Genomic DNA, 57,671 nt, shown 5'->3' with positions numbered 1-57,671 from the left:
AAATTTGACAAAGCCTATCTGAGAATGGCGAGAGAGTGGGGTAAGTTATCGCACTGCCAGCGCAAGCAAGTTGGAGCTATTATCGTGAAAGATAGAATGATTATTTCGGATGGGTTTAATGGGACTCCCAGCGGCTTTAATAATGCTTGTGAAGATAAAGAAGGCTTAACGAAGTGGTATGTACTCCATGCTGAGGCTAATGCGATCTTAAAAGTTGCGGCTTCCACACAATCTTCAAAAAATGCTACGCTTTACATCAATTTATCCCCTTGTAAGGAATGCAGTAAGTTAATTCATCAAGCAGGAATTATACGTGTGGTTTACCAACATCGCTATAAAGATGATGCTGGGTTGGATTTTTTAGAAAAAGCTGGAGTAGATCTCCAACATATTGAAAATTTAGAAGAATGAAGAGATGGATGAAAATTTTACTGCCTTTACTCTTTGCGGTTGTCTTCGCAACAGGGATTTTATTGGGTAATCTTTTAGATTTTCAAGATAGCTCTTTAGCCAATTCCTCTTCCAAACGTCAAAAACTCAATAGGCTCATCAACTATATAGACAAGGAATATGTAGATGACGTGAATACGGATAGCATTGTAGATGTCACTGTAAATTCAATTTTGGATAATCTAGACCCACATTCTGTGTATATATCCAATAAAGAATATGACTTTGTACAAGATAATATGCGTGGTGATTTTGTAGGCATTGGTATAAGCTTTTACAACATTAAAGACACTATTGCTGTGATTCGTACCCTCTCTAAGGGTCCTGGAGAACAAGCCGGGTTGGAGGCTGGAGACCGTATTCTATATGCAGATGCTATACCTCTTTTTGGGAACAGTATGACCAATGATTCTCTGACTAAAATCTTGAAAGGGCCAGCTAATTCTAAAGTAAACTTGAAAGTGAAACGCTTTGGAGAAAACAACTTATTGGATTTTGAAATTAATAGGAATGTGGTTCCCTTAATAAGTGTCGACACCGGATATATGGTTAATGATACCTTGGGCTATATCAAGATAAACCGATTCGCTGAATCCACTTATGAAGAGTTTAAACTAAAGATGAGAGAGTTTGCCACACCACAACTCAATAGTGTTGTGCTTGATTTGAGAAATAACGGAGGAGGATTTTTAAAACAGGCCACTACAATTTTAGATGAATTTATTGCAGACGGGAAACTCTTGTTATTTACCAAAAACAAAAATGGAGACATTAACGAGACGTATTCCACCAATCTTGGAGACTATGAAGATAAGAAGCTTTACGTGCTCATCGACGAGAAATCTGCTTCTGCAAGTGAAATAGTCGCTGGAGCAATACAAGATAATGATAGAGGAACAATTATTGGGCGTCGATCTTTCGGGAAAGGTCTTGTTCAAAGAGAAATGAATCTAGGGGATGGAAGTGCTGTAAGGTTAACGGTGGCTAGATATTATACGCCAACAGGTCGGTCTATCCAACGGCCTTATGAAAATGGAAATAGCGATGCGTATTATTCAGATTATATGGAGCGCTACACCAATGGTGAGCTTTTAAGCAAAGATAGCATCAATGTAGATGATGCCCTAAAATATAAAACTCCAGAAGGTAAAATCGTTTATGGAGGAGGTGGTATTATACCCGACGTATTTGTACCAAGAGATGCTTCTCAAGCCGTACAAGACATTCAATTTATGTATGAAGGCGGAGTTATGGATAGATTTATATTCGACTTACTGGATGAAAAAAGGAAATTTTATAATTCCTTGTCCAAAGATGATTTTTTAGAAAGAACATTAATTACGGAAGAGGTTGTGGATAAATTCACGAGATACCTAGGTGATTTTAATATGAATTACAACTTTGGAAGTACAAGTCTTATTTTAGAAAAATACCTAAAAGCAACAATAGCAAAACAGCTATTTGACATCGATCTTGCTGAAAAAATCGCCCATGAGAACGATCCCTATATTACCAAAGTTCTTAATCTTTCTTCTAAAGAAAAGCTAAAAGAATAGGTCGTCATGAAGGATTTTGCTCACTTGGTAAAAACCATCGATAGCACCAACAAAACCAACCAAAAGGTTGAGGCTTTATCCAACTATTTCATAAAAGCTTCCAACCCAGACAAAGTTTGGACCATTGCTATCCTTTCACATCGAAGACCTCCAAGACCAGTTAATAGCACACTAATAAGAGGTTATGCTTCACAATTAGCAGAAATTCCCTTATGGCTTTTTGAAGAATCCTATCATATAGTCGGAGATTTGGCAGAAACCATAGCTCTTGTTGTTCCTAATAAAACTAAAACTACTGAAAAGAGCCTCACTCAATTTTTACAAGAAATTCTTCAACTGAAACCAAAATCAGAAGAAGAAAAAAAAGAATACCTCATCAAAAACTGGAGCCAACTCGATTATTATGAACGGTTTGTGTTTACAAAATTAATGACAGGAGGATTCAGAATTGGCGTTAGTCAGAAATTAATGACCAGAGCACTATCTAAAGCAACAGGTATAGATGAAGATATTTTGGCCTTTAAACTTATGGGGAACTGGGATCCAAATAAAATATCCTATTCTGAATTAATTCTCGAAAAAAATGAAGCCGATTACCTCTCCAAACCTTATCCTTTTTATTTAGCCTATGCGATCGCAGAGGAGGCCTCTGAACTTGGGCAGCCTAAAGATTGGCTAGCGGAACATAAATGGGATGGTATACGAGCTCAACTTATCGTAAGGAAAGGACAGCTCTTTGTCTGGAGCCGTGGTGAAGAATTAGTCACCGATAAATATCCAGAATTTGAGATATTCACTGAAGTTCTTCCAGATGGAACGGTGTTGGACGGGGAAATTTTGCCCTATCCTAACGATAGTATTGGTGACTTTAAAGATTTACAAACTAGAATAGGGCGTAAAAATGTAAGCAAGGCACTACTGAAAAAACTCCCCGTCATTTTAAAAGCCTATGATATTTTGGAATACAAAGGGGAGGATATTCGTTCCACACCTTTTGAAAAAAGACGGGAGGTCTTGGAGGATCTCTTTAGGAAACATCGCAAAGACATTCTGCCCTTTCACCTGTCGGAGACTATGCGTTTTACATCTTGGGAAGATATGGCTAAAGAGCGTGAAAAAGCTAGAGATATTAAATCTGAAGGACTGATGATAAAACGTGCAAATTCTACCTATGGGGTTGGGAGAAAGAAAGGAGATTGGTGGAAATGGAAGTCAGATCCATTTAGTATTGACGCGGTATTAACGTATGCCATGAGAGGCCATGGACGGCGAAGCAATTTATTTACAGATTATACTTTTGCATTATGGAATGACGATAAATCTGAATTGATCACTTTTGCAAAAGCCTATTCGGGACTGACAGATAAAGAGTTTAAAAAAGTAGATGCATGGATTAAGAAAAACACCATTGAGCGTTTTGGTCCCGTAAGAAGTGTAGAATATGAGCATGTTTTTGAAATTGCCTTTGAAGGCATAGCGGAATCCAAACGCCACAAAAGTGGGTTGGCAACAAGATTCCCTAGAATACTACGCTGGAGACAGGATAAAAAGATTGAGGATGCCAACACCTTAAGTGACTTAAAAGCTATGATTCCAGATTAGATGTTATCCTTCTTTTAGTTTTTTACGGTAAATAAAATCATTTAAAAACCAAGAAAACGCTCCGTAAATTCCCCCACCAACAGCAATAGAGATAAAGAGTTGGATAAAAAAGTCTGTATTTGACATTTGTTCCCAGTTTCCCCAATAAGTTAATACCGTATTTAAAGCAAATACAATAACTCCAAAACCAACTCCATGCTTGGTAATATATTTTCCTTTTCCTTGCGTTTTTATTCGCTCCCAGTTTTCAACAAATTTCTTGTCAGACTCTTTCATATATCATCAATTGGATAAGAAGATCTTATCGATTTCTAATTTAAATTCTTCTACAACTTTATTCCCTATTAAAAAGGTGACTTCTTCTATGGACATAGCTTCAAAGTTGGGTAAATCTAAGCTTCTTCCTCTATAAGTTGGATAAAATTCTGAAATTTCTAACTTCATTGTTTTCCAAGTGGGAGTCACTTCAAAAGTGTTCACATAGGAGTAGTAATCCCCCCTTTTTTTCTTTAATCTGAATTGGTAAGTTGAAGGATTTCCCCTCACCTTTAAATTGATGTACTTATAATCTCCTACATCACTAATGTTGGTGAAATGCCTTACTGAGGAAAAGCCTCCATTGTTTTTTAAAGAGATATTACCTAAAAAAACGGCATGGCCTTCTGCGTTTAAATTTATTGAACTTGTAGATAATCCTCCCATGACTCCATCATTCACAATGGTCCAGTCCTCTGGATTTTCACTGGATTTAAAATCGTAAATCAGTTGTTCTTGTGCCATACAGGTTGAAATTATCAAACATAAAATTAAAGTTTTCATAGAAAAATTAAGTTTGACCCTAAATTTAACTATTTTGAGATAAAATACAGCATAATGAATCAACCTCTTTCAAAAAATTATTTTGAAAATCCTGATGTAGTAGCTCTTGCTAAAGACTTAATTGGAAAAGAGCTAACCACCACTATTGACGGAGTATTAACTTCTGGTATTATTACAGAGACCGAAGCTTATGCTGGGCAAGGTGATAAAGCATGCCACGCGCATTTGGGTAGATTTACAAAGCGAACTCAAGTGATGTACGAGTCTGGAGGTATCGCTTATGTTTATTTATGCTATGGTATTCATCATCTTTTTAATATTGTAACCAACACGAGCGGCAATGCCGATGCTATTTTGATTAGAGCGATTGAACCTATACAAGGCCTCCAAAAAATGCTAGAGCGCAGGAATAAAAAAAAACTTGAAAAAAGCTTAACCTCTGGCCCTGGTAATGTGACAAAAGCTTTAGGGATTACAAAATCTCATAATGCTAAAAGTGTCCTTGGCCAAGACATCTGGATAGACAACCCCGGAGTTAAAGTAGAATCTATTGTCGAGACCACAAGAATTGGCATTGATTATGCAGAAGAGGATGCAAGCCTCCCTTGGAGATTTTATAAACAAGATTCAAAATATATTTCAGTTAAATAAGACTCATGAAGCTTTTTAAAATATACGTTGTAATTCTATTTCTGTTGGCTGTTGATTCTTTATATAGTCAAGATAAATTCTTTTTTAATAGACTACATCAGTTTGAACATCTAGAATGTCAACATGCTATTGGGACTATTATTAAAGATAAAGTTTTTTATAGCCATAATACTGACAACACCACATTTATGAATTTTTACAATTCTGAAAGTGATATTTTATATGTGGACTTTACAAAATATGGTAGTTATATCGCTTTTAATGAGTTTAAAAAATCTGCTTTTCTAGAAGCAAATGTTGTTTTAATGGGATTCATGAACGGAGTTCCTCTTGATGCTGTATCAGTTTTAGAAGCTAGAATGAAATTTCGTGTAGACAAAGTAAAAGATACTATGGTTGAGGGTAAAAAGCTAAAGCATATTAAAATCCAACCAAGAAACACGAAAAAGCACAACTTCAAATCTTACAATATATTCATCAATACAAAAGCTGAAACTGAAATTCCATTATATACTTCCCCAAGCCTTTATTTTCTTTTGGAGGGAAGTTTAAAAGACCTTAGAGGAACTGTTGTGGAGACTTACTTTATTGATCTGGAAGGATATCGGTATTGTCATGATATATTAACTGGGTTTCAAATTATCAACAAACGAGTGATCCTTAGATAAAAGTTAACCTTGTAAATACTTCTTAGGTGTAGTTCCAAACTTCTTTTTGAAAGCCGCTATAAAGTGACTTGCTGTGCTGTAACCAATATGTAAACCGACTTCATTAACGTTATGCTGTCCTTTTTCAAGTAACTTTCTGGCGTAGTCCATTTTATAATCGAATAAGAAAGAGAAAACAGTGTCGCCGTATATTTCTTTAAATCCCTCTTTGAGTTTTTTTAAACTTAGGCCAACCTCATCAGCAAGTTCTCTAAGTGTTGGAGGTTCCACCATTCTTTGAAGGATAATCTCTTTGGCTAGCTTTATTTTTTTTACATTGTCTTCATCATCTAGAAACGGACATTGTTCTATGTCGGCTTCCGCAGGGCGATTAAAATAAAGTCCTATAAGCTCATAAGCTTTTCCCTTTAGGTAAATCTTTCTTACTGAGGGATGTAAATTAAAATTCAAAATCTGAGTTAGAATTACAGCCATAGCAGGAGAAACACTCACTTCCTTATAATACTTCTTGTCGCGATTATCTTCGGTTAGAAAGTCGATATAATTAGCTTCGGCACAGAATAACGTATGGAGTTTCTGGATGGAAATTAAAATAGATACCGACCAAGATTCTGGAAAAGCCACTAAGTTGATGGGAAGATCTCGCTCTGGATTATATAATAGCAAAGAACAGTCTTCTTTAATATTCAAAACATAATTACCCTCGTTGAAATTGAATTTTATTTCCCCTTTTACACAAAAGTGAAACTGAATAAAATCCGCTCCAATATAATGGGTGATACACTCTTCAACTTCAGATTCATTTTTGATAGATAAGATAGATATTCCCTCTTCAATCTCTATAAACTGTTCTGAACCTCTAGCGTTATTTTTTTCAAACGTCAATGCCATAATTTCCTGTTTTCTATTTAGAATCGTTCTAATTAAAACCTCTCCAATTCATCATATTCATTACAAAAATACTGAATAAAGCTGATAATTATCAGTTTTCAAATAAAAATACATTAAACGACAAAAAAGGAACTTTGAGCGTTACTTTTTACTAGACTTATGCCATATTTTTGTATTCCATAATTTTGGAACAAAGAATGCAAAAATACAACGTTTCTAAACATATAAGTTTTTATGTCATAGGTATTAGCTATAAGAAAGCGGATGCTAAGACGAGAGGAAAATTTAATCTCAATATAGATCAAAGAAAGGCTTTATTATATAAAGCTAAATCCCTTGGTCTTGATTCTGTTGTCACCTCATCGACCTGTAATAGAACTGAAATCTACGCCTTTGCAGATCAAGAAAAAATCTTGATCGATTTGCTTTGTGAATTTAGTCTTGGGGATCAAGAAACATTTTCTGAAAATGGGTATGTGCTCAAAGATGAATTGGCGATAGAACACATGTTTAAAGTTGGAAGCGGTTTAGACAGTCAAATTCTTGGTGATTTTGAAATTATAAGTCAGATAAAATCTTCCTTTGCTTTATCCAAAAAGCAAGGAATGGTCAACCCTTTTATGGAGCGCCTTGTAAATTCGGTCATACAAGCAAGTCGAAGAATCAAAAATGAAACAAAAATATCCTCTGGAGCAACTTCTGTATCCTTTGCCTCAGTACAGTATATTTTAGACAATATCGGTCGTGTTTCAGACAAAAAAATATTGCTGTTCGGGACTGGTAAAATCGGTAGAAATACCTGCGAAAACCTAGTTAAACATACGAGCAATAAGAATATTACCTTAATTAATAGGACAAAAGATAAGGCTGAAGAAATCGCTGGTAAATTCAACCTTATCGTTAAAGATTTTTCAGAATTACAGTCAGAAATAAGATCTACAGATATCCTTATTGTTGCCACAGGTGCTCAAACTCCAACAATTACAAAGGAATTGATTTACCCCAAAAAAGAACTTCTTGTTTTAGATCTTTCTATTCCTAAAAATGTTGCTGAAGACGTTCAAGGTATGGACAATGTAAAATTACTCCACTTGGATTATCTGTCTCAAATTACGGATGAAACGCTTTCTAAAAGGAGACAATATATTCCAGAAGCTGAAGCGATTATAAAAGAAGTGAGATTTGAATTTGATGAATGGCTCAACACTCGAAAGTTTGCCCCTACCATCAAAGCACTGAAAGAAAAATTTAAGAATTTTAAGGAAGAAGAACTCGATTACCAAAGTAAAAAGAATTTAAAATTCGATAAAGAGCAGGCTGAAATTATCAGTGATCGTGTCATACACAAGATTACTCGGAGTTTTGCAAGTCATCTCAGAAATGCTAACGGTTCCACGGAAGACAGTATCGCTTTACTAAAAAAAGTATTTGAATTGGATTCCGACTAATTCTTTATTGGTTTTGTATTCAAAATAACTTAACTCTACCATGTCAAAAACTATATCTATAGGTACTCGCGACAGTGAGTTAGCCATGTGGCAAGCCCATGAGGTTAAAACACTGTTAGAAAGTCAAGGATATTCCACTATTCTTAAGCCCGTAAAATCTACCGGAGATCTTAATCTTGATCAACCGCTTTACGAAATGGGCATTACTGGAATCTTTACAAAAACACTTGATGTAGCCCTTGTAAAAGGAGAAATCGACATTGCAGTCCACTCGATGAAAGATGTGCCAACAGCCCTTCCGAAAGGTGTTGTAGAGGGTGCTGTTTTACCAAGAGCCAACACAAGTGATATTCTTCTTCACAAAGGCTTATCGTTTTTGGAAAATAAAGGAACTATTGCTACCGGAAGTTTACGAAGAAAAGCACAATGGCTGAGGAAATACCCTCAACACAAAGTAGAAAATTTACGAGGTAACGTAAATACTCGCCTTCAAAAGCTTCAAAATAACGATTGGAATGGAGCCATATTTGCAGCTGCAGGTTTGGAGCGTATTAATCTAAAGCCAGACAATCACATAGAATTAGATTGGATGATTCCTGCCCCTGCTCAAGGGGCTATGCTTGTCGTTACTATGGAACATAATACGGTATGTAGAAAAGCTTTAGAAAAACTCAATCATACCGATACGGCCCTAGCTGTAAAAGTAGAACGCGAATTTTTAAAAACACTCGAGGGAGGCTGCACAGCGCCTATTGGCGCTCTAGCCACCATAAAAGATAGAGAAATTAATTTTCGAGCCGGACTGTTTAGCTTAGATGGCAAACAGACGTTTACTATTCATGAAGTGATCTCTATAGATGAAGTTGAGGGTTTTGGTAAACGTTGTGCAGAACATGTTTTAAAGCAAGGCGGGGGAAAACTTATGAAAAGCCTTCGTGAAATCTTATAATATGCCTTCTGTACTCTCTACTAAAATATTAACTCCACCCCAAAAGAATTTATTAATTAATGCTGGCCTAAGTCTTATTGAGTATAACGCTATCCAAATAGAAGTTTTGGAACTTGCTCAGGAGAGCTATAAAGATCACTATCCTCATGCTATTGTTACTAGCCAAAAAGCGGCAGAATTAATAAAACATTTTTCCATCGGAAAATGTTATTGTGTAGGAGACAAAACAGCCTTAAACCTCAAAAATAATGGTTTTTTAGTTGAAGCCAAAGCCAACAACACCAAAGAACTTGCCGAGAAAATCCTAACTAATTATCACAACAACTCTTTCACTTTTTTTGGAAGTCAACAGCGCAGACCAGAACTCTCAGACATGTTTCGAGAATCGGGTATCAGTCTCAAGGAGTTTTTCGTGTATAAGACACACTTAATTCCTATGCAGTTCAATAGATCCTTTGATGCTGTCTTATGTTTTAGTCCTTCTGGTGTAGACAGCCTATTTAAGTTAAACGCCTCATTAGACTCTAATTTAATCTGTATTGGTAATACGACAGCCACTTTGGCTAGAGAACATTCCAAACGTGTTTATGTTTCGAGTAAAACCACTGTAGAAAGCCTTATCGTAAAAGCTGTTCAGCTTTTACGATCTTAACTAAAAAATCCCGCTGTTTGGCGGGATTTTAATTTTAAAAGATAATAGGTTATTCGAAATCAGAAGCTGTAACTCCATCATTAAATGTCACCTCTTCTATTTTAATGTCAATAGTTTGTGGTCCTAAATCTTGACTTAACATCATAGGAACCATAACTCCATTTTTATTTGTATAATCGCTATACATAAGTTTAGACGTCATTTTTTGACCCATCTGTTCTGCTGTAGTTTCTGTAGCTAGTTTTAGCCCAGAATCTACGCTATAAAACTCTCTTATGTTTTCAGTTAATCTGATCACATAAGCATCTTCACCATTTATAGACTCTATGCCAGTAAGCTCTGCAGACTCTGAAACTTTTTGTTCAGAAAATAAGCCAGACATGATTTTAGCATCTTCTACTTGTTGCTCTGTATAGTCTGTTTTTTGACCTTGAGCTGCAGTGAAGCCTTTTTCACCGTCAAAAACTTGTTTTGATAATGTATTTCCATTCATTTGAACAAGCTCAAGCATTTTTCCATCCTTGGTCAGCTTTCGGGTAAAAGAGATACTCATCCCTTGCACAGAGGCATTCCCTTTCATCATCATGTTATTAAATGTAGAAACAACATCATTTCCTCCTATAGCTTTTATATAGCTGTCGTAAACGGAACTTACAGTGACGCCTTCAGGCAATTCTTTTTTGAATTCAGGTTTTTCGATAGGATTAGCATACTTATCGAAATATTGGATTGGATATCCTAATCTATCTAAGTTTTCAACCACTTCACTGCCTTTACCAACAATAACTACTCTGGCATTGTCTACTTTAAAATATTTTTTAGACACATCTAGAACATCTTCCGCAGACACCTTGTTGATGTTTTCCAGATAGTTTGCATAAAAGTCTTCAGGTAAGTTATTCCGCTTAATGTTAAGCGCGTAATTAGCAATGGTTTGTGGACGTTCTAAAGCCATTACAAAATTCCCGACATACTTGGCTTTTGCATTTTTAAGAATTTCAGGATCTACTGGTTCAGTACGAATAAGATCAATTTCTTTTATAAACTCTACAACAGCGCTATCAGCGACAGCATTACGAACCTTAGCACTAGCATCAAATCTAGATACACCATAACGGCTTGCTCCTAAACTAGAGTAAGCTCCATAGGTGTAGCCTTTGTCTTCTCGAAGGTTTTTAAACAAATAGCCTTCTCCTCCTCCACCAAGAATATTATTGGCCATCAATGCTGCAAAATAATCTTCATCGCTTTGCTTTAAACTCACATTATTTGTGATTGAAATTTCAGACTGTGATGCATTTGGTAAATCGATGAAATTGATTTCTGTAGTGGAAACATTTTCAGTTAATTCTGGATCTGAAACTTCTGATAAATCTTGTTTTTTCCAATCTCCAAAGTACTTTTTGATTTGCTTTTTGGCTTCTTTTGGTTCAATATCTCCAACTACCACAATATAGGCATTATTAGGTGCAAAAGTTTTTTTATAGAGGTCTTTGACATCTTGAAAAGTCACATTGTTTATTGTTTCTTCTGTAATAAATTCACCATATGCATGATCCTTACCATAAGCCAACGCACTAACAACCCGACTAGAAACTGCACTTAAATCTTTCTCCTGAGTCTTCAAATTTTCAACAAGCTTATCTTTCTCTTTTTGAAATTCTTCTTCTGTTAACAATGGATTTATAGTGGCATCTGCCATCAGTTCAACTATACGATCAGCATACTTTTTTAATCCACTACCAAAACCTCCACTAGATCCAAAGTTGATACTAGCGCCTAAGAAGTCTACTTCTTCGTTAAAATCGTCTTTAGAAATAGAAGTCGTTCCATTTCCTAGCATAGAAGATAATAAACTAGCTACACCAGCTTTATCTCCTTCTACTAAAGGCTTATTATCTATGCTTAATTGGTAAGATACACGAGGCAACTTATTGTTTTCAACCACCATTACAGTGATGCCGTTCTTTAATTTAGATTCCTTAGGTTTTTCTAAATTAATCGTTGGTTCTGGACCTGCTTCTGGCATTTGAGACCTGTCGATCTGAGCGCTGGCTCCAAGTGTTATCAAAACAACACCTATAAAAGTGACTAATTTTATTTTTAATGTTTTCATCTTAGTTATCTTCTTTTTTTGGTAAATACTCAATTTCTACACGCTGATTTGGGCTCAAATATTTTTTTGCCACATCTCTAATTTCCTCTCTGGTAATAGATTGGTATAAATCCAATTGGTTATTTATCAAATTCACATCATCATATAGCATATAATATGTAGCTAATGAGCTTGCAATACCAGCAACACTTGAGTTTGAGCTTACAAATTGGTTCTCAAACTGATTTAAAAGCTTTTGATAGTCACGTTCAGAAATTAATTCATTTTGCATTTTTGCAATTTCTTCATCCATTTCATCTAAAAGGGTGTCCAAAGCAACATCACCTTGCGGGAGTGCGAATAGTGCAAAGATGTTATAATCAACCTGACCCAAATTAACAGCCTGTACTTGTAATGCTAGCTTCTTCTCATCTACTAATTTTTTATAAAGCACAGAACTTTTACCACCGCTTAAGTAAGCAGAAATCATGTCCAATACAAAAGCATCTCTAGTTGATTGACCAGGTAATCTATAAGCTGCTAGCACTGCTGGAATTTGAATGTTTGCATCATAAGTAGTCACTTTTTTAGTTTCTGTTATTGGCTCTTCTTTAGGGAAATCTCTTTTTACTTCAGGTCTTGGTTTAACTTCACCGAAGTAATCTCTCACCATTTTAATAGTTTTTTCTTTGTCAATATCTCCAGCAACAATCAATACCGCATTGTTTGGTCCATAATATTTATCAAAATAAGCATTAAACTCTTCTAATGTAGCCGCGTCTAGATGCTCCATTTTTCCTATATTAGTATCCATATAAGGATGGGCCTCGAAAAGATTTTCTCCTATGACTTCCAATAGCTTTCCGTAAGGTCTGTCGTAGCTTTGACGTTTTTCTTCTTTAACGACTTCATTTTGAGTTTCAACCCCTTGTTCATCGATCACGGGATGAAGCATGCGTTCTGACTCTAGCCATAAGCCAAGTTCTAACTTGTTAGAAGGGAAGATTTCGTAATAATACGTTCTATCCTGAGAAGTGTTCGCATTAAAGGTCCCGCCATTGGCAGGTATGATTTTCATGAATTCACCACGTCCAATATTTTCTGAACCTTCAAATAACAAATGTTCAAAAAAGTGGGCAAAACCAGTACGGTCTCGTGGTCCATCCTTTCCTCCTACATCATACATAACAGATGTAATTACAACAGGCGCTGTGTTGTCTTGATGCAAGATCACGTGCAAGCCATTGTCTAAATTATATTCTGTAAATTCTACCTTTTGCGCATGGGCTAAAGTCATGAAAAATACAAAAAAAGATAACATAATAGTTTTAGTCATTTTTTTATTGTTTTAGTTGTAAATAATTGGTCTAAAAATAGGCAAATTGTTACAACAATTAGGATTTATAAATAAATTAATAAATCCTTAAGACTTTATTAATTTAACAGTAAATTCCTATCTACAAGTAATTTTAATATATTAGCAAACAAAACATATTCATGAATCGATTTGTATTATCCGTAAGATTTGGCATAGCGTTGACTTCGTCATTAATTGCTTATTTTTTGGTGCTGTCATTGTTTAACCTCCATATCAATCCTTTATTTAGTATATTTAATGGAGTTATTACTGGTTTTGCTATTTTTGAGTCCATTCGTTATAAAAGAATAGAAAAGAAATCCGAATACAATTACACCACTGGATTTCAAGCTGGGATTGTCACTGGTTTTTTGGCGACTATTATCTTTACGTTTTTTATGGCTGTTTATGCTACTGAAATTGACCCTGACTTTATAAGTAAAATTGCAGAGAATTTTTTTAATTCTTATAATACCGGTGTTGGTGTTTTTGCTTTTACAGTACTTTTATCAGGCTTAGCGACAACTATAGTCTTAACTCTTTCCTTTATGCAACTCTTTAAAAACAAGATTAAAGAGTAATTAAGGCTTCGGGTATTTTTATTGCTCGTTTATTTTTAAAGTACTATATTTGCAAACTATTTTTAGTAAAACAAAATAAATAAACACTATGTATGCAATTGTAGAGATAGCAGGGCAGCAATTTAAAGTTGCGAAAGATCAGAAAGTGTTTGTCCACCGTTTAAAAGAAGATGAAGGTACTAACGTATCCTTCGATAAAGTTCTTTTACATTCAGACGGAGACAACATTACTCTTGGCGCCCCAGCTATAGATGGTGCTTCTGTAGACGTTAAAGTCGTTAAGCACTTGAAAGGAGACAAAGTTATTGTCTTTAAAAAGAAAAGAAGAAAAGGATACCGTAAGAAAAATGGTCATCGCCAGTATCTTACAGAAATTCACATCGAAGGTATTTCTGTTTCTGGAGGAAAAAAGAATGTCACTGCTTCACCTAAAAAAGAGGAGAAGAATGCTGAGGCCAATGAAGCTAACCCAGACTTAAGTGAGCACACTGTTGCTGAGCTAAAAGAAATGGCTAAAGAAAAAGGCTTAGAAGGATACTCTGCTTTGAAAAAAGCAGAACTCATTGAGTTATTAAGTAAAAAGTAAATTAAACTTAAAAATTAAACATCATGGCACATAAGAAAGGTGTTGGAAGTTCAAAAAACGGAAGAGAATCACAATCAAAACGTTTAGGCGTTAAGATTTTCGGTGGACAGCTTGCTATCTCAGGTAATATTATCTTGAGACAAAGAGGTACTGCTCATAATCCTGGTGACAATGTATATGCTGGAAAAGACCATACATTACATGCTAGAGTTGATGGAATCGTACATTTCAAGAAAACTAAAAATGATAAATCTTTTGTTCATATTCAACCGTTTGAAGCATAACTAAGTATTCATTACATTTAAAAAAGCCCTTTAAATCATATTTAAGGGGATTTTTTTGTTTAGGTGTAACAAAATTATAGAAGTATTAAGTGAAACTTTAAAAACTAGTTTAAGTACAATGCAAATAAGGAACTTGCCCATTCCCTCCTATATTAAACATAAAAAGCAGTGGAAATAAAGCTATAATGCTAATTCAAAGGTTTTTTATCAGTTTTTGTGGCTTAACTTTACTAATGAATATAATTGGAGTCTAAAACTCTCATCATAAAAAAACAAAATTCCTATTATGTAATCCAAAGATGTTCCTAAAATAATAATACTGATAGTAAGGGTTTTGCTATTTTGAACGTATTCATTTCTTCTTTAATATTTGGTTAAATACAATAAGTTAGGTTGACTATTGTGTTCTAAATATTTGTATTCGTGCCATTGACTTCCCAAACAAAACTATCTTCATTAATTGACTTGTAGCCTACGTAGATGTATGTTGTTTTATAAACATGATTGTAATTTATTATGGGTTTGATTCCTGATGCTGTAAGATACGAGCCTAAATGGTTCATCATTCCAAATCTTGCTTCATCCTGAAAAATAAATTTACGGAGTCAAACTTATCTATATTTCGACTTAATTTAATCTGATATAACTCATTAGGGAGTCTCTAAAAAAGATTTTTTCAGCCTCCACATCTTTTTTATAATGGGATTTTTGAGTGCTTTTAAGTTTTGTCTTATAATACTGTATCAAATAATAGCGCAATAAATGATATTTAACATCCACTCCATATTGCTCATATAGCCATGAATTAGCTTCCCAATAGCCTAAAAAAGGTGTCGTGCTAGAATTAACACTATCTTTTAAATCTTGATGAATTTCTGAAGTTATTATTCTTGACTTAATAATCTTAAGTTGATCAGTCAATAAACCTTTTATTCCTAAGGCTACATATTTTTTAGTCCAACGCTGTTGGGTTCTTGGACTAATTTTTAAATATTTGCAAGTTCATCTCTGGTTTTAAGACGCTTGGTAAGAATAGATTCTAGCCAGATTATTCGTTTCTCAAGCCTATAACTCGATTGCCTCTTTCGAAGTGATTTTAGTCCAAACTCACTTTCTGTTATCTGGAATTAATAAGGTTTTGCGGTAGTTAAATTTAAATAATAACGACATTAATTATTTAAATTGTCAAAAAACAGCCATGAGTAGTACACTTACATATCAACTAATAGTAAAGGCTTTTCTAGTGGAACATATTTTTGAGCAATGATCAAATTTAAGTCCTTTTAATTTAAAGCTTTAAAAAAAATAACTTTGATATTAAAATAGAAGAAGCAAATCGCAAGTGATAGTCAATGAAACTCGTTTTGTTTTTAAGGTTTAAATCCAACGTTTGAAATTATAACAGTAATACAAGCCAATAGATTTGTTTCTCGCTATAAGGTTCATAACCAGTAAAGTTTAGAACCAAGCATTCCAAGGTATCCTAGATAGTATCAGCAATAGCGCTAAGGAATAAAAAATTGCAATCGTCCTAAATTTCTTATTGGAAACTAATTTATTTTTGTGCTTGCTATAGCCTACTGTTATAAGAACAATAGCGATAATCATAGTTAATGGGTGCTCAATGAGATACAATCTCAACACACTATCATTCATGACTCCTTTCATACCTACTTCAGAAAAAGCGGAGAAGTAAGGACTTACAAAATAAATTATAAAACCTATAAGCAATTGCATGTGGGAGACAATCAATGTAAAAAGTGAAATTCTAAAATCTTGAGGCCCAAAATATTTCTTCCCTAACGTCTTAATAATAGCGTTAAAGGTAGCGAGGGTAAGTACTAAAACAACTAGATAAGCCCAGTATGAATGAACAGTTTGTAAAGCTTGGTACATATTATTTATTTATCGTTTTCAAATAAGGCTTTTAATTCGGTAGCGTCTTTTGGTTTCATTTTACCAGCTAGGACTAAGCTAAGCTGTTTTCGCCTAAGAGCGGCATCATATCTCTCATTTTCGAGTTCTGTTTGCGGCTCTAGCCTTGGGACCGGAACTGGGTTGCCAGTATCATCCACGGCAACAAAGGTATAAATGGCTTCGTTAGCTTTAGATCGTCTACCGCTTTCTCTATCTTCTATCCATACATCTAGAAAAATCTCCATAGACGTTTTGAAACTTCTAGTGACTTTGGCTTCAACAGTTACAACACTACCTAGAGGAATGGCTTTGTTAAATGCAACGTGATTGACAGAAGCTGTTACCACTATACGCCTAGAATGCCTTCTTGCCGCAATACTTGCTGCTCGATCCATCCTAGCTAACAACTCTCCACCAAACAAGTTGTTGAGTGGATTGGTTTCACTAGGTAAAACCAAATCGGTTAGTATAGTCTTTGAATCTTCAGGATATTTAACTTCCATTACTGCTTTTTTGCAAAGATAAGGTTTGTAGTGTAAAAGGAATCTTAAAGTTGCTTAACAAATAGCCAAGCATTTGGATTCTCTATGGATTTTATCTTTCCAAGAGAATTTAAAGCCGATTCCTGATCGGAATAACTTGCAAAGGCCACTTGATGTAATCCATAAGCGTTTTTACCAATCAATGTAGCAGGATAGCCATCTTGTTGTAAAAGCTTAACTTTTCGTTCAGCATTAGCTTTAACTCTAAACGCTCCGGCTATGATATGGTATTTGGGTAAGATGGTTTCTACCTTTTTGGTTTCTAAGTCCAAATTGGAAAGCGTAAAATTAAATTTAGCAGCTTGTATTCTTTCCTGTAAGAGAGTTTCAGCCTTTAAAGATTCGGTATAGTTATGCGAAACCACATGGTCGTTGTATTGATGTAAACCAACAAAACCCGCCAAGCCTATAGCTAGAATTCCTATTGCTGCATATTTAAAATATGTTTTTGTTTTTGAAACGTCTTTTTCTTCTGAAGTTGACTCTGTTAGCGTGCGTTCAGGAGTGCCCTCTTTTTCAGCTTTATCTAAACTTAATTCAGATTTTGCTAAGCCTATTAAACCGAAAGCCTCCAGCCCAAAAGAGTCTACAAAATAATTTTCAGTTTCCTCAGGTTCGAAGGAAATCTTAAATTCTGTATCTAAGTAAAACATCCCTAATTTAGATAACTTAAGGATTTTGTCTTGGGATAAAGCAGTTAAAAAATCATCTACAAAAAGCTTAATTTTAAACTTTGCACTTTCAAAGTCCATAGATTCAGCTTTAGCAATTGTTTCTGCTAAAAGCCCATCTTGGTTCTGTATGGCTTTATTAAAGGTAACATGATTGGAAGGAGGCGTAAATCTATGCCCTTCGTCATCGTAAACCGATGATCTCTTTTGAGTTACAAATGCCCCGAAACCAGGAACAATAACGCATTCGTACCTGTAAAGTAATTGCTTTATATAGTTTTCAACCTTCATATAAACAAAGTTAATTTTTTTACTTACATAATTAACATTGCTCTAAAAAATTTTCTTAGTAAGATCGCTTTATTAACTTAAAACTTCAGTTTTATGCCTGAATATACCCCGAAAAAATAAGGCTGAAAATCTGTTGTATTACTTTGGAAGGTGTTGATCTGATACATCAGTTTTGGTTCTAAATTGAGAGATATTTTTTTTGAAATAGAATAGTCAAACCCAATCCCAAAATTAGCACTAAAACTAAAGTTGTTAAGGTTATCTGCTTCACCAATATTGGAGGATGTTTCACCTTCTTCAAAAAAGATTTCATTGTTATTAAGCATAAATGTGCTACCCCCTCCTAAAATATGAATCCCAAGTTTTGAATCTAATAAGGCGTATTCTACTTCTAAGGGAACTTCTAAAAACCCTAACTCGTGGCTTAGCCTTCCAGTCGAACTGAATCCGGAAGAAGATATTATGGAGTTAGAAGAAGCTTGGTTTCGGGAAGTAGCTTTTGAATTTGCATTGATTAATGAAACATTCCCTATTGAAGTTTTAGAGGCAAGATTATCCGACTGAAAACCTTGATCTCTGAAGGAAGAAGAAGAAGAAGATAAAATAACATCCTGAGTATTATACCCCATGGCAACTTGGTTAATTCCTGTCCTTATCTTAACCCTTCTGTTAATAGCATAAGCCACGTTTATACCATAAGACACATTTGCATTGCTGCTGGTTTTGCCTTGTAACTCTTCATTTATCGCATTTCCTCCATTAAATGAATTCATGAATACGGGAGCAATATTAGGTTGAATCTCCCATTGATGAGGGAGTTTTGTTTCCTCTATAACAATGTTTTTATTTTGCTCTTCTATCACATCAAATATGGACTTTTTCTTTCTATTTTCAGACTTTAACGTCTCACTTGCTATGGTCTTAGAGACTACAAAAGTTGATATTGAATTAGATACTAACGATGTAAAAGGCATACTATCAGGATTAACTGAAGTTTGAGCCAATCTTGAAGAACTCAATCTGTTTTGCTTAACCTTTCTTACCGTTTCTTCAATTTCTATGATAGGTTGGAAAGTGAAAAGTGATTCTAGATTATTCTCATATTTTGTTAATCGATTGTTGACCGAGCTAAAACCATATTCTTGTTTTGTGAGAGTTTCCAACAAACCTGTTCCTCGTATCTTTAGATTTTCGAACGATCTAGTCGTCAAAATAGGGTTTTGCTTATTAATTTTATTCTGATAGAAAAACCCTATCGAGAAAAACAAAGTAAGCATTGCTGCAATGGAAGCCGCTCTCCACCAAAATGGAATAATTTTATTTCTGCGTTTTTTTTCAGACAGTTTTTTCTCAATACCCTTCCAAACTTTTGGAGAAGGAGATTCTTGAAAGTCTTTAAAACTTTCTTGAAACAGTCGGTCGATATGTTTTGAAGGTCTCATAACTTAATTATCAATTTTATAAGAATACATTCCTTCTTCGTTGATGGCATTTATTTTTTTACGTAAAATATCTTTGGCTCTAGAAAGGTTAGATTTTGAAGTACCCTCCGATATCTTGAGTTTTAATGCAATTTCATTATGCGAAAATCCATCAAGGACATAAAGGTTAAATACAAGTCTATATCGGTTTGGTAAATTTTGGATACAGTTCAACAGAAAAGATAGAGAGTAGTCTTCATCAACTACATAAGCGTCATCTGCTTGTAAAGCATCCTCATTTACAAGTTCAAAAACCTTCTGACTTCTATAACGTTGCAAGCAAATATTAACCGTAATCCGTTTTAACCACCCTTCAAAGGACCCCTTATGTTCAAACTGATGTATCTTTTCGAAAATTTGAATAAAAGCATCTTGAAGATTATCTTCTGCCTCTGCATAATTTCTTGAATATTTTAATGAAATACTAAATAGCACACTTGAAAACATCTCATACAAAAGTTTTTGTGATGAGATATCCTGGTCTTTACAGCGCTTTATTAGTTTTTTTAATTCCATTTATTCTATAACAATAACTTCTTTATCTATATAAACAGGATCACCTTCATCATCAAAATCCTTTAAAAATTTAAAAATGAAATTAGTTTCAAATATATTGACAAATTCCAAATCTTTTAATTCAGCTAATGCATCTTGGCTACAATTTGAGGCTTGTGTGAATAACGTAACCGCTCTAACGAAAACCAAACTATCCCCTTGTGGTAAAACTTCAAAGTTTGAAAAGATGTGACAGTCAGAGTCCTTTTGGTAAGTAACCTCTAGAGAATAAGGTTCTCCAATAACCATCGTGTCGGGTACATTAGCACTCAAAACAGGAGAGACTTGAGTGCTTTGAAAAAAACCATCATCGTCTACATCGCATCCTATCAAAACAAACGCACTAAAAAATAATACACTAAAAGTTTTACTCTGTAATTTCATTAGTAATTGTTTATTAATAGACGAGCTGTTCTTAAAAAGGTTGCGTTGATAAATGTAATAAACTTATATCACAAAAAAAACCGAGGTTTAAAACTCGGTTCTTTCGTAAATCTTTTAAATCGAAAATTTATTTTAATTACCTTCCTTGGCCACCTTAATGGCTTTTATAATCTTCACTTCTAATTCTTCCATAAGCTCAGGATTGTCGAGAAGAAGTGTCTTTACTGCGTCTCTACCTTGCCCTAGCTTTGTCTCTTCATAGCTAAACCAAGACCCTGCTTTCTTGATAATTTCATAATCAACACCAATGTCTATAATTTCACCTATTTTTGAAACACCAGTTCCATACATGATATCAAATTCTGCCATTTTGAAAGGTGGAGCCACTTTGTTTTTAACCACCTTAACACGGGTTTTGTTTCCGAGTACATCACTATTGGAATTTTTAATTTGAGTAGATCGTCTTATATCCAATCTTACAGAAGCATAAAATTTAAGTGCATTACCCCCTGTAGTTGTTTCTGGATTCCCAAACATTACCCCAATTTTCTCCCTCAATTGGTTAATGAAAATCACCGTACAATTGGTTTTGCTAATTGTAGAGGTCATTTTCCTTAATGCCTGAGACATCAATCTTGCATGAAGGCCCATTTTGGAATCTCCCATTTCTCCTTCTATTTCACTTTTTGGAGTCAAGGCTGCAACAGAGTCAATAACAATAATATCTATGGCTCCAGAACGAATTAAGTTTTCAGTAATCTCTAAAGCTTGTTCACCGTGGTCTGGTTGAGAGATAATTAGATTATCAACATCGATGTTTAAATTCTTTGCATAGGTTCTGTCAAAGGCATGTTCTGCATCAATAAAGGCAGCAATACCTCCAGCTTTTTGAGCTTCTGCAATAGCGTGCAGTGCCAAAGTTGTTTTTCCTGATGATTCTGGTCCATATATTTCAACAACTCTTCCCCTAGGGTAACCTCCAACACCCAGAGCCAAATTCAGGCCTAAAGAGCCGGAAGAAATCGCTTCTATGTCTTGAACAGCTTGGTCACTCATCTTCATCACCGTTCCCTTACCGTAAGTCTTGTCTAGCTTGTCTAAAGTCAATTGAAGGGCTTTCAACTTTGCATCTTTCTCGCTATTCTCTTTTGCCATGTTTTTTATTTGAATTCGTTTTTTGTAAAAATAGTATTTCTTTTTAATATTGTTGTTATTCACGCAACCATTCGTTTATTGTGTATCTTAATATTAAAGATAGAATTTGAAATTTCTAATTAAAACATCTATAACTAATGTACACGGGGTATCATTCTCATTTACCACCGTGTGTAGTTGTAAAATCGATGGGGGCTGACGTTGTTATATTTTGACTATTATAAAAATGTATAACAACGAATTAGCCAAACTTTGTTGTTTTTGACAACATTTTAAAAAAGCCCTGAATTTCAGGGCTTTTTTCATTGAAGAAAATTTGGTCATATTATTAACTTACTTTTAACATATTGGGTTTTTTTTGAATAGGTAGATCAAAAATCCTATTTTATATTTGTTTTATCATTGACCACTAACTGGTGTGTGATTTATAAAGAAGAGGCGAGAGACAGGCTCCGCGACCCTCGGCAACCTCAACAAAGTGTTGAAAGGTGCTAAATCCTGCCCGATAAGGGACCTATAAATTAGAAAAATGAATTACTCTTTTCCTAAAACTACTTTACATTTTCTATTCAGTTTGAATAGAATGTCGCACTTCATTTTATCAGGTATTTTAAGCTTGCTTTATATGCGAATGCTTAAGCCTATGCCATGTACTGTTTCTATGTGCGCATAGGCTTTCTACGATTCCTAATCAAGCTCAGTGCTTTCAATTCTGGAGGCCAATCGAGCATTCCCATTTTAAAAATTATAAACGTTTATTTATGTCTACATCATTAAAATTCGAAAGTTTACAACTTCATGCAGGTCAGCAAGCAGATCCAACTACAGGTTCTATAGCCGTGCCAATTCATCAAACTTCCTCTTATCAATTTCAAAATTCAAAGCACGCTGCAAGGCTTTTTGGGTTAAAGGAATTTGGGAATATCTACACAAGGATTATGAATCCCACTACAGACGTTTTTGAAAAACGCGTAGCCGCATTGGAAGGTGGCGTATCTGCAGTAGCGACTTCATCTGGAATTGCCGCTCAATTTCTAGCACTGATTACCATCTTACAAACCGGTGAAAATTTCGTTTCTACATCTTATGTTTATGGAGGAACTTTCAATCAATTCAATGTCACCTTTAAGAAGCTAGGTATCGATGCTCGATTTGCCAATGGTGATGAGCCTAGCTCGTTTGAAGCCCTTATCGATGATAAAACAAAAGCGATCTATCTTGAAACCATAGGTAATCCAGAATTCAACATTCCAGATTTTGATGCTATAGCTCAGATCGCACAGAAATACCACATCCCTCTTATTGTTGATAATACCTTTGGAGCTGGAGGCGCTATTGCACAGCCTATAAAACACGGTGCCAATATCGTCACTAGTTCAGCAACCAAATGGATTGGAGGGCATGGAAACAGTATTGGAGGAATACTTGTTGATGCAGGTAACTTCAATTGGGCTAATGGAAAATTTCCGGGGTTTACAGAACCTTCCGAGAGTTACCACGGACTTAAATTTTGGGAAGTCTTTGGTGAAAGTAACGAGCTTGGTCTGCCAAATGTTGCTTTTGCCATCAAAGCGAGAGTGGAAGGCTTACGTGATTTTGGACAAGCTATAAGTCCTTTCAACTCATTTCTCCTGCTTCAAGGCTTAGAAACTTTATCTCTAAGAACCGAGCGACATTCTGATAATGCCTTAAAACTTGCTCACTATCTCAATGAACATCCAAAAGTGGATTATGTCAATTATCCTGGTTTAGAAAGTTCTCCCTATCATGAAAATGCTAAAAAATATTTACGTAAAGGTTTTGGAGCTGTTTTGTCTTTCAAACTTAAAGGCACTTTAGAAGAAGCAGACCAACTGGTAGACTCTCTTCAGTTGATTATCCATACTGCCAACGTTGGAGATGCTAAAACATTAATAATTCATCCCGCATCTACCACACACCAACAGCTAGATGAAGAAGAGCAAAAAGCCTCTGGTGTCTTTCCAGGACTCCTTCGAATATCTGTAGGCATAGAACATATAGACGATATTATTAACGACTTAGACCAAGCCTTGTCTAACCTATAACATCTAAAACTATGAGTATTTCAAATTTTTCAATCAACGGGTCTAGTATCAACGCAACACTATACCAAGGACATTCAAGACAGTTCAATTTTCTTGTAGATGAACCTCATGAACTAGGCGGGCAAGATTTAGCTGCAAATCCTGTAGAATATTTATTAGCAGGCTACGCAGGATGCCTCAATGTTGTTATAAATCTAGTCGCCAAAGAACTTGGTGTGAAGATTTATGACATGAAAATCAACATCAACGGAAATATAGATGCTGCTAAATTTTTAGGCCATAGCGATAAGACCAGAGCAGGGTTCCAATCTTTGGATGTAGATATAAATTTTGTGACGAATGCAACTCAAGAGAGTATTGACTTTCTTTTAAAAAACGTAAAGAAAAGATGCCCTATCAACGATAACTTGAGTAACGATACGCCTATCCATTACCATATCCATAAATCATCCTATAAGGAAGAAATTCATGCCTGAAATTTTTAAATACCAAGACCCCTTTCAATTGGAAAACGGAGAAGTCCTTCCAGAACTAGAACTTTCTTATAGCACCCTCGGGAAACTAAACAGAGAAAAGTCCAACGTCATTTGGGTCTGTCATGCGCTAACGGCAAATGCACAACCAGAAGACTGGTGGAGGGGTCTTATTGGAAATGAAAAAGGAATTGATACGGAAAAGTATTTTATAGTGTGCGTCAACATTATCGGTTCTTGCTATGGAAGTACCAACCCTAAAAGCATTAATCCAGAAACAGGAGAAGTCTATGGATTAAATTTTCCTCTATTTAGCATACGAGACGTCACTAAAAGTTTGGAGCTATTGAGTGAGGCCTTGGAAATTGAACACATACAATTTCTGATTGGAGGCTCCATGGGAGGAATGCAGGCTATGGAATGGGCCATCGAAAAACCTAATAAAATTAAAAATCTAATTCTATTAGCAACCAATGCAAAACATTCCTCTTGGGGAATCGCCTTAAATGAAACTCAACGCATGGCTATAGAAGCTGATTCTACTTTTTATAGAAAGGAAACAAATTCTGGTAAAAAAGGGCTTGAGGCTGCAAGAGCTATTGCTTTATTGAGCTATAGAAATTATAACACCTATAGATATACTCAAGTAGACCAAGAACATACAGCGGATCATTTTAGAGCTTCCACTTATCAGAAATATCAAGGAGAAAAATTTTCGAAGCGTTTTAATGCTCGGTGTTATTGGTATTTATCCAAAGCTATGGACAGCCATAATGTTGGGAGAAACAGGGGTAATTGTAAAAAAGCTCTGGCAAAAATTAAAGCTAAAACTTTGGTCATAGCTATCCAAAGTGATCTTTTATTTCCAGTGGAAGAGCAAAGGTTTTTGACTCAATATATCCCGAAAGGAAAACTAGAAATTATAGACTCTATCTATGGTCATGATGGATTTTTGATTGAAGTAGAAAAGATAAAATCATTATTCTGCAAACATTTTAAACTGTAACCAATGCCACAACAAATAACTATTGGACTTTTTGGATTTGGGAGTGTAGGGTCAGGAATTTACCACGTCTTAAAAAGAAAGTCCATTTCCAGGATTCATCTCAAAACCATCGTCGTTAAAAACCCAAATAAACCTAGGTCTATAGACGCTTCACTATTGAGCTATGAGGCTGAAGACATTTTGAAAGATGATTCCATTAATGTCGTACTTGAGCTAATTGACGACGCTGAAGCAGCTTACCATATTGTAAAAGAAGCCTTAAAGAGTAAGAAACATGTGGTCACCGCCAACAAGAAAATGCTGGCTTATCATTTTAAAGAACTTGTTAGTCTTGCTCAAAAACAAGGTGTAAGTTTACTTTACGAAGCTTCAGTTTGTGGGAGTATTCCTGTTTTAAGGACCTTAGAAACATCTTTTGCTTACGACAATTTAAACTCCTTAAAGGCCATAAGCAATGGTACGAGTAATTATGTGCTTACCCGCTTATTTCAGGAACCGCAACCTTTTGAAGATATTATCACAGATGCTCAAAAACATGGTTTTGCAGAATCGGACCCTACCTTGGATATAGACGGATGGGACTCCAAGTTCAAGCTTATCATAAGTAATTACCATGCTTTTGGAGTGTTAAATACACCTGATGAAATTTTAAACCTTGGTATAAGACATGTAAAACCAGAGGACGTTGAATTTGCAAAAGAGAATAATTTCAGCATAAAATTAATTGGCCATTCTAACCTAGACGATCAAGGATTAACGGCATACGTTGCACCGCAATTTATACCGACAACCGAAGCCATAACTTCTATAGATTTCGAAAATAATGCAGTCCAAGTCGATGCTGAATTTGCTCATGAACACCTTTTAAAGGGGAAGGGTGCAGGTAGTATTCCAACAGCAAGTGGCGTCCTTTCCGACTTAGTTTCACTATTTGAAGATTACTCCTATGGCTATTCTAAAGCCAGTCAAAACCCTGTTGAATTTAATAGTGAAAAGCTTGTTAAGGTTTATCTGTCTTCATACCATCGCGAAGACCTACAACCTATAAAATTTAAAACAGAAATTCTTTGTGGAACCCAAAAGAACCTTCAGTATAAAATTGGAAAAATATCAGTTAAAAGTCTACAACAACAGGTTGCTGAACTTTCCTCTGATCTCTTTATAGCTGTATTTCCAGATTAAACTCACTTTTGTTTGGCCTAGGACATTTAGCTTTGAGAAGCTATCAAGTGACGTTTCGAACCTGGCTGAATGCTCCAAGCAGACAGGTTTATTTCAGAATCAAAAATAATTTGGAAGTCAATTTAATTATAGACCCTCATACAATTTCAGGGAGACAAGACTTAGTTTCAAGACTGCTTTTTTTGTAAATCCAAAACAATTACTTTTGCAATTACAATCATTTTTTTTAACCAAAACATCAGTATAGCATGCAACTGTACAATAAACTAAGTTCAAAAGAAAGGGAGGAGCTTATTGAACAAGCAGGCGAAGAACGTTTCACCCTTTCTTTTTACAAGTATCATCATCTTGAAAACCCTAAGGAATTTCGTGACCACCTATTTATCAATTGGAATGCATTGGATGTTTTAGGTAGAATTAATATCGCAAAGGAGGGTATAAATGCTCAACTTTCTGTACCTGCCAAGAAATTTGATCAATTTAAACACTTTCTAGATGGCATCGATTTCTTAAAAGATGTTCGTCTCAATATTGCCATACAACATTATGATAAATCATTCCTAAAACTTAAAATCAAGGTTAGGCCTAAAATAGTGACAGATGGGCTTAACGACTCAACCTTTGATGTCACTAACAAAGGAATCCACGTAGATGCCAAAAAATTCAATGAATTGATTGAAGATCCAAACACTGTTTTGGTAGATATGAGAAATCATTACGAAAGTGAAATCGGCCATTTTAAAAATGCAGTGACTCCAGATGTGGATACCTTTAGACAATCTCTTGATATTATAGAGGAAGATTTAAAAGATCATAAAGAAGATAAGAACCTTGTTATGTACTGTACCGGTGGTATTCGCTGCGAGAAAGCTAGTGCTTATTACAAGCACAAAGGCTTTAAAAAAGTCTATCAATTAGAAGGTGGAATTATAGAGTATGCAAGGCAGGTAAAAGACAATAGCCTAGACAATAAATTCTTTGGAAAAAATTTTGTGTTCGACGATCGCCGAAGTGAGAAAATCTCTGAAGATGTGATTTCAAAGTGCCATCAATGTGGAAAAACATGTGATATCCATGTGAATTGTGCTAATGATGGTTGCCATCTTTTATTTATTCAATGCGAGGAATGTGCGAAGAAAAGGGATGGGTGTTGTTCTGATGTATGCCAAGATATTGTTCACTTACCCTATGAAGAGCAAAAGAAATTGAGATCTGGTAGACTCGCTTGGAGCAAAGAGTTTAAGAAAGGGCGATCGCCAGTTTTAAAATTTAAATAATATCAATTTAAACCTGTAATGTCGTGTAAAATCAGTTTCTTTTTCACTTAATAATCGTCATAAAATAGAACCGTAATAAGTGCTATTCTTATATTTTTTTCCTCAACTAAGTAAATAACCTGTGATGAGCTGCGTCGTAGTCTAACTCAAATTTTTGATATAACATTTAAAAATTAAATTGGTATAAAAGCGAAATAAACTAAGCTTCTACAGGTTTAGCTTTATCCTCCTTTTTCTGCTTTTTCTTGCGATTGGAAATATAAACTCCAAACAAGATAACGACTCCAGCTGCTAACTGATAAAGGTTGAATTTCTCTCCATCCAAAAATCCCCAAAACAAAGCAACGATTGGAATAAGATACGTCACTGATGTAGAAAATACAGGATCTGAAAGCTGGATTAACCTATTGAAAAGTATCTTGGCTAGTGCTGTTCCAAATAAAGCTAATAAAACAATATAGCCTAAGGAAGTCTGTACTGTCTCCTGAGCTAAAAACTCTACATCGAAAAAATCAGTAAAGATCAGAATCGCAAATGCTGGTGGAATCAATACTAAAAAGGATCCAGTTGCTATACCTAATGCGGAAATGTCATCTAAGTAAGTTTTTAAAATGTTAGCATTGAAGGCATACATCAAAGAAGCAATCACAGGTAAGACACCAAACCAGTAATTTTGATTTGGGTTTAAAGAGGCCCCCGCCAAAATAAGAAGGACGGATCCTGCCAAGCCTACTATCACTCCAGTGAATTGTTTTTTAAAAAATTGCTTGCTGAAAAATAAAACACCTGTAATAAGAGCTAGCAAAGGAACTGTAGAATTCAAAATAGAAGCGATAGTACTATCAATCTCAGTTTCAGCATAAGAAAATAATAGGGTCGGAAACATAGTGCCGATAAACCCTGAAATAATAATCCATTTCCACTGACTTTTCTTGATTTGCTTAACTTTTTTGAAACCGATAATCACAAGAAATATTCCCGTAATTAGAACCCTTAAAGCCGTCAATTGAAGTGGAGAAAAACCGTCTAGACCTTTCTTTATGAGTATAAACGAACTTCCCCAAAGCAAGGCTAAAGAGAAAAGAAAAATCCACTTTAAATAATTTGAATTCAAATCTTATATTTTTTGCAAAAGTGTATTTTATATATGAATTCAATTAATAAATTCGGGTTAAAAAATGAGGGTTTTTTGTAAATTTCTAAAGACTATTCATCCATTTGTGGATACCAGTCTAATAGCTCTACATTAATAGATGGATTTTTTGCATTGACCAAAGTCTTAAACCTTTCAACATCAGAAAGTCCACCTTGGCCACGATAATGGTAAGGGTAGACTTCTTTAGGCTCAAAAGCTAGGACACCTTCTGAAGCTGATTCTACATCCATAGTGTAAGGTAAGTTCATACAAATAAAAGCTTTGTCGATCTCTTTCAAGTTGCGCATTTCGTCCACATCATCAGTATCTCCAGAAAAATAGACTCTAAAGCCGTCTTTTTCGACCACGTATCCATTTCCGCTCCCCTTTACATGGTGAACTTCACTTGCATCCCCTTGATTATACATCGCTATTCCTTCAATAGTAAATCCATTCACCTCTATTGACTCTTCATTACCTAAAATAACCAATTGATCAGAAAGCTCCTCATCAATACTATCCGCAACTGCTTTTGGAAGAATTATTTTTGTTGCTGAAGTTGAAACAGCTTTTAAAGTCTCTAGATCGAAGTGGTCACCATGAATATCAGTCACCAAAATAATACTGGGCTCTGGCTGATTCTCAAAAGCCTCTTTTCCACCCACAGGGTCTATATAAAAAACTGTAGAGTTCATTGTAAATACGGCTGTTGCATGTGAGATTGGCGTAATACTAAAATCAGTTATTTCCTCTTCTATGGAAATAGCTTGTTCTTCGTTTTTAGTGGTATTTTCCTTTTGGGCTGTATCCTTTTTACATCCGATTAGAACTACTAAACTTAATATAACTAGTGCTATTGATTTCATCATAAATTTAAATTTTTGCTACACGATTAAAATAAGTAAATTAATATTAAAGAAGCTTTGTATTTTTTTTACTAAATAGAAAAAGCCTGAAAAGTGGTGAAACTTCTTATTTCCATTTCAAGGTTTCCATTAAATGCCTTATATCTCTTTTAAGATAATGTGCTGCAGGAAGAATAGAGTCATAGTTGGGTTTAGCCTCAAAGTATATGGCTCCTGTAAGAAAATGAGACGTACTATCTGTTAAATAAAACTGAGCTTGTGAAGCAGCATCGCCTTCTACTTCATAAAAGTTACCCGAGGTTTTGTTTTTCTCATTTTGATAAATACTTGCTTCAATGAGATCTGCTTTTATGGTGTGTTTTTCTGGTAATTTTTGTGCGTCTATAAGTAACTCTCTTAAATTATTATTGACAGGGGAGTACGTCAAATATATTTTTGCATTCATTTTTGGATAGTTCAAGTTTATCCAACAAGGCCGGTTTGGATTTTTTATGTCAACTTCTGCTGCTGAATTTTTTTCAAAAGAGAAAGGGCAATCAAATTCTACTTGTTTAAAACTTGAAGTATCGTAAGTTAAGGCTAAAAATCCAGAGGGTTTTGGCTGTGGCGATTCTCCACAAGATGCGGATAAGACAAGGAGTAAAACTAAAACTGACTTCCTCATCTTATTCGGTTTCTTCTGGGTTAATTTTTACTTTAAGTTGAACAATTCGCTTACTATCTAAAGCTTCTACAGTAAAGTCGAAGTTATTGAACTTGATTAGCTGTTCTTTCTTTGGAAAGCCTTTTGACGATTCCAGTACAAATCCAGCAAGTGTCTCTGCTTCGCCTTTATTATGTTCGAATTCATCAATTTTAATATCGCTTAACTTCAATATTTTATAAAGGTCTTTTAGTTGTATTTTACCTTCAAAAACATAGGTTGAATCGTTTATTTTAGAATAAATAACATCATCATCATCAAACTCATCGCTGATGTCTCCAACAATTTCCTCTATAATATCTTCCAAAGAAATCAATCCACTAGTTCCTCCATATTCATCTACGACGATGGCTAAATGATTTTTTTGCTCTTGGAAGTCTGTTAATAAATCATCTAGTTTTTTATTCTCTGGGACAAAATAAGGTTCTCTAACCAAGGACTGCCAGTTGAAATATTTTTGCTGAAGATGAGGCAACAAGTCTTTGATATAAAGTATTCCTGTAATATTATCCACATTGTCCTCATACACTGGAATTCTAGAGTAACCATGTTCTATAATTTCAGCGATAACTTCAGAGAAATGCTGCTCTACATTCAATGCAAAAATGTCTAGTCTTGGTTTCATGACTTGCTTTGTATCTGTGTTTCCAAAAGAAACAATACCCTGCAAGATTTTCTTTTCATCTTTGGAGGTATCCTCCTCATTCGTCAATTCTAAAGCTTGAGATAATTGATCTACGCTTAGGTTGGTCCTTTGCTTACCAAACTTGCTTTGTATGGTATTGGTAATTGACCGCATTGGGAGACTAAGCGGAGTAAGTAAGCGGTCTAGAATACTTAGCGGCAAAGCCATGAAATGAGCAAATTCTATGTTATTTCGATTGGCATATACCTTAGGTAGGATTTCTCCAAACATCAAAATAAGGAAAGTCACTACGCCAACATCTATGATGAATCTGAGGCTAATCCCAAAAAACAAAGTAGTTGATTCTCCATAAAACGCATCACTTACAGAAGCATATAGCAAGACGATTGAGATATTTATAAAGTTATTAGCAATAAGAATTGTAGCCAATAACTTTTTGGGTCTATCCAACAAATCGATAATAATTTGTTCTTGTTTAGACACATTGCCTTCTTTCACATCAAAATCTGATGGCTTTAATGAAAATAAAGCCACTTCTGACCCAGAAATAAGGGCGGATGCAATGAGAAGTATAAAGAAAAGTATGATTTTGACTACATCAATAATTTCCAATGCTGAAAAAAAGATGAGACACGAGGGACCGGGTTCCAAAATTGAATTGATTTTTGTTTAAAAGGGTAGATCATCTTCTTCCTCTTTCATAGCCTCAGGCTTTGAAGGTGGTTTTGAAGCAGTTTTTTGTTGAGCAGAAGGGTCTTGAATTTGGGGTCCAGGAGTAACAGGATCCTTTGGTGTTAAAAATGTAAATTCCAAACACTGTATCTCTGTAGAATATCTATCCATTCCTTTTTCATCCTGCCATTTTTTGGTTTTAATACGTCCTTCTATATATACTTTATCCCCTTTTTTGAGGTATTTTTCACAAACTTCAGCAGCCTTATTTCTCACAACTATAGTGTGCCATTCTGTATTGCTTACTTTTTCGTTGGTAGCTTTATTAATGTACTCTTCATTAGTGGCCAAAGGAAAGCGGCCAATACAATTCCCACCTTCAAAATAATGCATCTTTACCTCATCACCAGTATGGCCTATGAGCATAACTTTATTGAGTGTTCCTGCCATGATTTGTAATTTAATGTAAATGTAAGAAAAAGAATTATGCTAAAGAAAATTCAGATTCTATAAAATTTTGAATAAGAACAGGAACTGGAAGTTTATGTAACTCCTTTAAACTATGGGTTTCTATTCCTTCTAAAAGTTTTAGTTTAGATAGGCTATCAACAGAAGAAACTTGAATAAACGTCGCCATAATCTTTCGATGAGAAAGCAAATGAACTATTGGGGTTTCATTCAATTTTTCAATACGATCTATATGGATATCACCTGTGTCTAGGAGAGCCTTTATGTCTTCTGAAGAAGGTGTTTCTAAGGGCTCTTCAGATTCTAATAAAGGAAATTGATAAAGACCTCTCCATATTCCTGCTCCTCTTCTTTTCTGAACAAGGGTTACGTTATCTTGATCTTTAAAAATCAAATAATTAAAGTAGCGTTTCTTAACGATTGTCTTCTTGAGTTTTACGGGAAGTTCTTCGACTTTCCCAAGTTGATAGGCGACACAATCCTGCTGAAATACACAAAACATGCATTTTGGAGATTTGGGACGACAATGTAAAGCACCAAACTCCATGATAGCTTGATTGTAGGTTGCAGGGTGGGAGGTATCCATAAGTTGCTGAGCTTTGGTTTTGAATTCCTTGACACCTTCAGAAGAATTAATGGGCGTGTGAATTCCTAGAAATCTTGAAACAACGCGTTGTACATTTCCGTCGACTACCGCTACAGATTCATCAAAAGCAAAAGAAGCAATGGCTGCAGCGGTATAATCGCCAACTCCCTTTAAGGTTTTAAGGTCTTTAAAATTATCTGGGAACTTCCCTTTTAAGGTTTCACTAACATACTTTGCAGTAAAGTGAAGATTTCTTGCCCTGGAATAATACCCTAAACCTTGCCATAATTTCATCACCTCATCCTCTTTAGCTTTGGCGAGATTGTGCACTGTAGGGAAATGTTCTGTAAATTTTTGAAAGTAAGGCAGGCCCTGTTTAACTTGGGTTTGTTGCAAAATAATTTCACTCAGCCATATCACATAAGGATCTTTTGTATGTCGCCAAGGCAAATCTCTTTTTTCGGCTTCATACCAATCTAATAAACGTTTAGAGAAATCCATTATTTACTTTTTTGCAAGTATAATTCATATCCGCCTACTATTTAGGGCATTGTGTTTAATTATTGCGGATTAATTAGTTATATTTGCAGGCTCAAAAAAATCTAGGATTAATCCTAAATAAATAATTTTGAATTATGACGAAAGCAGATATTGTAGCTAACATTTCAGACAAACTCGGTTTGGAAAAAGGTGAGGTCCAAGCTACTGTAGAAACCTTTATGGATGAAGTTAAGAATTCTTTAGAAGGTGGAGATAATGTGTATCTCAGGGGTTTTGGAAGTTTTATCGTAAAGACTAGAGCAGAAAAGACAGGTAGAAATATCTCAAAAAACACAACAATTAAGATTCCTGCGCATAATATTCCAGCATTTAAGCCTGCCAAAATATTTGTAGAAGGAGTCAAACAGAATGTTGAAGTAAAATAAATTTTAATAATCAATAAAAAATAAAGCTTATGCCAAGCGGTAAAAAAAGAAAAAGACATAAGGTAGCTACTCACAAAAGAAAGAAAAGAAGTAGAGCTAACCGTCACAAGAAAAAGTAGTTAAAAACTACTTTTTCTCATTAAAAGCGTTCTTTGACTTCGAAATTTATAATTTAAATTTTTGTATCTTAAAATTGTAACCCTAACCTCAGCAAGGCTACGGTTACTTATGTATAATTTCGTTTGTAATAAAATTACAGACTCTTAAATCTAATACGCGTGAATAAGGAATTAATAGTACGTTCTAGTTCCGACGCTGTAGATTTTGCCTTATTAAAAGATGGAAGACTCATAGAGCTTCATAAAGAAACAGAAGGATTTGATTTTTCTGTTGGAGATATTTTTCTAGCTAAAATTAGAAAAGCTTTACCTGGACTCAACGCCGCATTTGTAAATGTTGGCTACGAGAAAGATGGTTTTTTACACTATCATGACTTAGGACCAAACGTCAAAACCATGTTGAAGTTTGTTAAAAAAGCAACATCCAATCAAATGAAAAATTTCTCATTGAGAGATTATCCATTTGAACAAGAAATAGATAAAAATGGATCCATAGCTGATACGCTACATTCCAACCAATCTATTCTTGTACAAGTTGTAAAAGAACCCATCTCTACAAAAGGCCCAAGATTAAGCAGTGAGCTTTCTCTTGCAGGCCGCTATATTGTTTTAGTTCCATTTTCGGATAGAGTTTCAGTTTCACAGAAAATTGAAAGTAAAGAAGAAAAAAGCAGACTAAAGCGACTGGTAAAAAGTATTAAACCCAAAGGTTTTAGTGTCATCATCAGAACAGTTGCCGAAGGCAAAAAAGTAGCTGATATTGACAAAGACCTTCAAAATTTGATGAAACGATGGGAAAATATGTGCAGAAAACTCAGTAAAGCACATCAACCCTCGAAAGTTTTGGGTGAGCTTAATAAAGCTTCATCAATATTAAGAGATATTTTCAACGATTCGTTTACCTCAATTTGTATAGACGATGATGTTATTTTCACACAGATAAAAGATTATGTCGGAAAAATTTCTCCAGATAAAGAATCTATAGTTTCCAATTATGACTCTAAAGTTCCAATTTTTGAAAAATACGGCCTCGAAAGACAAATAAAAACGTCTTTTGGGAAAACCGTAACTATGAAAAAAGGAGCTTATCTAGTCATTGAGCATACAGAAGCGATGCACGTGATAGATGTTAACAGTGGAAACAGAAGTAATAAGGCCAAAAATCAAGAAGATACAGCGCTCGAAGTCAACATGATAAGTGCTACAGAAATAGCACGTCAGTTGAGATTAAGAGACATGGGAGGAATCATAGTCGTAGATTTTATCGACATGAATAACCCAGATAACAGAAGAAAACTTTACGAACATCTCAAAGATGAGATGAGCGATGATAGAGCAAAGCATAAAATTTTACCCCCAAGTAAGTTTGGATTAATCCAAATCACGAGGCAACGAGTTCGACCAGAAGTAAACATTAAAACTCGAGAAAAAGATCCCAATGCTGATGGTGAAATAGAGGCTCCTATTATAATTGTAAACAAAATTAATATAGATCTGCAAAAAATCTTAAAGAAAGGCACTAAAAAAATTACGCTTACTGCGCATCCTTTTATTGCTGCTTATCTCATGAAGGGCTTCCCTTCTCCGAGAAGCAAGTGGTTTTTTGATTCCAAAAAGTGGGTTAAAATTCAACCACGAGATGCTTACAATTACTTAGAGTATCATTTTTATGATCATGATGGCACTCTTATCAAAGTTTAGTTATTACCAAAAAATTTTTGAAACCCCGTACTCTATTATAGAGTACGGGGTTTTTTGTTTTTATACTTTTGCAGTCTTAATTTTCTTTTTAAACCATGGCTAAGAACACTTTTCATTCCAAAAAATCGCTTACAGTAGATGAAGCTTTACTGAAGATGATGAACTATTGTGTTTATCAAGACAGATGCCACCAAGAAGTTGAGAAAAAACTGGATGCCTTAGACATGTACGAGGATGCCAAAAACCACATTATTATAAAGCTACTTGAAGAAGATTTTCTCAACGAAGAACGCTTTGCTAGAAGCTATGCTAGGGGAAAATTCAGAATAAAAAAATACGGCCGTATTCGAATTACTCGAGAGTTAAAATCCAGAGCTATTTCTGCTTACAATTTAAAAGCTGGACTTTCTGAAATTGATGAAGAGGATTATGTAGATACTTTGCGAGACCTTGCCCAATATAAATTAAGGACCACTAAAGAAAGCAATGCTTATAAAAAACGACAAAAAATCTATCAATATCTTGCCTATAAAGGCTACGAAACAGAATTGATTTACGACGTCATCAATGACCTACTTCCTTCGTAATTCTTTCTCTATATGCCTGTTTTGTCGTTTATGGGCAAACTCATTTTTATAGTTAATCCACTTATCACCTTTTAATCTGCGCATAAGATTTTCGACCCCACGCATGATGGTAAGGTTATAAAGAGCTTTGCTTATATTTTTGGTTCCTTTAGGTAAGGTTCTTAAACTCATAGAAAATCCGGGGGTGATATACGTCATGTTGTGCCAATAGCCTCCTGGCATATACAGAGCTTCACCATGCTCCAAATAAGCCTCAAAACCTTGGGCTATAGTAAGCGCTGGGAATTTATCTAAATCTGGGTTATTAAAATCGATTTCATTGAGACTTATAAGAGCGTTAGGAACTTTATACAAGTATTTCGTTTGTGAAGGAGGATAGATAATACAGCGTTTTTTTCCTTCAAAATGAATATGAAGGATGTTTGCTAGGTCTATATCGTAATGCATAAACACAGAAGTATTTTGGGCTCCAAAGAATAAAAATGGGAGTCGATCTAGAAACTTCAATCCTAGATCTGGCATTGTAAAATGACGCTTAAGCTCAGGAACTTCTCTAATTAAATTGAAAAGAAAAATTCTTAAATCTGTTGGCCCTTTTTGCAAAAGATCTACATAATCTTTGAGTTTCATTTTAGCATGTGCCTGATTGAATTTATCTTTGGCAGAAGCAGGCCTGCTATCGTAAAGAGGGACTTCTACCTCTCCAGCTACCGTACTTAGGTAGTCTAGTGACCACTTGTGATAGGCCTTCCAGTCGTGAGTAAGTTGTTCTATAACCAAAGGCTTTTGAGGCTTAACATAGTTCTCGACAAAGTCTTTTGGTGAAATTGTTTTGATCCTTTCAACCTGTTCTAAGTTTAGATTTTTTGTCGAGTCTATCATAAATAAAAATAAGCTTCATTCTGGAAGATACCAAAATGAAGCTTGTGCTTTGTCATTTTACAATAAAAAGGGAGGTCCTTATACCTTAGTTTTTGATTTAGCTTTGGCTTCTACGTTACGCTCTATGGTGTGTCCTGGACGAGACCATTTTGGCTTCTCACCTAAGTGTTTGTACTTAGATTCTTCGGCAGAAACAGATTGAGGTTGAGGCTTTTTCTCGAAAGCTTTCTGCGGTTTTAGACCCAATAACTTGAACATCGCCATGTCATCATCCACATTTGGATTTGGAGTAGTTAATAATTTATCTCCTGCAAAAATAGAATTAGCCCCTGCAAAAAAGCACATGGCTTGTCCTTCCCTACTCATGTCTGTTCGTCCAGCAGATAACCTTACCTGAGTCTCTGGCATCACAATTCTTGTAGTAGCTATCATACGCAACATTTCCCAAATAGATATTTTCTGTTGTTCTTCCAGAGGAGTTCCTTCTACAGGCACTAAGGCATTGATAGGTGTAGATTCCGGTTGTGGATTCAACGTTGCCAGAGCTACTAGCATGCCAGCTCTGTCTTCAAGAGATTCTCCCATTCCTATAATTCCACCACTACACACCGTAACTTTGCTTTTACGAACATTGCTTATAGTGTCTAGCCTGTCTTGGTAACCGCGTGTAGATATCACCTCTTTATAATATTCTTCAGATGAATCCAGATTATGGTTGTAAGCATAAAGTCCTGCTTCAGCTAAACGTTTGGCTTGGTTTTCTGTAACCATACCTAGGGTACAGCAAACTTCCATATCCAGTTTATTGATGGTTCTTACCATTTCCAAAACGTTATCAAACTCTTTACCATCTTTTACATTTCTCCAAGCTGCTCCCATACAAACTCTAGAGCTTCCTGAAGACTTTGCTCTTAGAGCTTGAGCTTTTACCTGGGAAACACTCATTAAATCATTCCCTTCAATATCTGTGTGGTATCTAGCCGCTTGAGGACAATATCCGCAATCTTCTGGGCAACCTCCAGTTTTAATAGAGAGCAAAGTAGAGACTTGAACCTTATTAGGATCATGATGTATTCTATGTACAGTTGCTGCTTCGTAAAGCAATTCCATTAAAGGCTTATTGTAGATTGCTAATATTTCTTCTTTGGTCCAATCGTTTCTTGTCATGGTAGTATATTTGATGATTCAAAAATAGAAAAAACTCTGAGCATATTCTATTTTGAATGAAGTTTGAGTCAAATTTATTTATGATGTTTAGGCTTTTCCAATAAAATGCTCACCGCATTTCCACCAAAACCAACAGCGTTTATCAAAACAGATTTAACAGGTTTGGAGGAGTCTTGTTGCTTATAAAAGGGGTTTTCATAGAATTTCCTGTGGCTAAGCATTTGTAGGGCCATTTCAATACTAAGCATACCAGAAGCACCAAACGTATGGCCTAGCTTCCATTTATTGGTCGTTAATAAAGGTGTTTTAGTAAAACTTTTTTCGATAGCAGCTAATTCTGCTTGGTCTCCCTTTACAGTTCCAGGCGCATGAAGAACGATAGCATCAACCTCTAAACGCTCTGCTTCATTTAAGGCCATTTTCATAGACTTCTGAAAGCATTGAGCATCAGAAGAAATAGAAATATTATGTCTAATTTGCTCTGTAGCATATCCAAATCCGGTGATTTCAGCAATGGCTTTTTCACTAGATCGAGACATAACAGCGGAGGCTGATCCTTCCCCGAGGACTAGAGAGTTTTGGATTTTATCCATTTTTAAACTTTCACAAGGCATTGATGTATCTAGTCTGGAGTATAATTTTAAAGCCTGCATTTGGGCAATTGTAAATTCTGTAAGTGGAGCTTCCGCTCCTCCTACAAGAAACAAGTCGCTCATCCCTGCTTCCAACCATGCTTTCGCATTAAGCATCGCATGCAAGGCTGTAGAACAGGTAATAGAATGGCTTATGTTTGGGCCATCGACTCCCAAATCCTGAGCTACCCATGAGGAGATGTTTCCTAAAGTAGTAGTAGGCGATGACAGTGGAGACAAGGGCTCACCTTGAAGAAATGCTTTGTGATATTTTTCAAATAAGCCTGTTGCTCCTCTTGAAGAACCAATATTGATTCCTGTAGATTCAGCTTTGAAGTCAAGACCAGACATGGCTTGTCTAGCTGTATATAGTGCCATTAACACCGACTTATCTAAGTCTCTATATTTTGGGTTTTCTTGAGATAGTTTGGTCAATTCTTTAAGTGAATCTGAGGGAAGGGCTGCTGCCATCACGGAAGATGAATTCAATTTCAGTGTTGAAAAATGAGTAGATGCATTTTCATAATTTTTATTAATTGTACGCTGATCATGGCCTAAAGCAGATATCGCGCTAAAACCATTGATGTATATAGGGTATTTCAAGTCTATAGTTTTTTTTACAAAGATCGAAAAAACTTAAGTTTGGTACTATCAAATCCAATATTATAACTCCAAAGAGTTAATAGAAGAGCTCTAGTAATTATTTGGTATATTTGTTTTAAATACGAAATTTTAATCTTCAGCGTTTTAACTTAATAACGCTTCAACATATATATAATTTATGGGATGTACCAGTTGCTCGACCGGAAAAGACGGTCAACCTAAAGGCTGTCAAAACAACGGAACTTGCGGGACAGATGGATGTAATAAACTTACCGTTTTTGATTGGTTATCGGATGTAGAACTTCCTAGAGGTCAAGAAGCTTTCGATTGCGCAGAGGTAAGATTTAAAAATAGCAGAAAAGAGTTTTTTAGAAACACTAAAAAGTTAACGCTTTCCATAGGAGATATTGTAGCTACTGAATCTTCCCCAGGACATGATATAGGTATCGTTACCCTTACAGGTGAACTTGTAAGAGTGCAGATGAAAAAGAAAAAAACAGACCCTGAGTCCGACGAAATCCTTAAAATTTATAGGAAAGCTTCTCAAAAGGATATTGATGTTTGGCAAATTGCCAGAGAACGAGAAGATGCTATGAAGGTAAAAGCCAGGCAAATTGCAATTCGATTGAAGCTTAAAATGAAAATAAGCGATATTGAATTTCAAGGAGACGGCTCTAAAGCTGTGTTTTACTATACAGCAGAGGAACGCGTGGATTTTAGACAACTCATCAAGGAATTTGCTTACGAGTTCAAGACAAGAATAGAAATGCGCCAAATTGGCTTTAGACAAGAGGCTGCTAGGCTTGGAGGTATAGGTTCTTGTGGTCGTGAGTTGTGTTGTTCAACTTGGTTAACAGATTTTAGAACTGTAAAAACTTCCGCAGCTAGGTATCAACAACTCTCTCTTAATCCCTTAAAGCTTGCTGGGCAGTGTGGAAAATTGAAATGTTGTCTTAACTACGAATTGGATACTTATCTTGAAGCGTTGAAGGACTTCCCAAGACAAGATCAAAAATTAACCACTCAAAAGGGCGATGCTGTTTGCCAAAAAATAGATATTTTTAAAGGGAAGCTTTGGTATGCTTATGAGAAAGAATACAACAACTGGATTGAGCTAGATACTGATGCGATAAAAATTATTTTGAAAGCTCAACGCGATAAAAGCCCAGTAGCTAGTTTAGAAGAATTTACCAGTGAAATTGTTCCAGAAAAGACAGCATTTGAGAATACTGTAGGTCAAGATAGTTTAACTCGTTTTGATAAACCAAAACAAAAAAATCCTCGCAACAAAAGAAAATCTAGTAAACACAAGAATTCCAAAAGAAATAATGCTAATTCGTAATTTATTACTTCTTTTTATTCTTTGTTTTAGCTTTTTAGCTTGTGATGACCAACTGGCGTTTTCAGACTATAGGAGTTTTTCTAATGGATGGAAAAACACTGATACTTTGGAGTATTCATTTGAAGCTCCAGATACGGTTAATCCTTACCACTTGTTTTTTAACACAAGGGTAAATCAAGACTATGAATTTGATAATCTATTTCTCATTGCTAATATTCAATTTCCTAATGGAATGCAAATTGGAGACACGCTAGAATATAAGATGGCTTACCCAAACGGTGAGTTAATGGGTGAGGGGTTTGGAAGCGTTAAAGAAAGTAAATTGTGGTATAAAGCGGGTGTTGCTTTTTCAGAGCAAGGGACTTACATCGTAAAAATTAACCAAGTCATGAGAAAATTTGGAAAGGTTGAAGCCTTAGATACCTTAAAAGGAATCATGGATTTTGGAATCCATATAGAAACCATACTAAAACAAGAAAATTAATTCTTTCAAAAAAAACATGGGAGAGAACACATCATCAAAAACAAGTTTCAAAAAGTATATTTTAGGATTCTGGATTTTATTTCTATCTGGTGTTTTAGGAATTGCTTTAATTTTTTTATTAGCCAGTTGGGGAGCTCTAGGAACCATGCCCACCTTTGAAGAGCTGGAAAATCCAGAAACCAACTTAGCTACAGAGGTTATATCCATAGATGGAGAAACTCTAGGAAAGTATTTTAAGGAAAATAGGACGCCCATCAATTATGAGGATCTTCCAGATCACCTTGTCAACGCTTTAGTCTCTACCGAAGACGAAAGATTCTACAGTCATTCAGGTATAGATGCTAGAGGAACGCTAAGAGCTGCTATTTATTTGGGCTCAAAAGGCGGGGCGAGTACCATTACTCAACAACTTTCCAAGCTTTTGTTTACAGATCCTAATAAAAGTGGAACTTTCAATAGAATTATACAAAAGGTAAAAGAATGGGTCATCGCCGTAAGACTGGAAGAGCAGTATGCTAAGAACGAAATTATCACGATGTACCTCAACAAGTTTGATTTTTTATATCAAGCTGTTGGAATTCGTTCAGCCTCTAGGATTTATTTTTCTAAAGAGCCAATAGAGTTAACGATTGAAGAGTCTGCTACATTAGTAGCTATGCTGAAAAATCCGATTCTCTATAATCCAGTTAAAGATCAGTTTAAAAAGAATTCCATAGAACGACGAAATCAAGTTCTAAAACAAATGGAAAAAAACGGATTTTTAACCACGATAGTAAAGGACTCTTTGCAAAAACTTCCACTGGGAACATACTTTTCTCCAGAACAGCACGATGACGGGATTGCCACTTACTTTAGAGCATATGTCCAAGAGTTCATGAAAGATTGGATTGATGACAATCCAAAACCAGACGGAAGTTCTTACAGCATGTACAGAGACGGCTTGAAGATCTATACGACTTTGGATTTCAAAATGCAGGGTTATGCAGAAACTGCCGTAGAAAAGCACCTCAAGAATCTTCAAAAAGAGTTCGACACTCAAAATAAAAACAACAAAACAGCCCCCTTTAGAAGTATAAGTTCTTCAGAAATAGAGAGTATCCTGAATAAAGGAATCAAAAATTCTGATCGCTATAAAACCATGCGTAGAAAAGGGATTGATAAAGACTCCATTATAGCGGCTTTTAATAGAAAACGAGAAATGCGTTTATTTTCTTGGGAAGGCCCTATTGATACTCTAATGACCCCCAAAGATTCCATAAGATATTACAAATCCTTTTTGAACACGGGTATGATGTCTATGACTCCACAAACAGGAGAAATAAAAGCCTGGGTAGGGGGTGTCAACTATAAATTTTTTAAATATGAGCACGTCAAGCAAGCGAAGCGTCAAGTAGGGTCTACCTTTAAGCCTTTTGTCTACGCTACTGCCATAGATCAATTGCACTTATCACCCTGTGATGAATTTCCAAATACACCTTACACTATACCAAAAGGACGACACGGTGTTACCGAAGATTGGACACCAGACAACGTCGGTGCAGACTACGGAGGGATGAAAACCCTTAAACAAGCTCTAGCGGAGTCTATAAATACCATTACAGCTCGTGTTATTAATAAAACAGGCCCTGAAAGTGTAATCAACCTCATCGATAAATTAGGTATTGATACCTCAAATATACTTCCTGTAGCAGCTATAGCTTTGGGTACCCCAGATATAAGTGTTTACGATATGGTTTCTGCCTACAGCACTTTTGCCAACAAAGGGGTTTACGTAAAACCTTATGCCATCCAACGTATAGAAGATAAAAATGGAACTATTCTATATCAACATCAACCCCAAAGTAGAGATGTCTTAAGCGAAGAATCTGCTTTTGTGACTATTAAACTTTTGGAAGGTGTTACTCGGTTTGGTTCTGGCCGGAGGTTAAGAACCAATTCAGATTATGCCAAAGGAACCGAGCTTTATAAAAGAGCGGTTACTGGCTATCCCTATGCTCTAGAAAATGATATTGCTGGTAAAACGGGAACGACTCAGAATCAAAGTGATGGCTGGTTTATTGGTATGGTCCCCAATCTTGCTACTGGAGTTTGGGTAGGAGGCGAAGATAGGAGTGTAAGGTTTCCAACAATTACTTATGGACAAGGCGCAACTTTGGCTTTACCTATTTGGGGAATGTACATGACTGACATCTATAACAACGGCACTTTGAACATCTCTAAAGATAAATTTGAAAGGCCTGATAATTTAAATATCCAGATCGATTGTGATAACGCTACCGATGAACTCGAAAATGGAGAAGGAGAAAATAAAGAGACTACAGAATTTGAAATTGATTTCTAAGCATTGTCGCTAGCAAACCATTCCGCAAATGCCGTCCCTGTTTCTCTAAGTTTTAAAGAGTGTAATTTAATTTTAGGATCTAATTTACTCTGTATACTTTTAGCAAAATCTATCACCATATTTTCACTTGTGGGTTGATAATCTACAAGAATAACATCATGGTCAGAGGATTTTAAAGTTTGCGCTAGCTCTATATGTGGCGTTTCTTTATTAAGAATAATAGCATGGTCCATCTTATCGACCACCTGAGATTTTACAATGTATTTTAAATCTCCAAAATCTATGACCATCCCGCATTTTACATTATCCATATCTGTGATAGGTTCTCCAATAACGGTGACATCCAATTTATAACTATGACCGTGAATATTTCTGCATTTGCCATCATAGCCATACAGAGCATGAGCGGTTTCAAAAGTAAATTGTTTGGTAATTCTGATTTTTGCCATGGTCTAATAAATTACTGCAAAGATAATAGATTTAAGAAATTTACTAGTGGAATTGGGTCTAAAAATATAAACAACAAGTGATCCCCTTTTCTGCTAATTTTACACCGATAAACTAACTCCTTTTTAATGGCTCATACTCTTCTTACTGAAGATCTTTCTTTTAAAGAAAATCCTCTTTTTGAACACCTGATTTCTGACTTGCTAAACCAAAACTATTCCATATGTGATAATTTCTTTGAGCTTAAGCTTGTCGATAGCTTAAGGGAGCGACTCAAAATGCTGCATAACCATAGTGAACTAAAAAAAGCAGCGATTGGAAATAAAGTAAATGAATCTATCAGCAAAGCTATTCGAGGAGATTATATTCAATGGATCGATGAGCAACAAGCCAATTCTGCAGAGCATCTTTTTTTTGAAGCCTTTAAGACCTTCAAAGACTATTTAAATATGACGTGTTTTATGGGAATCCTGCACCAAGAGTTCCATTATGCGGTATATCCTGTAGGCACTTTCTACAAAAGGCATTTGGATACATTTCAAAACGATGATAGACGAAAATTATCTATGGTTTGTTACCTTAATGATGACTCGTGGAAAAAGACTAACGGAGGAGAGCTTGTCATTTATCCAGAAAATTCTAACGAGGTGATTATTCATCCTCTACCAGGGCGAGTGGTTATTTTTGAAAGTCAACTTTTAGAGCATGAAGTAAGACCTGTATTGGATGATTTACGCCTAAGTATTACTGGATGGTTTAAAACAAGATAGCGTCTCATAGGCTTCAGAAGATGCTTTAATACATCTGAATCTTTTTGATATCAAATCAATTGGCTAAAGAAAAAATCAATTCTATAATTATTTAACAATGCTTTTCAGAAGAAAATACTCAATTTTAAAGCGTCACGTTTATCACCTAGTAAAGGATTCTTACTTTAATGGTGTGGTCAATTCGTTTAAATTCTTTTAAGGTGTCAAGAGAGTCGTTTTTGGAAATATCAAGGACAACATAGCCAACTTCTAGATTAGTGCTGAGATACTGCCCTAAAATATTGACGTCTAGTTTAGAGATAATAGAGTTTATTTCTGAAAGAACACCAGAGACATTTTTATGTATATGCAAAATCCTATGTGTATCCTCCATTTTTGGCAATGATAATTCTGGGATAGACTTGCTCCCAAGACTTGCTCCACTCTCTATATACCTTATCAATTTGGATGAAACGTCTAAGCCAATATTCCATTGCGCTTCTTCTGTAGAGCCACCAATATGAGGTGTTAAAATAACATTAGATATATTTTGCAAGGGCGAGATGAACATTTCATCTTTATTCTTCGGTTCTTCTGGGAACACATCTATTGCTGCACCGCTAATGCGTTTTTCCTCCAAAGCTTCTTTTAAAGCTGAAATATCAACGACATCGCCGCGACTCATGTTGACTAATAATTGCCCTTTTTGAAACCAATTCAGCACTTGCTCATCAAATAAATTTTGAGTCTGTTTTGTTCCAGGAACATGAAGAGTGATGATATCGCAATGTTCTATTAGAGACTTTAAGTCGCTTATTTCTTCGGCATTTCCAAGTGGTAATTTGTTTTCAACATCATAATAAAACACGCGTAATCCTATAGCTTCTGCTAAGATAGAAACCTGAGACCCAATATGTCCATAGCCTACAACTCCTAGGCGTTTCCCTCTAATTTCATGTGCATTGGTAGAATCTTTGTCCCATTCTCCAGCATGAGCAGCTCTGTTTTTATCTGGAATTCTTCTAATAAGCATAATAGCAGATGCAATTACCAATTCTGCAACAGAGCGCGTATTACTAAACGGAGCATTAAAGACACACACTCCAGCTTTATTGGCCGCTTCAAGATCTACTTGGTTTGTGCCTATACAAAAACAACCTATTGCCACGAGTTTTTTGGCTTTTGTAATTACCTCTTCTGTCAATTGAGTCTTGGATCTCACACAAACCACCTTAGCCTCTTTTAAAACGGTATCCAGTTCTTCCCCAGATAAAGCGCCTGTATGCTGTTCTATATGTGTATAACCCGCTTTTTTAAAGCTATCTATGGCAGACTGACTGATATTTTCTAAAAGGACTATTTTCATTTTATCTTTTGGAAACGAGGTTTTGAGTGGTGACATAATCCGGCTTTAAAAAAATTAAGCCTCAAAAGTATAAAAATTATAGTGAAGCTGGGTTAATATGCTTTTGATTTTTCTGCTGTAATTAAAGTGGATCACCTTAAAATTAGTTCAATTCCATCTGTAACTGAATCAGTTTACGGTAGAGTCCGTTTTCGTTTTCAATCAAGTCCAGATGTGTTCCTTTTTCAATAATTTCTCCATTTTCTAATACCAAGATTTGATCGGCATTTTTGATGGTAGAAAGTCGATGGGCGATGACAAAAGAGGTTCTTCCTACCATGAGTTTTTCTAAAGCATCCTGTACAAGTCTTTCAGACTCAGAATCCAAAGAACTCGTCGCTTCGTCCAAAATCAAAATGACGGGGTTTTTAAGGACTGCTCGAGCAATGGCGACCCGTTGACGCTGTCCACCAGAAAGCTGAACACCTCTTTCTCCAACAATAGTTTCATACTGTTCGGGAAAAGACATAATAAAATCATGAGCATTTGCTTTTTTGGCCGCTTCTATAATTTCTTCGTTGGGAGCCTCTGGCTTACCATAAGCTATGTTTTCCCTTATACTTCCTCCAAATAATAAAATATCTTGAGGTACAATCGCCATTTGACTTCGTAAATCGTGCAATGTAAAGCTGGAAGCTGGAATACCATCCAATAGCATTTGACCATCTTGAGGTTCGTAGAATCTCAAAATAAGAGAAGCAATAGTTGATTTTCCTGCACCACTAGGCCCAACAATGGCTATGGATTCTCCCTGTCTGGCTTTAAAATTGATGCTTTTTAAAACTGTTATTTCTTGACGTGTAGGGTAGGAAAACTTAAGATCTTCAAAACTCAATTCACCTTTAATTAGCCTTGGGGACGGGTCTTCTTCAATTACTTCGGGTTCTTCATCTATAATATCAAATACGCGTTCTGTAGCGCCAATTGCTTTTTGAATTTGAGCATACTGTATAGGTAACCCCCCTATAGATGCACCTACAAAAATAGTATAAAGTATAAAAGTGATCAATTCGGATTGGGTGAGTTCTCCAATATTTTGAAGCTTTACGGCATACCAGACCAAAAGGACGATGGCTCCAAAAATGCAAAATATAATAAACGAGGAGAACGCTCCACGAGCAAGACCCCCTTTGATAGCGATTTTCTTGATATCGTTGACGGCAAATTTATACCTCAACATCTCAAAAGCTTCGTTAGTAAATGCTTTCACATTGGCAATTCCTTGCAAGCTTTCTCCAACGATAGTATTGGAATCGGCTACTTTATCTTGAGCATCTTTAGATAATTTTTTTATAAATTTTCCAAAAATTACAGCTACGATTGCAAAAATAGGAATGGTCGCTAGCATCAATAAAGAGAGCTTTACAGAAGTAAAAAATAAGGCTGAAATACCCCCAATCACAATGATCATTTGCCTTAAAAATTCTGCGATTCCTGTAGTAAACGTATCTTGTATTTGGGAAATATCTGCGGCCACTCTGCTATTGAGTTCGCTAACACGTCTAGAAGAAAAAAACTGCATCGGCATTTTGACCAAGGTGTTGTAGGTATCTTGGCGTATGGCAGAAAGCATATTTTCGGTCACATCCACAAAAAGAACAACACGAAAGAAAGAGAAAATAGCTTGGGCGGTAAACAGCCCTAAAAGTATAAGTCCCATTCTATTAATATCCTCTGAAGTGAAATCTGCAGTCTCAATTAAATCTCCCATAAGTTTAGGAAATAGCAACGCCGTAACCCCAGTAAAAGCAAGGAAAATTATTCCTACAATCAACTTCCACTTATGTGGACCGATGTAAGAGAATAAACGGAGAGATTTTTTGAGATTTTGTTTATTGAGTTTAACCTTAGGAAGGTCAGATTCTTTTTTTCTTTTCGCCATTCGTTTTTATTCTTCTTTTCAATACTTCGCAAAGTTAACTTTAAGCCTTAACTAAACCTCCTAACTTAACTTAAAAATCTTAAAACTTGTCTTAAAATAAAAAATAGGGCAGTAACAAATTCAACAGAAAACAAACAGTACAAACTAAAAAACAAGCTTATTGAAAGTTAAGTTCGTCTTGACAAACTTTCTTACCTTACATTTTTTAGAAAATAAAAATTATGAAAAAGCTATTACTATCGGTATTTGTTTTGTGTATTCAGCTCACAGCTTGGGCGCAAATTGAAAGTGCTCCAGAAAGAACTGAAGGCGAAGGACCTTGGTCGCAATTGATTATTCGGGGAGTCACATTAATCAACGGAAATGGGGCGCCTCCATTAGGACCAGTAGATATTGTTGTGGAGGAAAATAAAATTGCGGAAATTAAAACAGTGGGATATCCTGGTGTAGACATACAGGATAGCAATAGACCAAAGCTTAAACCTGACGGAAAGGAATTGGATGCTTCTGGTATGTATCTCTTGCCTGGTTTTATAGATATGCACGGACATATTGGAGGAGAAGCCCAGGGTGTTACTGCGGAATATGTTTTCAAATTATGGATGGGTCATGGGGTAACGACCATACGAGATCCTTCGGCTGGTAATGGGTTGGACTGGGTGCTAGAACACAAAGCAAAATCTGCCAAAAATAAAATCACAGCTCCAAGAATCTTGGCATATACCGCTTTCGGTCAGGGCAGTAAATCAAAGATAAGTTCAGTTGAAGCAGCTAAGGAATGGGTTCAGGGTAACGCTGAAAAAGGGGCTGATGGCATCAAATTTTTCGGAGCAAAGCCAGAAATCATGCAAGCTGCTTTAGAGGAAAATAAAAGTCTTGGCTTGCGTTCTGCTATGCACCATGCCCAAATGGACGTCGCCAGATGGAATGTAATAAATTCTGCTCAAGCAGGGTTGACGAGTATGGAACATTGGTATGGATTGCCAGAAGCCCTATTTACTGATAGAACCGTTCAGCATTACAAATTAGACTATAATTATAACAATGAGCAGGATCGATTTTCTGAAGCTGGGAAATTATGGGAACAGGCGGCACCTCCTTATTCTGAGAAATGGAATGAAGTGATGAACGAATTGATCGAGCTTGATTTTACCATAGATCCTACCTTCAATATTTATGAAGCAAGTCGTGACTTAATGAGAACCAGACGGGCAGAATGGCACGAAGACTATACCATGCCATCGCTTTGGGAATTCTACCAACCTAGTAAAATATCACATGGGTCCTACTGGCATTCTTGGGGAACAGAACAAGAAACGGACTGGAGAAAAAACTATCAATTATGGATGACTTTTGTCAATGAATATAAAAATAGAGGTGGAAGAGTGACCGCTGGGTCCGATTCTGGTTTTATTTTCCAACTTTATGGATTCGCTTATATCCGCGAATTGGAATTACTTAGAGAAGCTGGTTTTCATCCATTGGAAGTCATGATGTCTGCGACACTAAATGGAGCTGAAGCTTTGGGTATGGAAGATAAAATTGGATCAGTTGAAATTGGTAAACTAGCCGATTTTGTTATCGTAGAAGAAAACCCATTGGAGAACTTAAAGGTACTCTATGGAACTGGTGCTATCAAATTAACTGAAGATAACGAAGTGACTAGAGTGGGAGGTGTTAAGTACACCATTAAGGATGGAATCATTTATGATGCCCAACAATTACTTAAAGATGTCAAAAAAATGGTAAAACAAAACAAAGACAAAACAGGTTATGAAATTAAACAACCCGGTATGAAATAATATTTTTGCTAAAAAGTATTAGGAAACTCTTGTTTAATTGAAAAGAACACTCTAAAATTCATAAAAAAACAGAATATAAATTATACTATTAATTTTTTTTAACCTTTTAAATTGCTGTATTGTCATATTTATGATTAATTTAATATTAAATTATATATCATGGGCATTAAAAGTTTTCAAGGTCAACAAGTTGGAGAGGTCAATAAACAAGCAGAAAAAATAACAGTTAGAGACTGTATGTCTCAAAACATGATACTTTTCAACAAAGCTCAAAGTATTATCGAAGTGGTGGAGATACTCATAAAATTTAGAGTTTCTGGTGGTCCCGTTGTTGATGACCAAAAGCGCGTTATAGGAATTATTTCTGAAGGCGATTGCGTTAAGCAAATTTCTGAAAGTCGATATTACAATATGCCAATGGAAGATGTAAGTGTTGAAAAATACATGTCTAAAGACGTAAATACCATTTCTCCTGACGTCAGTCTGTTTGATGCTGCAAACCTCTTCTTAAAATCTAAAAGACGCCGTTTCCCCGTGGTTGAAAATGATAGAATTATAGGTATTGTAAGCCAGAAAGACATCTTAAGAGCTGCTTTGATGCTAAAAGGGTTTAGCTGGAAGCATAAAAAGTAAATCCTTTTTTATGCTTAATAAGTGTTCCCCTTTCATCTCAAATAGGAATTTGGGTATTTTAATAATATAAATTGGTTGCTATAGTGGTTTGTCTTTTTGAGCTCTTTGTTCCACATTATACTTTTCTATCAATCCTATTAACCGACTCAAAATCAGCTGTACTTACAGTCTTATTTAAAATGTTTTAAAAAATAACCCAACACTACCAAAAAGAGCCTCGATTTCCGAGGCTCTTCTTATTGCTCAAAATTATTTTATTTATTAGTGTTCTTGATTTTATCATATTATCGAACGTCTAATTTCATACATGATTTATTTTAAACTTGTTGACAGGATAGTTTAAAGTTTCACTACCATTTTCCCTTTATTCTTCCCTTCGAAAAGGTCCAAAAAGGCTTGTGGTATAGTTTCAAATCCTTCTTGAATCGTTTCGGTATACTCGAGCTTACCTTCTTGCAACCACTTTGCTAATTGCTTAATTCCAGCAGGATGTTTATCTGCATAATCGAAGATGACAAAGCCTTGCATCAAAGAGCTGTTCTTAATTAGAAAAGGTTGAACACTAGTGCTTTTTGGCAACTCTGTGTTATTGTAGACAGAGATGGCTCCACAATTAACTGTTCTTGAAAATTTATTAATATTGAAGAGGACCGCTTCTGAGATCTCACCTCCAACGTTATCAAAATATATATCTACTCCGTCAGGACAAGCTTTTGCAATGGCTTGAGTCATGTTTTCGGTGGTATTGTAATTGATGCCTTTATCAAAACCAAAGTCAGATTTAATCATATCTACCTTTTCATCACTCCCAGCAATTCCTACGACGTGTAAGCCGAGGATTTTTCCAATTTGTCCTACGATACTTCCAACCGCTCCTGCGGCGCCAGATACGACCAGAGTCTCACCTTCTTTCGGTTTTCCTATCTCGGTAAGTCCAAGGTGAGCCGTAAGTCCAGTCATTCCTAAAATACCTAAATAAGCAGAAAGTGGAGCTTTGCTAGGATCTACCTTTTTTAAACTATCCTCCTTGGCGACCTGAGTTTCTTTCCACTCTAAAACCCCAGAGACGAAATCACCAACACTAAAATGATCACTCTTGGAGTCTATGATTTCAGCAATAATTCCAGAGACAATGGGTTTATTGAGCTCAAAAGGTTCAATATAAGACTTGGCATCGCTCATTCTCCCTCTTAAATAGGGATCTACAGAAACATAGGTTGTCTGAAGCAATACTTCACCTTTCTGTAGTTCTTTTACTTCTGAAGTAGTAAAATCGAAGTCTGATAAGTTGGGAGTCCCTTTAGGTCTGCTTTTTAGATTAATTGTTCTAGTCGTATTCATTCTGTTTTAATTTTATAGTTAATCCAAGCTAAGAATGGCTCGGCTTGCACATAAAGTATATGTACAAGATTTATGGGTTGCTGTTCTAATGTTCAAATTTAACAAATACATGCGGAACGGACTTCTGGAGCCTAAATAAATTTTTTTGTTTACGCTTTTGTTTTTTCTAGTCAATCGTTATAGTATATCCGTTCCTTACTAAATTTCATCAATCTTCCAATTGGGTATAATTATATAGTCGCGTTTTTAACAGTAAAGAATTGGCAATAAGAGAAACCGAACTAAAACTCATCGCCAATACTGCTTTCATAAGTGAGAGCAGAATCCTAAAAACTTGAAATAAAACCCTTGCTGCAAGGGGTATATCTACCGTGTTATAGATGAGTGCAGAATATCAGATTTTATTTGATGTTTTTCATAAAAGCCTCACTCAAGTTTCGGGTCTTTATAATTCCATGTAAATCCCTTTTTACCAAAGTAATCATCGAACCCTCAATAGCCACATCTGTACTTATCGCAATATTAGCCAATGCTGGAGCATCATTTAAACCATAACCTGTCACAGCAGCTTCTTTCCTTTGGTCTTATAGCGCCTCAACTTCTTTGAATTTATCTTTTGGTAACAGACTGACTTTAAAGTTGGTAAGATGAATTCAAAATCTTACTGCTTTAGTAGTGTCGTGATTATTTTCTGTCAACATAACGATAGCAATACCTCTGCCTTTTGGTTCTTTAACAGCCTTAGTATTGGTGTCCTTGATTTTGTCACCGATAACGACACCCTTTATCTTTCTTGATTGCAAATCACAAACCGTGTCTCCTAATTTAGGCTTTTTCTGTAATTTCATATATTAAAATAAGACTTAATGACTATACATATATATGATTAAGGTGATTTAAAAACTCTATTTATTAGATTTTACGTTGCAACGGTCTTCATACTTCTAAAAACCAAAATCTAAGAGGGGCATCATAAATTATTATTTTCATAAAAGGTTTATAACTTTTCACATATCGCCCATTATTTAATTTGATATGTCCATAATTCAAAGATATAAATGGATTTTACGAAAACCTTATCGTTATTTTTTCAAAAAGTTTTGATAAATCTGTTAATTATATTATGTTTGTTTTTAATTCTCTAAACCCTAACTAATTAATTTAATTATGAAACAAAATTTATTAACGAAAATTATTTGTGTTATGTTCCTTTTCTTAGGAGGATTACTTCACTCTCAAAGCGTTTCAGGTACTGTTAACGATAAGGTCGTTTCATTACCAGGCGTTAATATATCGGTTAAAGGCACTAATAATGGTGTTCAAACTGACATGAATGGTACTTACACGCTTAAGGATGTGTCTATTGACGATATTATTGTATTTAGTTATTTGGGTTACAAAACACAGGAGGTGGTCTATTCCGGACAACTTGTCCTTGATATAATACTACTTGAAGATGCTTCTAAATTAGATGAGATCGTAGTTATTGGCTATGGTACTACAACTGTAAAAGATGCTACAGGTGCTGTTACTACTGTTTCAGCAAAAGATTTTAATGGAGGCGTCATAGCATCGCCAGAACAGCTTATACAAGGAAAAGCAGCAGGTGTTCAGATAAGCCAAGCTAGTGGAGAGCCTGGTTCTGGTATTGCAATACGAATTAGAGGTACATCTTCGGTTCGTTCTAATAACAACCCATTATTTGTAGTAGATGGCATACCTCTCTCTGATGGTGGTACTGCTGGTGCAGCTGATATAGGAGGTGGAGGAGGTTCTGCTAGAAATCCACTTAGTTTTTTAAACCCGAATGATATTGAAAGCATGACTGTTTTAAAAGATGCATCTGCGACTGCCATCTACGGTTCTAGGGGCGCAAACGGTGTCGTAATAATTACCACAAAAAGTGGCATAAGAGGTAGCGGTGGTGTTTTTGAATTTAATTCTAACACCAGCTTTTCAACTGTGTCGAAAACGTTTGATTTACTAAACGGACCACAATTTTTAAGCGCGATTTCTCAATATGGTGGTAACGCTTCTGAATTGGATTTTGGGGCTAATACTGATTGGCAAGATGTTGTTTTTAGAGATGTTATCAGTAAAGATAATTCATTTTCATATTCAAATAATTATGGAGATGGCTATGTAAGAGCTTCACTAGGTCTAGTTGATCAGCAAGGTGTTGTTGAAAATTCTTCACAAGCAAAATTTACAGGTAGAATTAATGCATCGCATAAATTTTTAGACGATAAATTAAAAGTAGATGTAAACGCTACTTATTCTAGAATTGATGATGAAGCTCCATTTATTACAAATTCTGCGGGTTCTCAAGGAGATCTACTCGGTGCTACTTATTTTGCCAATCCAACATGGCCCAATGACTTAAATTTTACTAGTGGTGATGGTAAATTAAATCCGAGACAACTTTTAGACTACTATGAAGATTTAAATGAAACAGATAGAGTTTTAGTAAATGCTGGAGCAGAGTATTCAATCTTAAGCAATTTAAAAGCTAAAGTAAATTTAGGGTATGATCAATCAAAAGCAACAAGAACACAAGTACTTTCTCCAGACGCTGATGGATTCAACAATGGTGTTACTGGAAATGGGCGAGCTGCTTTACAAGATTTAAATGTTGAAAATAAATTGATAGACATAACATTAAATTATACCAAAGATTTTGGAAATTCGAATTTAGAGGTTCTTGCAGGTTATTCGTTTCAAAGTTTTAGAAACTACGGTCGTACAATTCAAGGTTTTGGTCTAAATACTAGTAATTTAGCTGAGATGGCGAATAATCTGGAGAACGCTGCAGATTTAATTCAAGGCTCTATTGGTGACACTCCTTATCAACAATACGGCTTTAGTTCAAATGGTTTGTTTATCAATCAGATTCTTCCAATAATTAATTCGAATGTTTCGTTGACTTCTCCTACAGGTATTCCTGTAAACTCAGTTACTGGTAACTTTTATGACAATACGGATGAATTACAATCGTTTTTTGGAAGGGTAAATTATAAAATTAACGATAAATATCTGTTTACTTTCACCTTGAGAGCAGATGGTTCTACTCGTTTTGGAACAAATAATCAATATGGGTATTTTCCTTCTGGTGCATTTGCATGGCAATTACACCAAGAAGATTTTATACCAGAGGCATTCTCAACACTTAAAATGCGTGTTGGTTATGGAATTACAGGAAACCAAGATGGTTTAGGTTATGGTAATTTTCTACCAAGACAGCGTTTTGCAGATCCCAGTATTGGTAATGGTGGTGAAGTTAACCCTCCAGGTTTCAGTTTAGTTTCATTTGCAAACCCAGATTTGAAATGGGAAGAAACAGCGCAATTTGGTATAGGTTTTGACTACGGTTTTTTTAATGATCGCTTAAATGGTTCTGTTGATATCTACCACAAATCAACTACAGATTTGTTATTACAACAAGAGTCTGCCCAACCTGCCGTTCAACCTTTCGTATTTTCAAATTTAGATGCTTCAGTCATTAACCAAGGAATAGAATTTATGGCTAACTACGACATAATTCAACAAGATGATATGAATTGGAACTTTGGTTTCAATGTTGCTTATAATGAAAATGAAGTCCAAGATTTTGATGGATTGATACAAACAGGTGGAATAAATGGTAATGGTTTAACAGGCGCTTTTGCACAATTATTGGCAGAAGGTCGTCCTTTATTCTCTTACTACTTAAGAGAGTTTGCTGGTTTTGATGAAAATGGTATCTCAATTTACCCTAATGGAGACCAACAACAGTTTGTTGATAAGAGTGCATTACCAGACATCACTTTAGGAATTAACACTAGTTTTAGTTATAGAAATTGGGATGTGAATGCTTTTCTAACAGGGCAATACGGACAGTATATTTATAATAACACGGCAAATGCTTTTTTTACAGCAGGAATAATTAATTCAGGACAAAATGTGAATGCAAATGTACTCACAAATGGAGAGTCTGGTGCAAATGCACCTGACGTGTCGACTAGGTTTTTGGAAAAAGGGGACTTCCTAAGATTACAGAATTTATCTGTAGGGTATAGTGTAAATCTTAAAGAAGAATCATTCCTTAATGGATTGCGCTTTTCACTAATTGGTCAAAATCTATTTGTTATTACTCCATATTCAGGATTAGATCCAGAAGTAGACACCCCTAGTTCACTTAATAATATACCTTCAGCAGGTATCGATTATACAAGTTTTCCAAGAGCGACAACCGTTACATTTGGACTAAATGCATCTTTTTAAAAAAAAATAAAACAATGAAAAATACAATTAAATGGTTAACATTATCAGTATTAATTATATCTATAAGTTGTACTGATTTGGAAATTGAACAGACAGATTCCAACTTTGACGAAAGTTTATCTGGAGAATTTGGAGGTGTAGATCCAGCAGCCTCATTAGATGGATTATACTCGGATATAAGATCCCAAATTCAAACTCAAGAAGGATTATATGCTTTAAATGAGGTCAGTTCAGATGAATTATTAGTGCCTACACGTGGAACTGACTGGGGAGATAATGGTGTGTGGCGTAATCTACATGACCACAATTGGGATGCCTTACACAGGGATGTAAAAAACACATGGAATAGTTTTAACCAAAATGTATATAGAGCTACATTAATTATTGATCCTAGAAGTGAAAGTACTCCACAAGAAGTTGCTGAGGCTAAGTTTTTAAGAGGTTTTAGTACCTTTTGGATTGCGGATTTGTACGGGCAGGCCCCTTTTAGAACTCCAGATGAAGGACCAGACGTTAATCCAAGTGTGAAAACTAGAGCGGAAGCTATTGATTTCGCCCTGCAAGATTTAATAGAAGCATTACCAGATTTACCCTCTTCTGGCCCTAGTGGCTCATTAAATAGAGCAACCAAAGCTGCTGCAAATCATCTTTTAGCAAAAATATATTTGAATAAACATACCTATTTAGGAACTTCAGCAGATCCTGCAGATATGACTAGGGTCGTAGAATATGTAGATGCAATTAAGGCGGATGGCTTTGCGTTGGCAAGTGGTTATTTTGATATTTTTAAAAATGATGTTGATAGTGAAACTATTTTATTTACAACATCAGAAGTAGGTCCAAGAATATGGAACACTTTGCATTACAAACAAAACTCACCAGATAATGAAGGCGGTGGTTGGAATGGATTTACAACCTTGTCTGAATTTTATGACACATTTGAAGGTGATCCGAATATCAATGTCCCTGGATCAGGACAAGAAGAACGCAGAGGATTTGTACCAACTGATGGCTCTAATTTAGGGATTGGTTACGGTTTTTTAATAGGTCAACAATACGACGAAACTGGGGCCGCAATGACAGATCGTGTTGGAAATCAATTGGACTATACAAGAGAACTACCAGGTCTTCTGGGTAATAATGAAGTTACAGGTATACGATTAATCAAATACCATCCAGAAAATGGAGGTTTTACGGGGCATCAAATCCTATTTAGATATGCAGATGCACATTTAATGAAAGCTGAAGCTGTTCTTAGAGGAGGCACATCATCAGAAACGGCATTAGGTTTAGTAAATGAGTTACGTGCCATGAGAAATGCAAACGGAAATACGGCTCCTTTATCAGCTGTAACTGAGGAAGACATGCTTGATGAAAGAGGACGCGAGTTGTATGGTGAATTTTGGAGACGAAATGATTTAATTCGTTTTGGTAAATTTAGTGATGCTTGGGAGTATAAGAGTAACACTGATGTTACTAGAGTTTTATTTCCAATTCCTGCAACGGCCATAATATCTAACCCTAATTTGGTACAGAACGAAGGCTACTAAAACTTTGTGTTTTTTTTGAATATTTGAGTTAAAGAGGATGTTTTATACATCCTCTTTATTGGTTTTAAGAAGTTAATGCTGCTATTATTTATTTACTTAAAATCCTCAGTAAAATCAATTCTTGATATTTATAATTAGTTATTCAAAAAATAG

At 35.5% G+C, this 57,671-nt stretch carries 55 protein-coding genes and 1 riboswitch (1 of these 56 running past the window's edge); of the genes, 27 read left to right on the top strand and 28 right to left on the bottom strand.

Features of this window, described 5'->3' with window-relative positions; genetic code table 11:
* The 3 genes in view from CXF67_RS10200 to CXF67_RS10190 are tightly spaced (at most 6 nt apart) and all read left to right on the top strand, a layout consistent with a single transcriptional unit that may run on beyond the window.
* Positions 1-411 carry the 3' portion of a deoxycytidylate deaminase gene (locus tag CXF67_RS10200; RefSeq protein WP_102088648.1) on the top strand. It extends 21 nt beyond the left edge of the window, so only the last 411 of its 432 coding nucleotides appear in the window; its start codon lies off the left edge, out of view; its stop codon occupies positions 409-411.
* Positions 408-2,006: a S41 family peptidase gene (locus tag CXF67_RS10195; RefSeq protein ID WP_102088647.1), complete on the top strand. Its 1,599-nt coding sequence runs from the start codon at positions 408-410 to the stop codon at positions 2,004-2,006. Before CXF67_RS10200 ends, CXF67_RS10195 begins: the two co-directional genes overlap by 4 nt.
* Before the next feature lie 6 nt (positions 2,007-2,012).
* Entirely contained in the window at positions 2,013-3,608 is a 1,596-nt protein-coding gene (locus CXF67_RS10190; RefSeq protein ID WP_102088646.1) for an ATP-dependent DNA ligase, read from the top strand.
* 3 nt (positions 3,609-3,611) lie between these two features.
* Here CXF67_RS10190 and CXF67_RS10185 read toward each other — a convergent pair whose 3' ends face one another.
* Together CXF67_RS10185 and CXF67_RS10180 are read right to left on the bottom strand one after the other, a co-directional pair.
* On the bottom strand, positions 3,612-3,884 hold the full coding sequence (locus CXF67_RS10185) for a hypothetical protein (protein WP_102088645.1): 273 nt from the start codon (positions 3,882-3,884) through the stop codon (positions 3,612-3,614).
* Between the two features lie 6 nt (positions 3,885-3,890).
* Complete coding sequence (locus CXF67_RS10180; RefSeq protein ID WP_102088665.1) at positions 3,891-4,388, bottom strand: CIA30 family protein; 498 nt, start codon at positions 4,386-4,388, stop codon at positions 3,891-3,893.
* Positions 4,389-4,481: 93 nt separating this feature from the next.
* Between CXF67_RS10180 and CXF67_RS10175 the strand changes: the two genes are divergently transcribed.
* Complete coding sequence (locus tag CXF67_RS10175) at positions 4,482-5,078, top strand: DNA-3-methyladenine glycosylase (protein WP_102088644.1); 597 nt, start codon at positions 4,482-4,484, stop codon at positions 5,076-5,078.
* Positions 5,079-5,083: 5 nt separating this feature from the next.
* Entirely contained in the window at positions 5,084-5,746 is a 663-nt protein-coding gene (locus tag CXF67_RS10170; RefSeq protein WP_102088643.1) for a hypothetical protein, read from the top strand.
* A gap of 3 nt (positions 5,747-5,749) precedes the next feature.
* Here the strand turns inward: CXF67_RS10170 and CXF67_RS10165 are convergent, their stop codons facing one another.
* Positions 5,750-6,637 (bottom strand): AraC family transcriptional regulator, encoded by an 888-nt coding sequence (locus CXF67_RS10165; RefSeq protein ID WP_102088642.1) that lies wholly within the window; start codon positions 6,635-6,637, stop codon positions 5,750-5,752.
* 197 nt (positions 6,638-6,834) lie between these two features.
* On the opposite strand from CXF67_RS10165, the gene hemA reads away from it, so the two are divergent.
* Genes hemA through CXF67_RS10150 form a run of 3 tightly spaced genes read left to right on the top strand, consistent with a single transcriptional unit; the run spans position 6,835 to position 9,686 of the window.
* Positions 6,835-8,085: a glutamyl-tRNA reductase gene (gene hemA / locus CXF67_RS10160; protein ID WP_102088641.1), complete on the top strand. Its 1,251-nt coding sequence runs from the start codon at positions 6,835-6,837 to the stop codon at positions 8,083-8,085.
* A gap of 40 nt (positions 8,086-8,125) precedes the next feature.
* The gene (gene hemC / locus CXF67_RS10155; RefSeq protein WP_102088640.1) at positions 8,126-9,034 is read left to right on the top strand and encodes a hydroxymethylbilane synthase; all 909 of its coding nucleotides are present in this window, start codon (positions 8,126-8,128) and stop codon (positions 9,032-9,034) included.
* 1 nt (position 9,035) lies between these two features.
* Positions 9,036-9,686: a uroporphyrinogen-III synthase gene (locus CXF67_RS10150; protein WP_102088664.1), complete on the top strand. Its 651-nt coding sequence runs from the start codon at positions 9,036-9,038 to the stop codon at positions 9,684-9,686.
* 49 nt (positions 9,687-9,735) lie between these two features.
* On the opposite strand, the gene CXF67_RS10145 is transcribed toward CXF67_RS10150, so the two are convergent.
* Positions 9,736-11,802, bottom strand: a complete 2,067-nt coding sequence (locus tag CXF67_RS10145) for a M16 family metallopeptidase (RefSeq protein ID WP_102088663.1) — start codon at positions 11,800-11,802, stop codon at positions 9,736-9,738.
* A gap of 1 nt (position 11,803) precedes the next feature.
* A complete protein-coding gene (locus CXF67_RS10140; RefSeq protein WP_102088639.1) occupies positions 11,804-13,117 on the bottom strand; it encodes a M16 family metallopeptidase in 1,314 nt (437 codons plus the stop codon).
* A gap of 161 nt (positions 13,118-13,278) precedes the next feature.
* On the opposite strand from CXF67_RS10140, the gene CXF67_RS10135 reads away from it, so the two are divergent.
* The 3 genes from CXF67_RS10135 (at position 13,279) to rpmA (ending at position 14,589) form a co-directional block, all read left to right on the top strand.
* Entirely contained in the window at positions 13,279-13,719 is a 441-nt protein-coding gene (locus CXF67_RS10135; protein WP_102088638.1) for a DUF4199 domain-containing protein, read from the top strand.
* Between the two features lie 88 nt (positions 13,720-13,807).
* Positions 13,808-14,305 carry a 50S ribosomal protein L21 gene (rplU, locus tag CXF67_RS10130; RefSeq protein WP_102088637.1) on the top strand — a complete coding sequence of 166 codons (498 nt, stop codon included), beginning with the start codon at positions 13,808-13,810 and terminating at the stop codon, positions 14,303-14,305.
* Between the two features lie 23 nt (positions 14,306-14,328).
* A complete protein-coding gene (rpmA, locus tag CXF67_RS10125; RefSeq protein WP_102088636.1) occupies positions 14,329-14,589 on the top strand; it encodes a 50S ribosomal protein L27 in 261 nt (86 codons plus the stop codon).
* 627 nt (positions 14,590-15,216) lie between these two features.
* Here the strand turns inward: rpmA and CXF67_RS10120 are convergent.
* The 8 genes from CXF67_RS10120 to recA all read right to left on the bottom strand — a co-directional run bounded on the left by CXF67_RS10120 (position 15,217) and on the right by recA (position 21,585).
* On the bottom strand, positions 15,217-15,510 hold the full coding sequence (locus CXF67_RS10120) for a hypothetical protein (protein WP_102088635.1): 294 nt from the start codon (positions 15,508-15,510) through the stop codon (positions 15,217-15,219).
* Positions 15,511-16,047: 537 nt separating this feature from the next.
* A complete protein-coding gene (locus CXF67_RS10115) occupies positions 16,048-16,485 on the bottom strand; it encodes a hypothetical protein (RefSeq protein ID WP_102088634.1) in 438 nt (145 codons plus the stop codon).
* A gap of 5 nt (positions 16,486-16,490) precedes the next feature.
* Complete coding sequence (locus tag CXF67_RS10110; RefSeq protein WP_102088633.1) at positions 16,491-17,009, bottom strand: acyl-CoA thioesterase; 519 nt, start codon at positions 17,007-17,009, stop codon at positions 16,491-16,493.
* 44 nt (positions 17,010-17,053) lie between these two features.
* Positions 17,054-18,010: an HU domain-containing protein gene (locus tag CXF67_RS10105; RefSeq protein ID WP_102088632.1), complete on the bottom strand. Its 957-nt coding sequence runs from the start codon at positions 18,008-18,010 to the stop codon at positions 17,054-17,056.
* 77 nt (positions 18,011-18,087) lie between these two features.
* On the bottom strand, positions 18,088-19,452 hold the full coding sequence (locus CXF67_RS10100; RefSeq protein ID WP_102088631.1) for an outer membrane beta-barrel protein: 1,365 nt from the start codon (positions 19,450-19,452) through the stop codon (positions 18,088-18,090).
* Between the two features lie 3 nt (positions 19,453-19,455).
* On the bottom strand, positions 19,456-20,007 hold the full coding sequence (locus CXF67_RS10095; RefSeq protein WP_102088630.1) for an RNA polymerase sigma factor: 552 nt from the start codon (positions 20,005-20,007) through the stop codon (positions 19,456-19,458).
* A complete protein-coding gene (locus CXF67_RS10090) occupies positions 20,008-20,430 on the bottom strand; it encodes a hypothetical protein (protein ID WP_102088629.1) in 423 nt (140 codons plus the stop codon).
* Positions 20,431-20,562: 132 nt separating this feature from the next.
* Positions 20,563-21,585, bottom strand: a complete 1,023-nt coding sequence (recA, locus tag CXF67_RS10085) for a recombinase RecA (protein ID WP_102088628.1) — start codon at positions 21,583-21,585, stop codon at positions 20,563-20,565.
* Between the two features lie 422 nt (positions 21,586-22,007).
* Positions 22,008-22,108: riboswitch (SAM riboswitch) on the top strand.
* A 238-nt stretch (positions 22,109-22,346) separates the two neighbouring features.
* On the opposite strand from recA, the gene CXF67_RS10080 reads away from it, so the two are divergent.
* The 5 genes from CXF67_RS10080 to trhO all read left to right on the top strand — a co-directional run bounded on the left by CXF67_RS10080 (position 22,347) and on the right by trhO (position 27,589).
* Positions 22,347-23,651, top strand: coding sequence for an O-acetylhomoserine aminocarboxypropyltransferase/cysteine synthase family protein (locus CXF67_RS10080; protein WP_102088627.1), 1,305 nt, complete (start codon positions 22,347-22,349; stop codon positions 23,649-23,651).
* An 11-nt stretch (positions 23,652-23,662) separates the two neighbouring features.
* Positions 23,663-24,127 carry an OsmC family protein gene (locus tag CXF67_RS10075; protein ID WP_102088626.1) on the top strand — a complete coding sequence of 155 codons (465 nt, stop codon included), beginning with the start codon at positions 23,663-23,665 and terminating at the stop codon, positions 24,125-24,127.
* Complete coding sequence (gene metX, locus CXF67_RS10070; RefSeq protein WP_102088625.1) at positions 24,120-25,130, top strand: homoserine O-acetyltransferase MetX; 1,011 nt, start codon at positions 24,120-24,122, stop codon at positions 25,128-25,130. Before CXF67_RS10075 ends, metX begins: the two co-directional genes overlap by 8 nt.
* Positions 25,131-25,133: 3 nt before the next feature.
* A complete protein-coding gene (locus CXF67_RS10065) occupies positions 25,134-26,312 on the top strand; it encodes a homoserine dehydrogenase (protein WP_102088624.1) in 1,179 nt (392 codons plus the stop codon).
* A 248-nt stretch (positions 26,313-26,560) separates the two neighbouring features.
* On the top strand, positions 26,561-27,589 hold the full coding sequence (gene trhO / locus CXF67_RS10060) for an oxygen-dependent tRNA uridine(34) hydroxylase TrhO (RefSeq protein ID WP_102088623.1): 1,029 nt from the start codon (positions 26,561-26,563) through the stop codon (positions 27,587-27,589).
* 199 nt (positions 27,590-27,788) lie between these two features.
* Here the strand turns inward: trhO and CXF67_RS10055 are convergent, their stop codons facing one another.
* From CXF67_RS10055 to mutY, 6 genes are all read right to left on the bottom strand, one after another.
* Positions 27,789-28,703, bottom strand: a complete 915-nt coding sequence (locus CXF67_RS10055; protein WP_102088622.1) for a DMT family transporter — start codon at positions 28,701-28,703, stop codon at positions 27,789-27,791.
* A gap of 92 nt (positions 28,704-28,795) precedes the next feature.
* The gene (locus CXF67_RS10050; protein WP_102088621.1) at positions 28,796-29,593 is read right to left on the bottom strand and encodes an MBL fold metallo-hydrolase; all 798 of its coding nucleotides are present in this window, start codon (positions 29,591-29,593) and stop codon (positions 28,796-28,798) included.
* Positions 29,594-29,696: 103 nt separating this feature from the next.
* Entirely contained in the window at positions 29,697-30,254 is a 558-nt protein-coding gene (gene gldD / locus CXF67_RS10045) for a gliding motility lipoprotein GldD (protein ID WP_102088620.1), read from the bottom strand.
* A gap of 1 nt (position 30,255) precedes the next feature.
* Positions 30,256-31,590, bottom strand: coding sequence for a gliding motility-associated protein GldE (locus CXF67_RS10040; protein WP_102088619.1), 1,335 nt, complete (start codon positions 31,588-31,590; stop codon positions 30,256-30,258).
* Between the two features lie 18 nt (positions 31,591-31,608).
* A complete protein-coding gene (locus tag CXF67_RS10035) occupies positions 31,609-32,061 on the bottom strand; it encodes a single-stranded DNA-binding protein (RefSeq protein WP_102088618.1) in 453 nt (150 codons plus the stop codon).
* Positions 32,062-32,095: 34 nt separating this feature from the next.
* Positions 32,096-33,166: an A/G-specific adenine glycosylase gene (gene mutY, locus CXF67_RS10030; RefSeq protein ID WP_102088617.1), complete on the bottom strand. Its 1,071-nt coding sequence runs from the start codon at positions 33,164-33,166 to the stop codon at positions 32,096-32,098.
* 134 nt (positions 33,167-33,300) lie between these two features.
* Between mutY and CXF67_RS10025 the strand changes: the two genes are divergently transcribed.
* The 3 genes from CXF67_RS10025 (at position 33,301) to CXF67_RS10015 (ending at position 35,998) form a co-directional block, all read left to right on the top strand.
* On the top strand, positions 33,301-33,591 hold the full coding sequence (locus CXF67_RS10025; protein WP_015023869.1) for an HU family DNA-binding protein: 291 nt from the start codon (positions 33,301-33,303) through the stop codon (positions 33,589-33,591).
* A 278-nt stretch (positions 33,592-33,869) separates the two neighbouring features.
* A complete protein-coding gene (locus tag CXF67_RS10020; protein WP_102088616.1) occupies positions 33,870-35,411 on the top strand; it encodes an Rne/Rng family ribonuclease in 1,542 nt (513 codons plus the stop codon).
* A 95-nt stretch (positions 35,412-35,506) separates the two neighbouring features.
* Positions 35,507-35,998 (top strand): regulatory protein RecX, encoded by a 492-nt coding sequence (locus CXF67_RS10015; protein WP_102088615.1) that lies wholly within the window; start codon positions 35,507-35,509, stop codon positions 35,996-35,998.
* Here CXF67_RS10015 and CXF67_RS10010 read toward each other — a convergent pair.
* From CXF67_RS10010 to CXF67_RS10000, 3 genes are all read right to left on the bottom strand, one after another.
* The gene (locus CXF67_RS10010) at positions 35,984-36,880 is read right to left on the bottom strand and encodes a cupin-like domain-containing protein (protein ID WP_102088614.1); all 897 of its coding nucleotides are present in this window, start codon (positions 36,878-36,880) and stop codon (positions 35,984-35,986) included. The genes CXF67_RS10015 and CXF67_RS10010 overlap by 15 nt on opposite strands.
* Before the next feature lie 78 nt (positions 36,881-36,958).
* Positions 36,959-38,047, bottom strand: a complete 1,089-nt coding sequence (gene bioB, locus CXF67_RS10005; RefSeq protein ID WP_102088613.1) for a biotin synthase BioB — start codon at positions 38,045-38,047, stop codon at positions 36,959-36,961.
* Positions 38,048-38,121: 74 nt separating this feature from the next.
* Entirely contained in the window at positions 38,122-39,282 is a 1,161-nt protein-coding gene (locus tag CXF67_RS10000; RefSeq protein ID WP_102088612.1) for a beta-ketoacyl synthase N-terminal-like domain-containing protein, read from the bottom strand.
* Between the two features lie 178 nt (positions 39,283-39,460).
* Here CXF67_RS10000 and CXF67_RS09995 point away from each other — a divergent pair, with 178 nt between their 5' ends.
* From CXF67_RS09995 to CXF67_RS09985, 3 genes are read left to right on the top strand one after another with little or no spacing between them, the layout of a single operon-like run.
* Complete coding sequence (locus CXF67_RS09995; protein WP_102088611.1) at positions 39,461-40,624, top strand: PSP1 domain-containing protein; 1,164 nt, start codon at positions 39,461-39,463, stop codon at positions 40,622-40,624.
* A complete protein-coding gene (locus CXF67_RS09990; RefSeq protein WP_102088610.1) occupies positions 40,611-41,108 on the top strand; it encodes a gliding motility lipoprotein GldH in 498 nt (165 codons plus the stop codon). The genes CXF67_RS09995 and CXF67_RS09990 overlap by 14 nt, the downstream gene beginning before the upstream one ends.
* A 16-nt stretch (positions 41,109-41,124) precedes the next feature.
* On the top strand, positions 41,125-43,449 hold the full coding sequence (locus CXF67_RS09985; protein WP_102088609.1) for a transglycosylase domain-containing protein: 2,325 nt from the start codon (positions 41,125-41,127) through the stop codon (positions 43,447-43,449).
* Here CXF67_RS09985 and CXF67_RS09980 read toward each other — a convergent pair.
* Positions 43,446-43,898, bottom strand: coding sequence for a 6-pyruvoyl trahydropterin synthase family protein (locus CXF67_RS09980; RefSeq protein ID WP_102088608.1), 453 nt, complete (start codon positions 43,896-43,898; stop codon positions 43,446-43,448). The genes CXF67_RS09985 and CXF67_RS09980 overlap by 4 nt on opposite strands.
* A gap of 126 nt (positions 43,899-44,024) precedes the next feature.
* Between CXF67_RS09980 and CXF67_RS09975 the strand changes: the two genes are divergently transcribed.
* Complete coding sequence (locus CXF67_RS09975) at positions 44,025-44,666, top strand: 2OG-Fe(II) oxygenase (protein ID WP_102088607.1); 642 nt, start codon at positions 44,025-44,027, stop codon at positions 44,664-44,666.
* 145 nt (positions 44,667-44,811) lie between these two features.
* Here the strand turns inward: CXF67_RS09975 and serA are convergent, their stop codons facing one another.
* Entirely contained in the window at positions 44,812-46,047 is a 1,236-nt protein-coding gene (serA, locus tag CXF67_RS09970) for a phosphoglycerate dehydrogenase (RefSeq protein WP_102088606.1), read from the bottom strand.
* 106 nt (positions 46,048-46,153) lie between these two features.
* A complete protein-coding gene (locus CXF67_RS09965) occupies positions 46,154-47,932 on the bottom strand; it encodes an ABC transporter ATP-binding protein (protein ID WP_102088605.1) in 1,779 nt (592 codons plus the stop codon).
* 221 nt (positions 47,933-48,153) lie between these two features.
* On the opposite strand from CXF67_RS09965, the gene CXF67_RS09960 reads away from it, so the two are divergent.
* Positions 48,154-49,734 carry an amidohydrolase family protein gene (locus CXF67_RS09960; RefSeq protein WP_102088604.1) on the top strand — a complete coding sequence of 527 codons (1,581 nt, stop codon included), beginning with the start codon at positions 48,154-48,156 and terminating at the stop codon, positions 49,732-49,734.
* Positions 49,735-49,893: 159 nt separating this feature from the next.
* Positions 49,894-50,367, top strand: coding sequence for a CBS domain-containing protein (locus CXF67_RS09955; RefSeq protein ID WP_102088603.1), 474 nt, complete (start codon positions 49,894-49,896; stop codon positions 50,365-50,367).
* 339 nt (positions 50,368-50,706) lie between these two features.
* On the opposite strand, the gene CXF67_RS09950 is transcribed toward CXF67_RS09955, so the two are convergent.
* From CXF67_RS09950 to CXF67_RS19070, 3 genes are all read right to left on the bottom strand, one after another.
* Positions 50,707-51,708 carry an NADP-dependent oxidoreductase gene (locus CXF67_RS09950; protein WP_102088602.1) on the bottom strand — a complete coding sequence of 334 codons (1,002 nt, stop codon included), beginning with the start codon at positions 51,706-51,708 and terminating at the stop codon, positions 50,707-50,709.
* Positions 51,709-52,109: 401 nt separating this feature from the next.
* Positions 52,110-52,271 (bottom strand): hypothetical protein, encoded by a 162-nt coding sequence (locus CXF67_RS19075; protein WP_180957959.1) that lies wholly within the window; start codon positions 52,269-52,271, stop codon positions 52,110-52,112.
* 90 nt (positions 52,272-52,361) lie between these two features.
* A complete protein-coding gene (locus CXF67_RS19070; protein WP_102088601.1) occupies positions 52,362-52,556 on the bottom strand; it encodes a hypothetical protein in 195 nt (64 codons plus the stop codon).
* Between the two features lie 319 nt (positions 52,557-52,875).
* Between CXF67_RS19070 and CXF67_RS09940 the strand changes: the two genes are divergently transcribed.
* Together CXF67_RS09940 and CXF67_RS09935 are read left to right on the top strand one after the other, a co-directional pair.
* On the top strand, positions 52,876-55,968 hold the full coding sequence (locus CXF67_RS09940) for a SusC/RagA family TonB-linked outer membrane protein (RefSeq protein WP_102088600.1): 3,093 nt from the start codon (positions 52,876-52,878) through the stop codon (positions 55,966-55,968).
* A gap of 14 nt (positions 55,969-55,982) precedes the next feature.
* Complete coding sequence (locus CXF67_RS09935) at positions 55,983-57,518, top strand: RagB/SusD family nutrient uptake outer membrane protein (protein WP_102088599.1); 1,536 nt, start codon at positions 55,983-55,985, stop codon at positions 57,516-57,518.
* Positions 57,519-57,671 lie beyond the last annotated feature (153 nt).

It is taken from the genome of Psychroflexus sp. MES1-P1E (assembly GCF_002836055.1).
In the GTDB taxonomy this organism is placed as follows: Bacteria; Bacteroidota; Bacteroidia; order Flavobacteriales; family Flavobacteriaceae; genus Psychroflexus.
The sequence above is the reverse complement of the archived record's forward strand: the minus strand, read 5'-3'. Positions and strand labels throughout refer to the sequence as shown.

What these genes read in the sequence shown, in the direction of transcription:
- CXF67_RS10195 (WP_102088647.1), top strand. Translation starts at nt 408, where the DNA reads ATGAAGAGATGGATGAAAATTTTACTGCCTTTACTCTTTGCGGTTGTC.
- CXF67_RS10190 (WP_102088646.1), top strand. Translation starts at nt 2,013, where the DNA reads ATGAAGGATTTTGCTCACTTGGTAAAAACCATCGATAGCACCAACAAA.
- CXF67_RS10185 (WP_102088645.1), bottom strand. Translation starts at nt 3,884, where the DNA reads ATGAAAGAGTCTGACAAGAAATTTGTTGAAAACTGGGAGCGAATAAAA.
- CXF67_RS10180 (WP_102088665.1), bottom strand. Translation starts at nt 4,388, where the DNA reads ATGGCACAAGAACAACTGATTTACGATTTTAAATCCAGTGAAAATCCA.
- CXF67_RS10175 (WP_102088644.1), top strand. Translation starts at nt 4,482, where the DNA reads ATGAATCAACCTCTTTCAAAAAATTATTTTGAAAATCCTGATGTAGTA.
- CXF67_RS10170 (WP_102088643.1), top strand. Translation starts at nt 5,084, where the DNA reads ATGAAGCTTTTTAAAATATACGTTGTAATTCTATTTCTGTTGGCTGTT.
- CXF67_RS10165 (WP_102088642.1), bottom strand. Translation starts at nt 6,637, where the DNA reads ATGGCATTGACGTTTGAAAAAAATAACGCTAGAGGTTCAGAACAGTTT.
- hemA (WP_102088641.1), top strand. Translation starts at nt 6,835, where the DNA reads ATGCAAAAATACAACGTTTCTAAACATATAAGTTTTTATGTCATAGGT.
- hemC (WP_102088640.1), top strand. Translation starts at nt 8,126, where the DNA reads ATGTCAAAAACTATATCTATAGGTACTCGCGACAGTGAGTTAGCCATG.
- CXF67_RS10150 (WP_102088664.1), top strand. Translation starts at nt 9,036, where the DNA reads ATGCCTTCTGTACTCTCTACTAAAATATTAACTCCACCCCAAAAGAAT.
- CXF67_RS10145 (WP_102088663.1), bottom strand. Translation starts at nt 11,802, where the DNA reads ATGAAAACATTAAAAATAAAATTAGTCACTTTTATAGGTGTTGTTTTG.
- CXF67_RS10140 (WP_102088639.1), bottom strand. Translation starts at nt 13,117, where the DNA reads ATGACTAAAACTATTATGTTATCTTTTTTTGTATTTTTCATGACTTTA.
- CXF67_RS10135 (WP_102088638.1), top strand. Translation starts at nt 13,279, where the DNA reads ATGAATCGATTTGTATTATCCGTAAGATTTGGCATAGCGTTGACTTCG.
- rplU (WP_102088637.1), top strand. Translation starts at nt 13,808, where the DNA reads ATGTATGCAATTGTAGAGATAGCAGGGCAGCAATTTAAAGTTGCGAAA.
- rpmA (WP_102088636.1), top strand. Translation starts at nt 14,329, where the DNA reads ATGGCACATAAGAAAGGTGTTGGAAGTTCAAAAAACGGAAGAGAATCA.
- CXF67_RS10115 (WP_102088634.1), bottom strand. Translation starts at nt 16,485, where the DNA reads ATGTACCAAGCTTTACAAACTGTTCATTCATACTGGGCTTATCTAGTT.
- CXF67_RS10110 (WP_102088633.1), bottom strand. Translation starts at nt 17,009, where the DNA reads ATGGAAGTTAAATATCCTGAAGATTCAAAGACTATACTAACCGATTTG.
- CXF67_RS10105 (WP_102088632.1), bottom strand. Translation starts at nt 18,010, where the DNA reads ATGAAGGTTGAAAACTATATAAAGCAATTACTTTACAGGTACGAATGC.
- CXF67_RS10100 (WP_102088631.1), bottom strand. Translation starts at nt 19,452, where the DNA reads ATGAGACCTTCAAAACATATCGACCGACTGTTTCAAGAAAGTTTTAAA.
- CXF67_RS10095 (WP_102088630.1), bottom strand. Translation starts at nt 20,007, where the DNA reads ATGGAATTAAAAAAACTAATAAAGCGCTGTAAAGACCAGGATATCTCA.
- CXF67_RS10090 (WP_102088629.1), bottom strand. Translation starts at nt 20,430, where the DNA reads ATGAAATTACAGAGTAAAACTTTTAGTGTATTATTTTTTAGTGCGTTT.
- recA (WP_102088628.1), bottom strand. Translation starts at nt 21,585, where the DNA reads ATGGCAAAAGAGAATAGCGAGAAAGATGCAAAGTTGAAAGCCCTTCAA.
- CXF67_RS10080 (WP_102088627.1), top strand. Translation starts at nt 22,347, where the DNA reads ATGTCTACATCATTAAAATTCGAAAGTTTACAACTTCATGCAGGTCAG.
- CXF67_RS10075 (WP_102088626.1), top strand. Translation starts at nt 23,663, where the DNA reads ATGAGTATTTCAAATTTTTCAATCAACGGGTCTAGTATCAACGCAACA.
- metX (WP_102088625.1), top strand. Translation starts at nt 24,120, where the DNA reads ATGCCTGAAATTTTTAAATACCAAGACCCCTTTCAATTGGAAAACGGA.
- CXF67_RS10065 (WP_102088624.1), top strand. Translation starts at nt 25,134, where the DNA reads ATGCCACAACAAATAACTATTGGACTTTTTGGATTTGGGAGTGTAGGG.
- trhO (WP_102088623.1), top strand. Translation starts at nt 26,561, where the DNA reads ATGCAACTGTACAATAAACTAAGTTCAAAAGAAAGGGAGGAGCTTATT.
- CXF67_RS10050 (WP_102088621.1), bottom strand. Translation starts at nt 29,593, where the DNA reads ATGATGAAATCAATAGCACTAGTTATATTAAGTTTAGTAGTTCTAATC.
- gldD (WP_102088620.1), bottom strand. Translation starts at nt 30,254, where the DNA reads ATGAGGAAGTCAGTTTTAGTTTTACTCCTTGTCTTATCCGCATCTTGT.
- CXF67_RS10035 (WP_102088618.1), bottom strand. Translation starts at nt 32,061, where the DNA reads ATGGCAGGAACACTCAATAAAGTTATGCTCATAGGCCATACTGGTGAT.
- mutY (WP_102088617.1), bottom strand. Translation starts at nt 33,166, where the DNA reads ATGGATTTCTCTAAACGTTTATTAGATTGGTATGAAGCCGAAAAAAGA.
- CXF67_RS10025 (WP_015023869.1), top strand. Translation starts at nt 33,301, where the DNA reads ATGACGAAAGCAGATATTGTAGCTAACATTTCAGACAAACTCGGTTTG.
- CXF67_RS10015 (WP_102088615.1), top strand. Translation starts at nt 35,507, where the DNA reads ATGGCTAAGAACACTTTTCATTCCAAAAAATCGCTTACAGTAGATGAA.
- CXF67_RS10010 (WP_102088614.1), bottom strand. Translation starts at nt 36,880, where the DNA reads ATGATAGACTCGACAAAAAATCTAAACTTAGAACAGGTTGAAAGGATC.
- bioB (WP_102088613.1), bottom strand. Translation starts at nt 38,047, where the DNA reads ATGACAAGAAACGATTGGACCAAAGAAGAAATATTAGCAATCTACAAT.
- CXF67_RS09995 (WP_102088611.1), top strand. Translation starts at nt 39,461, where the DNA reads ATGGGATGTACCAGTTGCTCGACCGGAAAAGACGGTCAACCTAAAGGC.
- CXF67_RS09990 (WP_102088610.1), top strand. Translation starts at nt 40,611, where the DNA reads ATGCTAATTCGTAATTTATTACTTCTTTTTATTCTTTGTTTTAGCTTT.
- CXF67_RS09985 (WP_102088609.1), top strand. Translation starts at nt 41,125, where the DNA reads ATGGGAGAGAACACATCATCAAAAACAAGTTTCAAAAAGTATATTTTA.
- CXF67_RS09980 (WP_102088608.1), bottom strand. Translation starts at nt 43,898, where the DNA reads ATGGCAAAAATCAGAATTACCAAACAATTTACTTTTGAAACCGCTCAT.
- CXF67_RS09975 (WP_102088607.1), top strand. Translation starts at nt 44,025, where the DNA reads ATGGCTCATACTCTTCTTACTGAAGATCTTTCTTTTAAAGAAAATCCT.
- serA (WP_102088606.1), bottom strand. Translation starts at nt 46,047, where the DNA reads ATGTCACCACTCAAAACCTCGTTTCCAAAAGATAAAATGAAAATAGTC.
- CXF67_RS09965 (WP_102088605.1), bottom strand. Translation starts at nt 47,932, where the DNA reads ATGGCGAAAAGAAAAAAAGAATCTGACCTTCCTAAGGTTAAACTCAAT.
- CXF67_RS09960 (WP_102088604.1), top strand. Translation starts at nt 48,154, where the DNA reads ATGAAAAAGCTATTACTATCGGTATTTGTTTTGTGTATTCAGCTCACA.
- CXF67_RS09955 (WP_102088603.1), top strand. Translation starts at nt 49,894, where the DNA reads ATGGGCATTAAAAGTTTTCAAGGTCAACAAGTTGGAGAGGTCAATAAA.
- CXF67_RS09950 (WP_102088602.1), bottom strand. Translation starts at nt 51,708, where the DNA reads ATGAATACGACTAGAACAATTAATCTAAAAAGCAGACCTAAAGGGACT.
- CXF67_RS19070 (WP_102088601.1), bottom strand. Translation starts at nt 52,556, where the DNA reads ATGAAATTACAGAAAAAGCCTAAATTAGGAGACACGGTTTGTGATTTG.
- CXF67_RS09940 (WP_102088600.1), top strand. Translation starts at nt 52,876, where the DNA reads ATGAAACAAAATTTATTAACGAAAATTATTTGTGTTATGTTCCTTTTC.
- CXF67_RS09935 (WP_102088599.1), top strand. Translation starts at nt 55,983, where the DNA reads ATGAAAAATACAATTAAATGGTTAACATTATCAGTATTAATTATATCT.